This window comes from Halostagnicola alkaliphila (assembly GCF_055379965.1).
Genome location: NZ_AP043826.1, coordinates 2,346,016 through 2,399,638 on the forward strand (window position 1 = coordinate 2,346,016; position 53,623 = coordinate 2,399,638).

59 protein-coding genes and 1 pseudogene (2 of these 60 running past the window's edge) are annotated in these 53,623 nt (G+C 60.6%); 24 read left to right on the forward strand and 36 right to left on the reverse strand.

Features of this window, described 5'->3' with window-relative positions; all coding sequences use genetic code 11:
- Window positions 1–324, forward strand: the 3' portion of a protein-coding gene (locus tag ACZ5C7_RS16970) for a hypothetical protein (RefSeq protein ID WP_464377458.1). The gene continues 165 nt to the left of window position 1, outside the view; 324 of the gene's 489 nt are visible here — the last part of the coding sequence; its start codon lies beyond the left edge, outside the window; it ends in the stop codon at window positions 322–324.
- On the opposite strand, the gene ACZ5C7_RS16975 is transcribed toward ACZ5C7_RS16970, so the two are convergent.
- On the reverse strand, window positions 316–915 hold the full coding sequence (locus tag ACZ5C7_RS16975; protein WP_464377459.1) for a DUF7344 domain-containing protein: 600 nt from the start codon (window positions 913–915) through the stop codon (window positions 316–318). The two genes, ACZ5C7_RS16970 and ACZ5C7_RS16975, sit on opposite strands and share 9 nt — an antisense overlap.
- Window positions 916–1,529: 614 nt before the next feature.
- Window positions 1,530–2,189 (reverse strand): helix-turn-helix domain-containing protein, encoded by a 660-nt coding sequence (locus ACZ5C7_RS16980; protein WP_464377460.1) that lies wholly within the window; start codon window positions 2,187–2,189, stop codon window positions 1,530–1,532.
- A gap of 279 nt (window positions 2,190–2,468) precedes the next feature.
- Here ACZ5C7_RS16980 and ACZ5C7_RS16985 point away from each other — a divergent pair, with 279 nt between their 5' ends.
- The 3 genes from ACZ5C7_RS16985 to mce all read left to right on the forward strand — a co-directional run bounded on the left by ACZ5C7_RS16985 (window position 2,469) and on the right by mce (window position 4,327).
- Entirely contained in the window at window positions 2,469–2,891 is a 423-nt protein-coding gene (locus ACZ5C7_RS16985) for a universal stress protein (RefSeq protein ID WP_464377461.1), read from the forward strand.
- 253 nt (window positions 2,892–3,144) lie between these two features.
- Window positions 3,145–3,702 (forward strand): plastocyanin/azurin family copper-binding protein, encoded by a 558-nt coding sequence (locus ACZ5C7_RS16990; RefSeq protein ID WP_464377462.1) that lies wholly within the window; start codon window positions 3,145–3,147, stop codon window positions 3,700–3,702.
- 241 nt (window positions 3,703–3,943) lie between these two features.
- On the forward strand, window positions 3,944–4,327 hold the full coding sequence (gene mce / locus ACZ5C7_RS16995) for a methylmalonyl-CoA epimerase (RefSeq protein ID WP_464377463.1): 384 nt from the start codon (window positions 3,944–3,946) through the stop codon (window positions 4,325–4,327).
- Between the two features lie 79 nt (window positions 4,328–4,406).
- On the opposite strand, the gene ACZ5C7_RS17000 is transcribed toward mce, so the two are convergent.
- Window positions 4,407–5,045 (reverse strand): ferredoxin--NADP reductase, encoded by a 639-nt coding sequence (locus ACZ5C7_RS17000; protein ID WP_464377464.1) that lies wholly within the window; start codon window positions 5,043–5,045, stop codon window positions 4,407–4,409.
- A gap of 212 nt (window positions 5,046–5,257) precedes the next feature.
- On the opposite strand from ACZ5C7_RS17000, the gene ACZ5C7_RS17005 reads away from it, so the two are divergent.
- The gene (locus ACZ5C7_RS17005; RefSeq protein ID WP_464377465.1) at window positions 5,258–7,015 is read left to right on the forward strand and encodes a 2-oxoacid:acceptor oxidoreductase subunit alpha; all 1,758 of its coding nucleotides are present in this window, start codon (window positions 5,258–5,260) and stop codon (window positions 7,013–7,015) included.
- Window positions 7,012–7,875 carry a 2-oxoacid:ferredoxin oxidoreductase subunit beta gene (locus ACZ5C7_RS17010; RefSeq protein ID WP_464377466.1) on the forward strand — a complete coding sequence of 288 codons (864 nt, stop codon included), beginning with the start codon at window positions 7,012–7,014 and terminating at the stop codon, window positions 7,873–7,875. Before ACZ5C7_RS17005 ends, ACZ5C7_RS17010 begins: the two co-directional genes overlap by 4 nt.
- A 193-nt stretch (window positions 7,876–8,068) precedes the next feature.
- Here the strand turns inward: ACZ5C7_RS17010 and ACZ5C7_RS17015 are convergent, their stop codons facing one another.
- A complete protein-coding gene (locus ACZ5C7_RS17015) occupies window positions 8,069–8,680 on the reverse strand; it encodes a DUF6517 family protein (protein WP_464377467.1) in 612 nt (203 codons plus the stop codon).
- A 197-nt stretch (window positions 8,681–8,877) separates the two neighbouring features.
- Between ACZ5C7_RS17015 and ACZ5C7_RS17020 the strand changes: the two genes are divergently transcribed.
- Window positions 8,878–9,999 (forward strand): pyridoxal phosphate-dependent aminotransferase, encoded by a 1,122-nt coding sequence (locus ACZ5C7_RS17020; RefSeq protein ID WP_464377468.1) that lies wholly within the window; start codon window positions 8,878–8,880, stop codon window positions 9,997–9,999.
- Between the two features lie 99 nt (window positions 10,000–10,098).
- Here the strand turns inward: ACZ5C7_RS17020 and ACZ5C7_RS17025 are convergent, their stop codons facing one another.
- From ACZ5C7_RS17025 to ACZ5C7_RS17035, 3 genes are all read right to left on the reverse strand, one after another.
- On the reverse strand, window positions 10,099–10,542 hold the full coding sequence (locus ACZ5C7_RS17025; protein WP_464377469.1) for an RNA-binding protein: 444 nt from the start codon (window positions 10,540–10,542) through the stop codon (window positions 10,099–10,101).
- A 38-nt stretch (window positions 10,543–10,580) separates the two neighbouring features.
- On the reverse strand, window positions 10,581–10,802 hold the full coding sequence (locus ACZ5C7_RS17030; protein WP_464377470.1) for a DUF1918 domain-containing protein: 222 nt from the start codon (window positions 10,800–10,802) through the stop codon (window positions 10,581–10,583).
- Between the two features lie 86 nt (window positions 10,803–10,888).
- Window positions 10,889–11,572 carry a type 1 glutamine amidotransferase domain-containing protein gene (locus ACZ5C7_RS17035; protein WP_464377471.1) on the reverse strand — a complete coding sequence of 228 codons (684 nt, stop codon included), beginning with the start codon at window positions 11,570–11,572 and terminating at the stop codon, window positions 10,889–10,891.
- A gap of 143 nt (window positions 11,573–11,715) precedes the next feature.
- Here ACZ5C7_RS17035 and ACZ5C7_RS17040 point away from each other — a divergent pair, with 143 nt between their 5' ends.
- Window positions 11,716–12,168, forward strand: coding sequence for an Hsp20/alpha crystallin family protein (locus ACZ5C7_RS17040; RefSeq protein ID WP_464377472.1), 453 nt, complete (start codon window positions 11,716–11,718; stop codon window positions 12,166–12,168).
- Between the two features lie 86 nt (window positions 12,169–12,254).
- Here ACZ5C7_RS17040 and ACZ5C7_RS17045 read toward each other — a convergent pair whose 3' ends face one another.
- Window positions 12,255–13,271 (reverse strand): DHH family phosphoesterase, encoded by a 1,017-nt coding sequence (locus ACZ5C7_RS17045; protein ID WP_464377473.1) that lies wholly within the window; start codon window positions 13,269–13,271, stop codon window positions 12,255–12,257.
- A 271-nt stretch (window positions 13,272–13,542) separates the two neighbouring features.
- Between ACZ5C7_RS17045 and ACZ5C7_RS17050 the strand changes: the two genes are divergently transcribed.
- Together ACZ5C7_RS17050 and ACZ5C7_RS17055 are read left to right on the forward strand one after the other, a co-directional pair.
- Complete coding sequence (locus ACZ5C7_RS17050) at window positions 13,543–14,721, forward strand: thiolase domain-containing protein (RefSeq protein ID WP_464377474.1); 1,179 nt, start codon at window positions 13,543–13,545, stop codon at window positions 14,719–14,721.
- Window positions 14,718–16,142 (forward strand): ACP synthase, encoded by a 1,425-nt coding sequence (locus ACZ5C7_RS17055; protein WP_464377475.1) that lies wholly within the window; start codon window positions 14,718–14,720, stop codon window positions 16,140–16,142. The genes ACZ5C7_RS17050 and ACZ5C7_RS17055 overlap by 4 nt, the downstream gene beginning before the upstream one ends.
- Before the next feature lie 254 nt (window positions 16,143–16,396).
- Here the strand turns inward: ACZ5C7_RS17055 and ACZ5C7_RS17060 are convergent, their stop codons facing one another.
- The 4 genes from ACZ5C7_RS17060 to ACZ5C7_RS17075 form a co-directional block, all read right to left on the reverse strand.
- A complete protein-coding gene (locus ACZ5C7_RS17060) occupies window positions 16,397–17,407 on the reverse strand; it encodes an ornithine cyclodeaminase family protein (RefSeq protein WP_464377476.1) in 1,011 nt (336 codons plus the stop codon).
- A gap of 45 nt (window positions 17,408–17,452) precedes the next feature.
- On the reverse strand, window positions 17,453–17,668 hold the full coding sequence (locus tag ACZ5C7_RS17065) for a DUF8015 family protein (protein WP_464377477.1): 216 nt from the start codon (window positions 17,666–17,668) through the stop codon (window positions 17,453–17,455).
- A 367-nt stretch (window positions 17,669–18,035) separates the two neighbouring features.
- Window positions 18,036–18,455, reverse strand: a complete 420-nt coding sequence (locus ACZ5C7_RS17070) for a DUF3054 domain-containing protein (protein WP_464377478.1) — start codon at window positions 18,453–18,455, stop codon at window positions 18,036–18,038.
- A 359-nt stretch (window positions 18,456–18,814) separates the two neighbouring features.
- A complete protein-coding gene (locus ACZ5C7_RS17075; protein ID WP_464377479.1) occupies window positions 18,815–19,177 on the reverse strand; it encodes a DUF8159 domain-containing protein in 363 nt (120 codons plus the stop codon).
- Window positions 19,178–19,265: 88 nt separating this feature from the next.
- Here ACZ5C7_RS17075 and ACZ5C7_RS17080 point away from each other — a divergent pair, with 88 nt between their 5' ends.
- Window positions 19,266–20,504 (forward strand): HD domain-containing protein, encoded by a 1,239-nt coding sequence (locus ACZ5C7_RS17080; RefSeq protein WP_464377480.1) that lies wholly within the window; start codon window positions 19,266–19,268, stop codon window positions 20,502–20,504.
- Window positions 20,505–20,520: 16 nt separating this feature from the next.
- Here the strand turns inward: ACZ5C7_RS17080 and ACZ5C7_RS17085 are convergent, their stop codons facing one another.
- The gene (locus ACZ5C7_RS17085; protein ID WP_464377481.1) at window positions 20,521–20,997 is read right to left on the reverse strand and encodes a hypothetical protein; all 477 of its coding nucleotides are present in this window, start codon (window positions 20,995–20,997) and stop codon (window positions 20,521–20,523) included.
- A 117-nt stretch (window positions 20,998–21,114) separates the two neighbouring features.
- Here ACZ5C7_RS17085 and ACZ5C7_RS17090 point away from each other — a divergent pair, with 117 nt between their 5' ends.
- Together ACZ5C7_RS17090 and ACZ5C7_RS17095 are read left to right on the forward strand one after the other, a co-directional pair.
- A complete protein-coding gene (locus ACZ5C7_RS17090) occupies window positions 21,115–22,137 on the forward strand; it encodes an amidohydrolase family protein (RefSeq protein ID WP_464377482.1) in 1,023 nt (340 codons plus the stop codon).
- Between the two features lie 68 nt (window positions 22,138–22,205).
- Window positions 22,206–22,862, forward strand: coding sequence for a hypothetical protein (locus tag ACZ5C7_RS17095; protein ID WP_464377483.1), 657 nt, complete (start codon window positions 22,206–22,208; stop codon window positions 22,860–22,862).
- 36 nt (window positions 22,863–22,898) lie between these two features.
- Here ACZ5C7_RS17095 and ACZ5C7_RS17100 read toward each other — a convergent pair whose 3' ends face one another.
- The 3 genes from ACZ5C7_RS17100 to ACZ5C7_RS17110 all read right to left on the reverse strand — a co-directional run bounded on the left by ACZ5C7_RS17100 (window position 22,899) and on the right by ACZ5C7_RS17110 (window position 25,686).
- Entirely contained in the window at window positions 22,899–23,816 is a 918-nt protein-coding gene (locus ACZ5C7_RS17100; protein WP_464377484.1) for a formyltransferase family protein, read from the reverse strand.
- Between the two features lie 205 nt (window positions 23,817–24,021).
- Window positions 24,022–24,801 carry a 4-phosphopantoate--beta-alanine ligase gene (locus tag ACZ5C7_RS17105; RefSeq protein ID WP_464377485.1) on the reverse strand — a complete coding sequence of 260 codons (780 nt, stop codon included), beginning with the start codon at window positions 24,799–24,801 and terminating at the stop codon, window positions 24,022–24,024.
- A gap of 57 nt (window positions 24,802–24,858) precedes the next feature.
- A complete protein-coding gene (locus ACZ5C7_RS17110) occupies window positions 24,859–25,686 on the reverse strand; it encodes a pantoate kinase (protein ID WP_464377486.1) in 828 nt (275 codons plus the stop codon).
- 217 nt (window positions 25,687–25,903) lie between these two features.
- Between ACZ5C7_RS17110 and ACZ5C7_RS17115 the strand changes: the two genes are divergently transcribed.
- From ACZ5C7_RS17115 to ACZ5C7_RS17125, 3 genes are all read left to right on the forward strand, one after another.
- The gene (locus ACZ5C7_RS17115) at window positions 25,904–27,676 is read left to right on the forward strand and encodes a cation:proton antiporter domain-containing protein (RefSeq protein ID WP_464377487.1); all 1,773 of its coding nucleotides are present in this window, start codon (window positions 25,904–25,906) and stop codon (window positions 27,674–27,676) included.
- Window positions 27,669–29,321, forward strand: coding sequence for a cation:proton antiporter domain-containing protein (locus tag ACZ5C7_RS17120; RefSeq protein WP_464377488.1), 1,653 nt, complete (start codon window positions 27,669–27,671; stop codon window positions 29,319–29,321). Before ACZ5C7_RS17115 ends, ACZ5C7_RS17120 begins: the two co-directional genes overlap by 8 nt.
- Before the next feature lie 131 nt (window positions 29,322–29,452).
- Window positions 29,453–30,340 (forward strand): lipase/acyltransferase domain-containing protein, encoded by an 888-nt coding sequence (locus tag ACZ5C7_RS17125; protein ID WP_464377489.1) that lies wholly within the window; start codon window positions 29,453–29,455, stop codon window positions 30,338–30,340.
- A 446-nt stretch (window positions 30,341–30,786) separates the two neighbouring features.
- On the opposite strand, the gene aspS is transcribed toward ACZ5C7_RS17125, so the two are convergent.
- Window positions 30,787–32,091 carry an aspartate--tRNA(Asn) ligase gene (aspS, locus tag ACZ5C7_RS17130; protein WP_464377490.1) on the reverse strand — a complete coding sequence of 435 codons (1,305 nt, stop codon included), beginning with the start codon at window positions 32,089–32,091 and terminating at the stop codon, window positions 30,787–30,789.
- A gap of 120 nt (window positions 32,092–32,211) precedes the next feature.
- Between aspS and ACZ5C7_RS17135 the strand changes: the two genes are divergently transcribed.
- Window positions 32,212–33,033: an SIR2 family NAD-dependent protein deacylase gene (locus ACZ5C7_RS17135; RefSeq protein ID WP_464377491.1), complete on the forward strand. Its 822-nt coding sequence runs from the start codon at window positions 32,212–32,214 to the stop codon at window positions 33,031–33,033.
- 68 nt (window positions 33,034–33,101) lie between these two features.
- Here the strand turns inward: ACZ5C7_RS17135 and ACZ5C7_RS17140 are convergent, their stop codons facing one another.
- From ACZ5C7_RS17140 to ACZ5C7_RS17175, 8 genes are all read right to left on the reverse strand, one after another.
- Window positions 33,102–33,752 carry a helix-turn-helix domain-containing protein gene (locus ACZ5C7_RS17140; protein ID WP_464377492.1) on the reverse strand — a complete coding sequence of 217 codons (651 nt, stop codon included), beginning with the start codon at window positions 33,750–33,752 and terminating at the stop codon, window positions 33,102–33,104.
- Window positions 33,753–33,868: 116 nt separating this feature from the next.
- Complete coding sequence (locus ACZ5C7_RS17145; RefSeq protein WP_464377493.1) at window positions 33,869–34,570, reverse strand: phosphoglycerol geranylgeranyltransferase; 702 nt, start codon at window positions 34,568–34,570, stop codon at window positions 33,869–33,871.
- Window positions 34,571–34,692: 122 nt separating this feature from the next.
- Window positions 34,693–35,013, reverse strand: coding sequence for an AzlD family protein (locus ACZ5C7_RS17150; RefSeq protein ID WP_464377494.1), 321 nt, complete (start codon window positions 35,011–35,013; stop codon window positions 34,693–34,695).
- Window positions 35,003–35,902, reverse strand: coding sequence for an AzlC family ABC transporter permease (locus ACZ5C7_RS17155; RefSeq protein WP_464377495.1), 900 nt, complete (start codon window positions 35,900–35,902; stop codon window positions 35,003–35,005). The genes ACZ5C7_RS17150 and ACZ5C7_RS17155 overlap by 11 nt, the downstream gene beginning before the upstream one ends.
- On the reverse strand, window positions 35,868–36,656 hold the full coding sequence (locus ACZ5C7_RS17160; protein ID WP_464377496.1) for a class I SAM-dependent methyltransferase: 789 nt from the start codon (window positions 36,654–36,656) through the stop codon (window positions 35,868–35,870). The genes ACZ5C7_RS17155 and ACZ5C7_RS17160 overlap by 35 nt, the downstream gene beginning before the upstream one ends.
- A 116-nt stretch (window positions 36,657–36,772) precedes the next feature.
- Window positions 36,773–37,966: a threonine synthase gene (locus tag ACZ5C7_RS17165; protein ID WP_464377497.1), complete on the reverse strand. Its 1,194-nt coding sequence runs from the start codon at window positions 37,964–37,966 to the stop codon at window positions 36,773–36,775.
- Window positions 37,967–38,151: 185 nt separating this feature from the next.
- A complete protein-coding gene (locus ACZ5C7_RS17170) occupies window positions 38,152–38,328 on the reverse strand; it encodes a 50S ribosomal protein L37e (RefSeq protein WP_459889831.1) in 177 nt (58 codons plus the stop codon).
- Complete coding sequence (locus tag ACZ5C7_RS17175) at window positions 38,325–38,552, reverse strand: LSM domain-containing protein (protein ID WP_464377498.1); 228 nt, start codon at window positions 38,550–38,552, stop codon at window positions 38,325–38,327. Before ACZ5C7_RS17175 ends, ACZ5C7_RS17170 begins: the two co-directional genes overlap by 4 nt.
- Window positions 38,553–39,013: 461 nt before the next feature.
- On the opposite strand from ACZ5C7_RS17175, the gene ACZ5C7_RS17180 reads away from it, so the two are divergent.
- From ACZ5C7_RS17180 to ACZ5C7_RS17190, 3 genes are all read left to right on the forward strand, one after another.
- Window positions 39,014–39,319, forward strand: coding sequence for a hypothetical protein (locus tag ACZ5C7_RS17180; RefSeq protein WP_464377499.1), 306 nt, complete (start codon window positions 39,014–39,016; stop codon window positions 39,317–39,319).
- 57 nt (window positions 39,320–39,376) lie between these two features.
- Entirely contained in the window at window positions 39,377–40,333 is a 957-nt protein-coding gene (locus ACZ5C7_RS17185) for a zinc-dependent metalloprotease (RefSeq protein WP_464377500.1), read from the forward strand.
- Between the two features lie 118 nt (window positions 40,334–40,451).
- The gene (locus ACZ5C7_RS17190; RefSeq protein ID WP_464377501.1) at window positions 40,452–40,787 is read left to right on the forward strand and encodes a DUF7344 domain-containing protein; all 336 of its coding nucleotides are present in this window, start codon (window positions 40,452–40,454) and stop codon (window positions 40,785–40,787) included.
- Window positions 40,788–40,850: 63 nt separating this feature from the next.
- Here the strand turns inward: ACZ5C7_RS17190 and ACZ5C7_RS17195 are convergent, their stop codons facing one another.
- The 3 genes from ACZ5C7_RS17195 to ACZ5C7_RS17205 form a co-directional block, all read right to left on the reverse strand.
- Window positions 40,851–41,051 (reverse strand): hypothetical protein, encoded by a 201-nt coding sequence (locus ACZ5C7_RS17195; protein WP_464377502.1) that lies wholly within the window; start codon window positions 41,049–41,051, stop codon window positions 40,851–40,853.
- Window positions 41,048–41,437 carry a nuclear transport factor 2 family protein gene (locus ACZ5C7_RS17200; protein WP_464377503.1) on the reverse strand — a complete coding sequence of 130 codons (390 nt, stop codon included), beginning with the start codon at window positions 41,435–41,437 and terminating at the stop codon, window positions 41,048–41,050. The genes ACZ5C7_RS17195 and ACZ5C7_RS17200 overlap by 4 nt, the downstream gene beginning before the upstream one ends.
- A 120-nt stretch (window positions 41,438–41,557) precedes the next feature.
- Window positions 41,558–42,109, reverse strand: coding sequence for a hypothetical protein (locus tag ACZ5C7_RS17205; RefSeq protein WP_464377504.1), 552 nt, complete (start codon window positions 42,107–42,109; stop codon window positions 41,558–41,560).
- 127 nt (window positions 42,110–42,236) lie between these two features.
- On the opposite strand from ACZ5C7_RS17205, the gene ACZ5C7_RS17210 reads away from it, so the two are divergent.
- Window positions 42,237–42,482 carry a hypothetical protein gene (locus ACZ5C7_RS17210; protein ID WP_464377505.1) on the forward strand — a complete coding sequence of 82 codons (246 nt, stop codon included), beginning with the start codon at window positions 42,237–42,239 and terminating at the stop codon, window positions 42,480–42,482.
- 13 nt (window positions 42,483–42,495) lie between these two features.
- On the opposite strand, the gene ACZ5C7_RS17215 is transcribed toward ACZ5C7_RS17210, so the two are convergent.
- Window positions 42,496–43,065, reverse strand: a complete 570-nt coding sequence (locus tag ACZ5C7_RS17215) for an SPW repeat domain-containing protein (protein WP_464377506.1) — start codon at window positions 43,063–43,065, stop codon at window positions 42,496–42,498.
- A 224-nt stretch (window positions 43,066–43,289) separates the two neighbouring features.
- Window positions 43,290–45,689 (reverse strand): MEDS domain-containing protein, encoded by a 2,400-nt coding sequence (locus ACZ5C7_RS17220; protein WP_464377507.1) that lies wholly within the window; start codon window positions 45,687–45,689, stop codon window positions 43,290–43,292.
- Between the two features lie 320 nt (window positions 45,690–46,009).
- Between ACZ5C7_RS17220 and ACZ5C7_RS17225 the strand changes: the two genes are divergently transcribed.
- Window positions 46,010–46,990, forward strand: coding sequence for a tyrosine--tRNA ligase (locus ACZ5C7_RS17225; RefSeq protein WP_464377508.1), 981 nt, complete (start codon window positions 46,010–46,012; stop codon window positions 46,988–46,990).
- A gap of 251 nt (window positions 46,991–47,241) precedes the next feature.
- Entirely contained in the window at window positions 47,242–47,799 is a 558-nt protein-coding gene (locus tag ACZ5C7_RS17230) for a dihydrofolate reductase family protein (RefSeq protein ID WP_464377509.1), read from the forward strand.
- 91 nt (window positions 47,800–47,890) lie between these two features.
- Here ACZ5C7_RS17230 and ACZ5C7_RS17235 read toward each other — a convergent pair.
- Window positions 47,891–48,115: pseudogene (locus tag ACZ5C7_RS17235) on the reverse strand (IS5/IS1182 family transposase); the annotation flags it as partial.
- Window positions 48,116–48,313: 198 nt separating this feature from the next.
- Between ACZ5C7_RS17235 and ACZ5C7_RS17240 the strand changes: the two are divergent.
- A complete protein-coding gene (locus tag ACZ5C7_RS17240) occupies window positions 48,314–49,486 on the forward strand; it encodes a M24 family metallopeptidase (protein ID WP_464377510.1) in 1,173 nt (390 codons plus the stop codon).
- A 145-nt stretch (window positions 49,487–49,631) separates the two neighbouring features.
- Here the strand turns inward: ACZ5C7_RS17240 and ACZ5C7_RS17245 are convergent, their stop codons facing one another.
- The 5 genes from ACZ5C7_RS17245 to ACZ5C7_RS17265 form a co-directional block, all read right to left on the reverse strand.
- The gene (locus ACZ5C7_RS17245) at window positions 49,632–50,291 is read right to left on the reverse strand and encodes a helix-turn-helix domain-containing protein (protein WP_464377511.1); all 660 of its coding nucleotides are present in this window, start codon (window positions 50,289–50,291) and stop codon (window positions 49,632–49,634) included.
- An 83-nt stretch (window positions 50,292–50,374) separates the two neighbouring features.
- Window positions 50,375–51,457, reverse strand: coding sequence for a glutamate--cysteine ligase (locus ACZ5C7_RS17250; RefSeq protein ID WP_464377512.1), 1,083 nt, complete (start codon window positions 51,455–51,457; stop codon window positions 50,375–50,377).
- Between the two features lie 107 nt (window positions 51,458–51,564).
- Window positions 51,565–52,206: a fibrillarin-like rRNA/tRNA 2'-O-methyltransferase gene (locus ACZ5C7_RS17255; protein WP_464377513.1), complete on the reverse strand. Its 642-nt coding sequence runs from the start codon at window positions 52,204–52,206 to the stop codon at window positions 51,565–51,567.
- Complete coding sequence (locus ACZ5C7_RS17260; RefSeq protein WP_464377514.1) at window positions 52,199–53,125, reverse strand: NOP5/NOP56 family protein; 927 nt, start codon at window positions 53,123–53,125, stop codon at window positions 52,199–52,201. The genes ACZ5C7_RS17255 and ACZ5C7_RS17260 overlap by 8 nt, the downstream gene beginning before the upstream one ends.
- Before the next feature lie 153 nt (window positions 53,126–53,278).
- Window positions 53,279–53,623: the 3' end of a DUF63 family protein gene (locus tag ACZ5C7_RS17265; protein ID WP_464377515.1), read on the reverse strand. It continues 777 nt past the right edge of the window; 345 of the gene's 1,122 nt are visible here — the last part of the coding sequence; its start codon lies off the right edge, out of view; its stop codon occupies window positions 53,279–53,281.

Consider the following 53,623-nt stretch of genomic DNA (forward strand, 5'->3'; position numbering starts at 1 on the left):
GCCAGTTATCCGTGGGCCGTCGTCGAACCGACGGACGCGCAAAACGTGTCGACGCGGATACTCCGGATCGCCGCACTGTCACCGCTAGCGCTGACAGTTCCAGTACTCGTGCTCGCCTCGAGCGGAATCGAACCGGCAGATAATCTACTCGTCGCCGCGTTCACGATCGGTCTTCTCGCGTGTGCACTCCCGAGTCCGCAAGATTTCTCCGTCGCCTTCTATGCCCATCGTCATCGACCTTCCCCCTCAAGCGACTCAATTCGTCACTCCGACTCCGACATCGCCTCAGCGTACTCTGGCCAGAGCGGCCGACGATCACGGTAGGACGAATTCTCGCTCCGATTCGCTCCGGTTCGACCACCAGTGGGCAATCGCGACGAGGCCGATCGTTGTGATCACGAATGGGGTGATCCATTCCGGCGAAGGGAACTCGCCGAGAACCATCGCCCCTCCCGAGAGCGCACCACAGAGAAGAACAACGCCCCCGTAACGTCGAGGCCACGGGTCGTAATCGGGTCGCTGGTATTGGACATCTAGGTACAACTCGAGTTGATCCGCGCGCGAACACCGTTCGACGAGTCCGCGATCCTTGTTGTACTCCACGATTTCGTGTTCGTCGAGTTTTGGGAGATGCGTCTGATACAACGAGATATAGACGCGCTGGCGTTCCGAGGACGTGAGCGACTCGATCGGCGTCTCTTGCTCCCACGCGGCGACCTGTTCCGCGAGGTCGCGTAACTCGATCGGACCGTCCCGTCCCTGCAGATACCGAAGCACGTCACGGCGTCGCTGCGTCTGCAAAAGGTGGAAGATATCGTCCTTCGGCATCACCATGGACCCGTCGTCCGGACTAGCCAGCGAGACCTGCTCGGCCGTCTGATATCGTCGAGATTCGTTTTCACCACCAACACCCATCGCTTTTGGTATATGTATCCACATTACATAAAACCGCGACTTGTCCGTGTTTCGGTCGGAATCGACAGCGAAACGAGAAACTACGTTGTATCTGCTCGTTTCTGAGCGGTGAAACAACCCAGCGGACCCGTATGTTTGGGTCCGACAGGGCTTGACAGTGGGGTCGGCCACACAGCCACGAGTGGCCATAAAAACGCTGATTGAGCATGAGTGATCCACAGGGCACACAGGGGATGTGCCCCTCTCCGCGGCGGGGAACCGCGGTCCACCGGCACTCACAGGGATAGTCGGTTGCCAATACGTTGCATCACGTCGTCGGAGTCACACCGACATCACTACTGTTGTACTGTCCAATATTAAAGCTAACTATGGGGGCAATATGCAATATATAGGCGCATATAGTAGAACAAATGCAGAGCTGAGGGGTAAAAACAAATGTTTGAGCACATATCCCTACCCGGGGAGTGAGAAACTTGGTCGAATCACCAATGGACTTATTTTAGCCCGACGTCGTCTGCCAGCTAATCACACCGTTTCGGGAGGGACAGAAACGGCGACAGTCCGTTGATTGGCAGTACCGCCATCCCTTCAGACAGGATCCCAACTGGTCGGGATCACCGATCCATCCCAACGGGTGCCATTCGATTGGACAATTCGGCACTGACGAGTGCGGAATGGCTCCGTCGTAACCGTTCGGAGAGCGCCTGATGAGAGATATCGAGTTCCGTCGCCAGCTCCTCGAGCGTGACCTTGCGCGGAACGTCGAAGTAGCCGAGTTCGTGCGCCTTCAGAATCGTCTCGTACTGGGTTTCGGTCAACGGCGTCTGGCCGTTTGACGTGTCGTTCATCGCGCTTACGCGCGTAACGGTAACCGCAAATTCATGTTCTTCGAACAGCGAATGACAGTCCGAGACGGCCGTCCGATCGTGAAAGAGTAACTTGACCGACCACGTACCGTCCTTCCCGCTCGCCTCAAGAATGGCACCGTCGTTATCTGAGACGATTTCCTGGAACGTTTTGATTCCCTGATTGAACTCGAGGCGGAGTAACCACTGGCCGTCGCTCGCATCGTCTAACGTCGCGATTACCTCGACCGACGGATCCCGTTCGAGCGCCGATTCGACGCGTTCACGATCCGATCCCGAAACGTACACGAGCGGCGGTCCTTCCCCGATCAATCCGCTTACCTGAAACTCGAATGTCTGGACGCGATCGAACGTTCGAGCGAGTCCGAGGCGTTCCGCCGGGACCTCGAGTTCCACCACTGTGGTCATCATCGAAAGCCACCACAAACACGTATAGACGAGTTGTGTTAGCGGTAGCCTTGCCCGCCACCATTTCTGACAGACAGTCCCGAGACGATGAGGCTCAGTTCGAGTGATCAGTCGTGGTCGACCGGTGAACGGCGAGGGTTTCACTCGAAATGACCGTCGGTTCGTATGGTGAAAGGGCGAGGCCAGAATGGACGTTGCGAGCAACGAGGATTTGAAGACAGGACACAAGCATAGTCAAGCCAGCCGTACTTGATCGGAGCGAACGAATGTTCAGTTGAGATGTACGATACCATTCTGATCCCGACCGATGGAAGCGACGAGTCGAACGCGGCCATCGAGCACGGCGTCGCGCTCGCCGATCGACTCGGTGCGACGGTTCACGGCGTATCGATCGTTCCGGAAGGGCCACACGGAGCGATGAAACGCGACGAGATGCGTGCAGACCCCGAACAAGAGGCACAAGAGGCCATCCAGAACGTCGAAACCACAGCAAAACGCCACGGCGTCGACGTGACGACTAGCGTCCGTGAAGGCGTCCCTCAGGACGCCGTCCTCGAGTTCGCAGACGAAATTGCGGCCGATATGATCGTCATCGGAACCGTCGGACGGACGGGCATCGATCACGTGTTGCTCGGGAGCGTGGCAGAAGAAATCGTCCGCAACGCGACCGTTCCCGTCGTAACGGTTCGACCCGAGGAGTGATCCTCGAGGGGACAACCGTTTCAGGACGATGGGAAGCGTACTTTCGGGAAGAGAGTTACATTCTCTCGAAAGCAGTTGCCGAACAGTAGTGAACGTGTGTTTCCGAGACGTACACGAATCCACGAGTATCAGTGAGTCCGTCCTCTAGAGGGGGAAAGTATCAATGACAGGCGAATGACGGGCGTCTGGTTATCCCACTCGAAGTCCGATACTTGACTTGATGAACTCCGAGGATGCACTATCACGGCGACGAATGATCCAGTATACAGGTGTTGCCGCCGCAACGGCCCTCGTTGCTGGGTGTAACGATGATAACGGGAATGGAAACGGCAACGGAAACGGTAACGATAACGGAAACGGTAATGGAGACGATGTCGCCGAGTGGGAAGACGTCGACGAGATCGAACTTGAGGGAGTCACCTCGGGTTGGGTCGGCGTCTCACCCGATCCGATCGCCGACGAAGAGAACCCGACGTTGGTCCTCTTCGAGGGACAGGAGTACGACATCACGTGGGAGAACGGCGACGGCGACGAACACAACTTCGAGATTCTCGACGACGGCGGTGAGATCGTCGAGGACTACGAAACCGACTTCAACTCGAGCGAAGGGGAGAGCGAGACCCTCGAGGGTGTCGAAGCCAGCGACGAGATGACGAACTACATCTGTGAACCCCACGAAAGCACGATGGACGGGGAGATTCAGATCGAACAGAACGGCAATGGAGGCGGCGAGAACGGCGACGAAGAAAACGGTGACGCTGAGAACGGTAATGGAGACACCGAAAACGGCAACGACGAAAACGACCAGTAGCGTTTTCGGTGTTAGGTGCTACCGTCGATCCGGCAGTTGCTGTCATTATTTTTGAGAACGATTCGATCCATAGATAGCCGTTCGTCTCGGAACTGTCTCCTGTCGACTACGGGTACCTTCTCGAGAAGCGGCCGCGCTCCATTTAACTGCACTCTCGCGTGTACACCACCAGAGCGCATCGGCGACTACACTATCTGTTCCGAACACAAGAGTAAGGCCGCCACAGCGTAATCTCGAGACGATGCGCTTCGATCACGCGGGGATTGCGACCGACGATGCACAGTCGCTTGCCGAACTGTACGCCGACCTCCTCGGCCTCGAGATCGCTCACGAAGAGGAGTTCGACGGGTTGAGAGTCGTCTTCCTCGAATGTGACTCAGGCTACTTCGAACTCCTCGAACCTCTCGAGGAGGGGACGATCGCTCGATACCTCGAGAACCAGGGCTCCGGAATTCATCATCTGGCACTCGAAACCGACGATCTGGAGGGGGCTCTCGACACCGCGCGCGACCACGACGTTACGCTGATCGACGAGGAGCCCAGACCGGGTGCGTGGGGACACTCGGTTGCGTTCCTCCACCCGTCTGATACGGGTGGAATTCTGATCGAACTCGTCGAACACTGATCTCGAGGCACCCTCACGCAAGTAATCGGACCGAATCGAGACTCGTTCGTTCGAGAGCGAATCGGAAGAAAGAGTGCTACTATCCGAAGTTTTCGATCAGCGCGTCGTCAGAATCACCGCCCACTTCGTCGATACGTTCCGCGACGGTCGTCACAAAGTCGCTGAAGCCGAAGACATAGAATCGTCCGTCATCAAGATGATCCGCCACGGCTTCTTCGAGTTCCTCGTTGCTATCAGCGTCGACGATACTGACCGCCGCACCCTCCGCTTCGAGCGCCTCGAGTCGATCTTGGTGGGCCGGCTCGTCGTCTTGATAGATCACGTTCGCGTCCTGATCGTGTTCGCGTGCAAATTCGGCGATGGCAACTGCGGGTCCGACACCGGGACCGCCTGCGACCGCGACGACATCCTCGGCCCCTTCGTAAGTTATAGCGCCCATCGGTCCCTCGACGTGTACCGTTTCTCCGCCCTCGAGGCCTGCAAGCCAGGGTGAGAGGTCGCCGTCGGGATCGATCCCCACCGTGATTTCGAAGGTGTCGGTGACGGTCGCAGACGACAGCGTGTAATGACGCGCCAGTTCCTCCCCCTCCGGTGCGGCCCGAAGGAGAACGAACTGGCCCGGGAGGGCATCGAACGATTCTGGGGTCTCGAGTTCGATCGCTACTGTGCCGTCTCCGACGTCGCGGACCGCTTCGACGCGAACTTCGGTTCCATCCATATTGACGGCTTCGCGAGTCACTCGAAAAGTCGTTCCGTTCTCGGCATCAAAAATCCGTTAACCGCCAAAAAAATTCACTACGATAGTTCACAATACTGGCGGAAAGTGGCCCGTAATCCGGGGATTAGCGGCAACATATCAACGGGTTCTATGGTTAGGCGGTTGGGGTTTCAGAAGGCTTTTCATTTGGTGGGAGCAAGGTGCGACATAACATGGCTGAGGACCTTAATTGGGCAATCGGAGGTGAGGCCGGGGATGGGATCGACTCCACCGGGAAGATCTTCGCTCAGGCGCTCTCCAGGGCTGGACGACACGTGTTTACATCCAAAGACTTCGCGTCTCGGATTCGCGGGGGCTACACAGCCTACAAGATCCGGACATCCGTCGACCAAGTCCAGAGTGTCGTCGACCGGCTCGATATTCTGGTCGCGTTGACCCAGCGGACCATCGACGAAAACCTCGACGAACTCCACGAGGGGAGTGCAGTCATCTACGACGGCGAGCGCTCGTGGGAGGCGGAAATCCCCGAGAATGTTACGGCCGTCGACGTGCCGCTCAAATCAATCGCTGAAGACGCCGGCGGCGCAATCATGCGAAACATCGTCGCGCTCGGTGCCGCGTGTGAAATCACCAACTTCGATGTCGAATACCTCGATGAATCCCTCGAGAAACGCTTCGGCGGCAAGGGATCGAAGATCGTCGAGAACAACAAGAAGGCTGCCCGCCTCGGTCAAGAGTACGTTCAAGAGAATTACGACTTCGAGGACCTCGAGTACGACCTCGAGACGACCGACAATGATTACGTTCTGCTCAACGGCGACGAGGCCATCGGCATGGGCGCACTCGCCGCTGGCTGTCGTTTCTACGCGGGATACCCGATCACGCCCGCGACGAACGTAATGGAGTATCTTACTGGACGAATAGAAGAGTACGGCGGTCACGTCGTCCAAGCCGAAGACGAACTCTCGGCTATTAACATGGCCCTCGGCGGGGCACGAGCTGGCGCGCGGTCGATGACGGCGACGTCCGGGCCAGGTATCGACCTCATGACCGAAACGTTCGGGCTGATCGCGACCAGCGAAACGCCGCTCGTCATCGTCGACGTCATGCGTTCCGGTCCCTCGACGGGGATGCCGACGAAACAGGAGCAAGGCGACCTGAACATGACGCTGTACGGTGGCCACGGAGAGATACCACGGTTCGTCGTCGCACCGACGACGATCGCCGAGTGTTTCTGGAAGACCGTCGAGGCGTTCAACTACGCCGAGCAGTACCAGACGCCGGTCTACGTCGTCTCCGATCTGGCGCTCGCGGTCACCGAGCGGACGTTCCCGCCGGAAGCGTTCGACATGGACGAGGTTGAGATCGACCGAGGGAAACTCGTCGAGCAGGACGAGGTCGACCAGTGGCTCGACGACGAAGGTCGATTCCGCGCACACGCCGTCACCGACGACGGCGTCAGTCCGCGAGCCATTCCGGGAACGATCGACGGTGCGCACATGAGCACCGGCCTCGAGCACGACGAGCTCGGTCGCCGTACCGAAGAGGAGGACGAGCGCGTCGAACAGGTCGACAAGCGAAACCGAAAGGTCGAGACGGCCAAAGAACAGGAGGAGTGGAACTACCGAGAGTTCGGCGATTCCGATTCGGATAATCTGGTCATCTCCTGGGGCTCGAACGAAGGTGCCCTCGTCGAAGCCCTCGAGTATCTCAAGGAGGATGGAATCGATGTTCGCGTCATCTCGGTTCCGTACATCTTCCCGCGACCGGATCTGACCGAAGAGGTCGAAGCCGCCGACGAAGCGATCGTCGTCGAGTGTAACGCGACGGGACAGTTCGCCGACGTACTCGAGCACGACACGCTTACCCGCCTCAAGCGGATAAACAAGTACACGGGCGTGCGCTTCAAGGCGGACGAACTCGCAACAGAGATCACTGACAAACTCACTGAGGAGGTTCCAGCACAATGAGCTCCGACGTACGATTCACTGACTTCAAATCCGACAAGCAGCCGACGTGGTGTCCCGGATGCGGTGACTTCGGGACGATGAACGGCATGATGAAAGCGCTGGCCAACACCGGCAACGATCCCGACAACACGTTCGTCGTGGCAGGGATCGGCTGTTCGGGCAAGATCGGGACCTACATGCACAGCTACGCGCTGCATGGAGTCCACGGTCGCGCGCTCCCGGTCGGAGCCGGCGTCAAGATGGCCCGGCCCGACATCGAAGTGATGGTCGCCGGCGGCGACGGTGACGGCTACTCGATCGGTGCCGGTCACTTCGTCCACGCCGTTCGCCGAAACGTCGACATGACCTACGTGGTCATGGACAACCGGATCTACGGCCTGACGAAGGGGCAGGCGTCCCCGACCTCGCGGTCGGACTTCGAAACGTCGACGACCCCCGAAGGGCCACAGCAACCGCCGGTCAACCCGCTCGCCCTCGCACTCGCCTCGGGCGCGACGTTCATCGCCCAATCGTTCAGTTCGGACGCGTTGCGCCACGCCGAGATCATCGAAAAGGCGATCGAACACGACGGCTTCGGCTTCGTGAACGTCTTCAGCCCGTGTGTCACCTTCAACGACGTCGACACCTACGATTACTTCCGCGACACGCTCGTCGACCTCAAGGAAGAAGGCCACGACCCGACGGATTACGAAGACGCCAAGGAAGTCATCACCGACGGCGAAAAGGAGTATCAAGGCGTGATGTACCAAAACGAGAACGCACTGCCGTATCACGAACAACACGGCGTCACCGAGGACATGTCACAGATTCCGGACGGAGCACCCGAAGACGCCATGGATCTCGTTCGCGAGTTCTACTAAGCGACGAACTCGCCGCACAACGTTTCGAGTTATCTCTCCTCTTCATTTCGTTTTGCGTAGCGAATCTGACCGTGCGGCCAACCGCACGGATGATGGTCGGTAGTTTCGATTATCGAGAGGAGTTCGGCGTTACCGGTGGACGGACAAAGTTCGGTGTCGGCGATGAACCGAGCGGCGGAAAAGCGTCGCTTCGCTAAACCGGGTGTTCGACCGACTCGAGCAACGACTCGACGTCGTCGCCTTCGTCCTGGAACATCTCGGGATAGGTCCCGACGAGGACGATGTAGTCGTCTTCGTGCGAGAACGACGACACCACGAGGTCGATATCGATCTCTTCGCCCTGATATTCGGTCTGGCCTCGAAGGAGGTCGACATCACGGCTTTCGTCGAGGATCGAGACCGAGAACGTGTCTTCGTGCTCGATATCGTTGATATCCGCCTGATCGCTTTCCATCTCATCCATGAATTCGTCGAGCAACTCCTCGCTGTCCATGTCGTCGATCGGGTTAAACGACCGGCCAGCGACGCTTATATCGGGCGTCGAAACGGCGACAAACGCCGTCGCATCTTCCGATTGGCCCCGAATGTCGACTTCTTTCGAGTAACTCGAGATCCACAGCGAGGCCTGAATCTCTCGTTCGACGCCGACATCGACGGTTTCCTCGAGGCTCTCCTCTTCGATTTCGAGTTCGTCGAACCCGGTTTCCTCGAGTGTTTCATCCGACGGTGCGACGCGTTCGGCGTTGAACTCGAGCGGTCCTTCGCCCCGGACAAAGTCCAAACAGCCCGCCGATAATACGACCACACCTGTCACTCCGGTTGCAAGAAAGGCCCTACGTGAGGAAGTCATTGTACCGTATATTCGGCAGGAACGCCATATTCGTTACGGCTTCTTCATTCGTGTAGACAATATTATGTTGACACGAGAACTGAGTACCAACTCGGCAGATGCTCGAGGAAAACACAGCAAGGATTATCGGGGTTGACCCCTCCCTTTGAGACATGACGGAGTTCTCAAATCGGGTCGAGCAAGTGTCGATCAGCGGTATTCGCGAAGTGTTCGAAGCGGCGGGCGACGACGCGATCAACCTGGGCATCGGGCAACCGGATTTCCCGACGCCCGAGCACGCTCGAGCGGGCGCGATCGAGGCAATCGAAGCGAAGAAAACCGACGCCTACACCTCAAACAAGGGGACCCGAGAGCTCCGCGATGCGATCTCGGCAACGTACGACCGCGAGTACGACATCGCGGTCGATCCGGCGGATATCATCGCGACCTCCGGCGGAAGCGAGGCCCTACATCTCGTTCTCGAGGCCCACGTCGATCCTGGCCAGGAGGTCATCTTCCCGGACCCCGGATTCGTCTCCTACGACGCGCTGACCCAGATTGCCGGCGGGACGTCGAAGCCGGTCCCGCTCCGCGAGGATCTCACGCTCGACCCGGCGACTGTCGAGGAGGCTATCACCGACGACACCGCCGTCTTCGTGGTCAACAGTCCCGCGAACCCGACTGGTGCAGTCCAAAGCGAGGAAGACATGCGCGAGTTCGCCCGTATCGCCGACGAACACGACGTGCTCTGTCTCTCCGACGAGGTGTACGAACGCATCATCTTCGAGGGCGAGCACTATTCGCCCCTCGAGTTCGCCCAGACGGACAACGTCGTCGTCGTCAGCGCGTGTTCGAAGACCTACTCGATGACGGGCTGGCGACTCGGCTGGGTCGTCGGATCCAACCGCAGAATCGAGCGAATGCTTCGAGTCCACCAGTACGGCCAGGCCTGTGCGAGCGCACCAGCCCAGTACGCCGCCGAAGCTGCTCTGAGAGGGCCACAGGATCCCGTCGAGGAGATGGTCGAGGCCTTCGAACGTCGACGGGATGTCGTCCTCGACGGGCTCAAGGACGCGGGACTCGAGGTTCCGAAACCGTCGGGTGCGTTCTACGTCATGCCGAAGGTCCCCGAGGGCTGGTGTGAGGAAGTCCTCGACCGCGACGTGATCGTCGTCCCCGGCGACGCCTTCGGTGCAAACGGCGACGGCTACGCGCGGCTCTCATACGCGACTGGCATGGAGGAACTGAAAGAAGCGCTCGAGATTATCGACGCGGCGACTCGAGCGGTTCAGTAACTCTCCATCCTAGTATAGAACCGGTGCTACCTGTAAAATTCCAGGAGAGTTATTAGCAATCAACACGCCATACAAGCTACTCGAGCAAGATAGCCGGACTCAGTTGACGTCCTCGTCCTCGAGTCGCTCGAGGACTTCCTGTGCGTTTTCGACGGCGGCCTCCTTTTTTGCGGGATAGGCTTCGACTTTCGCACGGAACGTGATTCCGTCACCGAGGCGACTCTCCTCGTTGAACGCGGCCTGTTTGTCGAGCGTGAGGTAGAGTTCGGTGTTCTCGGTGACCCGCTGGTCGAGTTCGGCGATCAGTCCGTCGAAATCCTCGAGATCGGTGAGTCTCGAGAGGACGTGACGAACGTCGTCGGCGTTCTCGGCGCGAGCCGAGAGGACGAGGATGCGATCGCCGTAGTGGCCTTCGCTCTCGACGCGCTCGAGTTCGAGCTCTTCGGGGAGGAACGTCCGCAACGCCTCCTCGACGCGTTTTTCGTCTTCGGTGGCGTAACAGAACGTTCGCAGATCGACGTAGTGAAGCGGGATTTTTGGCATCAGTCCAGTAGAGAACGGGTGTCGTCGTTGTGATTCGGCTACTCGTCGTCCGCGTCGGCGTCGTCGTCCGTTTCGGCGTCCTCGGGAGCGGCCTCGAGGGCGTCTTCGGGAACGCCCGATTCCTGGCCGTCCTCGAAGCTGATCGTGTAGGTAACGTCGCCGAACATGGATTCCATCGTCTGGGTGATCGTGCCGACTTCGCCGTCGAATTCGCTGTGTTTGTCGTGTAGCACGACGTGTTCGTCTTCCTCAAAGCTCATGTGTCGACCTTCCCCGCCATCGCGTAAAAAGGGACTGATTCGATTCGGTTAGCTGACGTGGGGTTACGAACTTTCAGCGTCGTCGGTTAGGCGTCGATCCCCAGCTCTTCGACCAGCGTCTCCCCCGCTGCAGTCGAAGATTCGGGCCCTCGGCCGGTTATCAGGTCGCCGTCGACGGTGACGCTCGCGTCGGCCTCGAGTTCGGCGTCCCAGTTGCCCCCAGCGGCGATCACTTCGTCTTCGACCCAGTAGGGCAGTTTTCGACCGTCGGCCATTAGATCCTCGTCGTCGACGATTCCCTCCTCCCACTCGTTCGGGAAGCCGGTCACGTCGCGATCGTGAACGATAAATGCCCCGTGGCTGTCTCGAGTGAACGCCAGAATCGCGACGGCGTGACAGACGACGAGCGCCTTTCCGTCACCTTCGATCGTTTCTCGAAGGAGATCCCGGGCGTGTTTGTCCTGGTTGATGTCCCACTCAGTACCGTGGCCCCCGGGGAAGACGACGGCGTCGTACTCGCCGGCTCGGGCCTTCGCGAGCGGGATGGGGTCGTTCAGTCGTTCGTCGTTCTCGTGGACCTCCATCACGTGCTCAGCAGTTTTCTCGCCGACCTGTTCGGGATCCGCCGACCGCTCGTCGATCTGTGGTGGGCCTCCCGTTGGCGTCGCGACCGTGATGTCAACCCCGGCCTCGGAAAGGGTCTCGAGTGGCTCGACGCATTCTTCTCCCCAGTAACCTTCTTCGCTGACGACAAACAGTGCTCGAGTCATATATCTGGGAACGGGTGCCAGCACATTAACCGCCGTCCAACCCCTCGGTTCTGCCGCAATCGCTCTTTTCAACCTATTCCGATAGCGGACGGTCACGAATGCCGAGAGTGGTCTTTTTCGCCGTCGGCGTCGTAGACGGGGGTATGTCAGATCGATCGAACCCGCTCGAACAACTGCTCGAGCGATTGAACCGCCAGTTACAGTCGGCGAGACGCTCCAGCGACCGCGCGAGCGAGATGCACCCGGAACGGTTCGGGATGAGCGTCGGATCACCGGAGACTGGGATCGATATGACCGATACCGGCGACGAGTTCGTAGTCGTCGTCGACGTTCCCGGATTCGAGCAGGACGATATCGAAGTCCGGTTGACAAAGCGCAAGTTGTCGATCGACGGCGAGCGCGAACACGAACTCGATGACTCGGAGGAGACCTACCTTCGACGCGAGCGCCAAACTCGATCGTTTAGTCGACAGCTCACCCTCCCGGATCCCGTCGATGCCGAGAACGTCGACGCCCAGCTCAACAACGGCATCCTGACGATCCGACTGCCGAAACTCGAGCCGGACGAAACGGCTCACTCGATCGACATCGAGTGAACGTTCAGAAGTTGGAGTACCAGCCTCTTTGCGTCGCGTAACCGCTCGGAAGCAGAACGATTCCTCGAGTCGGAAAGGGGATGTGATTAAGGGGCAGGTTCCTTACTCCCGTTGAGATTGAGTGAATCGAAAAAGCGCTTCTCGAGGCGGGTGCTGGCGAACTCGAGCAATTTGTCTTCGTCTCCCGCGACATCGGCGAAGAGACCGAGATCGATCCGACCGCCGGCCATGTCGTGGTGACCGCCGACCCTGCCGAATTCTCCGAACGCATTCGTTAACGTTTCACCGGCCTGTATGCGCGGGTCGATGGATCTCGCACTCATCCGGATCGCGTTGTTAACGATCCCGTAGACCAACACCGTGTCGACGCCCTCGAGGTTGAGCAGATAGTCGGCCGCCTGCGGGAGGGCGTCGGTTTCTGCGGTCCGTCCGACGCTTGCAGCCAGTGACGATCCTCGCCGCGTCCGGGTCGAAATCGCGTGACCGATAGCGTCTATCGTCGCCGGAGAAAAGGCGCTTCCGTACAGTTGCTCGAGCATCTCGAGGTCGGCTTTCGGATAGACGGCCAGCGCCGCTTCGTACTCTCGTTGGGTCGGATCGCGGACGAAGTCGAGGCGTTCTCGATGCAGTGCGAACAACAGCGCAGAGGCCAGTCGAGTTGCGATCGACATCTCGAGGTCGAACAGGTACTCGACGAAGATAGTCGCAGTCGCACCGTAGCTCGTTCGAATATCCACGAACGTCGCGTCTACGTCGCCGTCCGGATGATGATCGACGACGATGTCCGGTTCGGTTGTCTCCGGGAGCTGCGTGTTCCCACCCGGTTTCGAGTGGTCGACGAAGGCCAGACACTCGTCCTCGGCCACTAATTTTTCTCGCAGCGGTTCGATCCCGATGTTCAGCATGTTTACGAACGCCCGGTTTTGCTGATGAGAAATCTCACCGCCGTAGACGATATCGATATCGGCGATTTCCTGTTCCTCTGCGATCCGTTTGAGTGCGAGGGCGCTCGCGAGACAGTCCGGATCCGGGTTATCGTGACAGACGATGGTGAGCGAATCCATCTCCTCGAGAGTTTCTCTCAGCTCCTCCGCTCGAGACATATCTAATCCTACGGACACGAGGGGCTTGTAAGTCCTGTCGGGAGGGAACGCGTATTCTGGAGAAACGTCTGATTGACAGCGTGAAGAAGTTGGTATGATAGTCCTGACCTGGGTATCCAAAGCGTATCGTTCCAGTACGAAAACACGAAAATAATATTACACTCCTGCCTTAGAATTGGGATGATTCACTCGAAGGACCGGTTTAGTGTGTCCCAACAATCGTTCTACTGAAGTATATAATTATTTTACGTCGGGTCCCCCAGCCACTCCTATGCCAGATGCGTACCTCGTCGGAGCCGGACAGTCGGCGTACGGGTCCTTTCCCGAAGAGAGTTACAGGTCACTGTTCCGAACGGCGTTCGAATCGGCGATCGAGAGCGTTCCGAACGGCCTCGAGAAATCAGCCATCGATGAGGCGTTCGTCGGGACGCTGGGCGTCGGTGGCCGCCAACTTGGCCTCTCGGGGCCCGCCGTGACCGAACACGTCGGGCTCGAGGGGATCCCCTGTACGCGCGTCGAAAACGCCTGCGCCGCGAGCGGGTTTTCCGTTCGCAGTGCCGTCCAAGCCGTCAAATCTGGGATGGCGGACGTTGTCCTGGCGAGCGGCTTCGAGGTGATGTCCGACATGAGTTCCGACGCGACGAAGTACTGGCTCGGCGTCTCCGGCGAAACCGAGTGGGAACGTCTCTCGGGAACGACCTTTTCCGGCGTCTACGCACAGATGGCCAGCGTTCACATGGAGCGATACGGAACAACACGTGAACAGCTCTCTCGAGTTGCCGTCAAAAATCACGCGAACGGGGCCAAGAACCCCCACGCCCAACTCGGGTTCGAGTGTTCGCTCGAGGAAGCAATGCAAGCCCCGGTCGTCGCCGATCCGTTGAACCTCTATCACTGCTGTCCGACCTCCGACGGAGCGGCCTGCGCGTTGATCGTCGGCGAAGACGTCGTATCCGAGTACGCCGACGAGCCGATTCGAGTGGCCGGCGTCGGAGCGGGAAGCGATTCGGTCGGGCTCTTCGAGCGCGAGGAGTACACGCGCGTCCCCGCGAGCGAGCGAGCGGGCGACGCCGCCTACGAAATGGCCGCCGTCGGTCCCGACGACCTCGACTTCGCGGAGGTTCACGATTGTTTCGCGATCGCCGAACTGCTCGCGTACGAGGATCTCGGATTCTGCGAACGCGGCGAGGCCGGTTCACTCGTCGAATCCGGGGCGACCGAACTCGGCGGTGAGCTTCCCGTAAACACCTCCGGTGGGCTCAAATCCAAAGGCCACCCCATCGGTGCGACCGGTGCCGGGCAGGTCGTCGAAGCGTTCAAACAACTGACCGGAAACGCCGGCGAACGACAGGTAGAGGACGCGACGCGCGGGCTCACCCACAACGTGGGCGGGAGCGGCGGCGCGGCGGTCGTCCACGTCTTCGAAACGGAATCGGAGGTGAAAGCATGAGCGCCATTTCCGCGGTCGGTACCTACACCCCGCGCTTTCGAATCACCGCCGAGGAGTTCGCCGACGCATGGGGCCAGTTTCAGGCCTCCGGCGTGAACCAAAAGGCGGTCCCTGCCGCCGACGAGGACGCCCTGACGATGGCCTACGAAGCGGCAACGAGGGCGCTCGAGGTCGGCGATATCGAACCCAATTCGATCGACTGGCTTGGCTTCGGGACCTCTCGACCGCCGCTCGCTGAGGAGGACCTGACCGCCCGCCTCGGCGCGATGATCGCGCTCGAGGGAGAAACGACGAGACACGTCTTTACCGGAAGTACGCGGGCGGGTACCCGCGCGCTGTGGGCAGCCATGGACGCGCTTCAAAACGACGCCGAAACCGCGCTGATCGTCGCTGCCGACGCACCCCGCGGCGAACCGGACGACGCTATCGACCACGCCGCCGGCGCCGGCGCTGCGGCGTTCGTCATAGAGCGCGACGGTCCCGCACAAATCGTCGATCGAGGCGAGTACGCTCACCCCTATCCCGGGACCCGATTTCGGGAGTCCGGCGGAGAGACGACCGACGGACTCGGCGTAACGCAGTACGACCGACGCGCATTTACTGAGACGATCGCAGGCGCAGTCGACGGACTCTCCGAAGAGCCCTCGCCGTCGGCCGCGGCGATTCAGGCTCCCGACGGGAACCTTCCCTATCGCGTCGAGATTGGAGACGGAGTCGGGGCGGACGAAATACGGGCCGCCGCGACGGTTCACGACCTCGGCGATCTCGGGGCGGCGAGCGTTCCGATTTCGGTCGCCAAGGCTCTCGAGAACGGGCACGAAGCGGTTCTCGGCGTTTCCCACGGGAGCGGTGCAGGGGCCGACGCCTTCGTGATCGAGAACTCGAGCGACGTTCCGACGAAACTCGATCTCGAAGGAGGAACGACGCTTTCCTACGCGGCGTCTCTCCGCCAGCGCGGTGTCGTCACCTCGGGCCCGCCCTCCGGTGGCGGTGCCTACGTCAGCGTTCCCTCCTGGCAGCGGTCGATCCCCCAGCGATATCGTCGCGAAGCTGGCCGGTGTCCGGAGTGTGGCTCGCTCGAGTTCCCGCCCGACGGTGCCTGTCGATCCTGTTCGTTCCTCGGAGAGTACGAGCCGGTACAACTCTCTCGAGAGGGAGTTCTCGAGGCTGTGACGACGATCTCCCAGGGCGGAGCACCGCCCGAGTTCGCCGAACAGCAGGCTCAGTCGGGCGATTACGCCGCCGCAATCGTCGCACTCGAGCACGGCGACCAAACGGCGAGCATGCCTGCCATGGGAACCGATGCCGATCCATCTGCGTTCGAGGTCGGAGACCGGGTCGAGACGACGATTCGGCGAATCTACACGCAGGAGGGTGTGACTCGATACGGGTTCAAAGTCCGGCCGCTCGAGTCCGAGTAGCCTGTCGTCGCTGCCGAGTGATGATTGGCGCTTCCGAGTAGGCCATTTCCGCTTCCGGGTGGGTTATTTCGCTGGATGTACTCGTCCCGACCCGGCGAGAAGGTAGTGGGACCGAGCCGGAGTACTCCTTGCGGGGTGGATACCGGTCGGCTGCGTCAACGCGTCGGTTCGACTGCCACCGCCGCTGTCACCAACGGGGCACCCAACGCGAGGCCGTTTCGGCCTTTTTTGAGCCCTCCACAAGACAGCTGCAGTTACTGTGAGTCCAATCGACCCGTTAGTGCCTCGCTTGCGGGGGAAAACGAAATTTCCGTCCCGACGTCGTTCTCGAGCGCTCGTTCGTACAGTAAGGACGCCGCGGCGACCGTTTCGATCCCCGTTCCGCCGCTGTCGAAAATCGTTATCTCGTCGTCGGCCGTTCGTCCGGGTTCGGTGCCAGCAACGACGTCACCGAGCTCAGCGTGAACGTGGTCTTCCGAAACGCGTTCCGCCTCGAGCGCGGCGATGAACGAGCCCGCATCCTGAGTCACTCGCTCGCGGAGGTCGGGAACGTAGGTCCCGCGTTCGATAGTCGTTGCGTCCAGTTCCCGTTTGTTCGGATCATATTGGCCCATCGCGGTCACGTGCGTCCCGGGATCGAGGCGCTCACCGTCGAACACCGGATCGGTCGCCGTCGTCGCCGTGATCACGACGTCCGCACCGACAACGGCGTCCTCGCTCGAGGAGACGGCTGCAACCGACCCTTCGAGGATTTCGTCGAACTCCTCGGCGAACGACTCTCGGTTTTCCGGAGTCGGCGAGTAGACGCGAACCTCGGAGAACTCGCGGACGGTCGCCGTGGCGTGGAGCTGACCGCGTGCCTGCGGGCCAGTTCCGATGACTGCGAGCGTTTCGGTGTCTTTCCGAGCGAGGTGATCGACGGCAACGGCCCCTGTGGCACCGGTTTTGAACGGGTTCATACTCGCTCCGTCGAGCACTGCGAGCGGTTCGCCCGATTCGGCGTCGAACAGCGGCGTTACGAACCACGCGTCTCCGGCACCGAACCCCGCACTGTACATGTACCCGCCCATCGCTCCCGTTTCGGGCAGCAGTGCGGCATACTCGGTGAACATGCCGTCGGGATCGGTTCGAAAGTACGCCGACCGGGGATCGGCGGACGCGCCGTTCCCGACCTGACGGTACCCCTCTCTGACAGCTTCGACGTAGGCTGTCGGCGTTGCGAGTCCGGAGACATCGTCGCTCGAGAGAAACAGCGTATCGGTCATACGTGACCCATAGCGAGCAGGAGAGAAAAAGCCAGGGAGTTGCGTTCAGTCGGCGTTGATCGGCGGCTGCGTCGTTCCGGTTTCATCGGCGGAGTCGATCGGGGCGTTAACGAACATCGCGTGACCGATAAGCGCCATCGCGACGAGTGAACCGATCGGTATCGCTGCGGTCGTAGAGATGCCAACGACGGTGAGCGCTGCGGTAATACCGAGCAGTGCGACTGGGATCAGACCGAGAACAATGTCGTAGTATCCAGTCATAATGTATTCTAACGTATGTGGAATAGTAATATAAGTGTTTCCCATAATCGCCTGATACTGGACTCGTTCTAAATAAGGATCTGTGGCAGCACCATTCCATAACTTATGAGAATATCATACGCCAGCGTAAGATAGTGTGTTTTAGACATTATTGTGTTACTTGGTGACTATACACGTGTCTGTTAGTGTAGTATCCTCCTTCTAATCACGGTATAGGAGTGATTTCGAGCAGAGCACTGGGAAATCTTTCGGAGATCGTTACGTCAATCACTCTGGTCATCACGCGACACTCGACTGTATCTGTTATCCGATATGTCTGTTTTAAAATGTATGGAGCAGTTCGTAATCCGCCCTTTGGTCGTGACCCTCACTTGATCACGGCGGCGAACACGGTCCGCCAGAGCACGAAGATCACGAGCCCCGTGGCGGTGATCACCAAATTGAACGGGTACGCACCACCGCCATCGAACAAGGGCGAAGAGCGGATGATCAACCCGAGGTTTGCCCCAGCAATCCAACAGAGGGTGGTGTACCGAGCGACTCGAGCCGGCTCGGCGTACACGTCTTTCACGTACAGCCCCGCCAACACTGAGACGAACACCCAGCCGATCAGAAACGGAACGATCGCCTCGAGCGCTCCGAGTGGGTCCGCCAACGGATCGCCACCGTGGTGGAGGTGCCCGTACGTTACGAGTCCAGCCAGGATTCCGACATCGATCACGGCGAGACCGACTCGTTCGCGCGTGAGAACGCCGGAAGCGTCTCCGAATACAGTTCTCGTGCTCATGGCTACACCACAGTTCCCGGACCTATTGGGTTCCCCGATTCGGACGGCTACTCAGCCACCGCTATCCTCGATGGCTTCGATATGTTGTCCCTCGAGTACACCCCAGGCAAAGAGAGGAGGAAGAACGCGGCGGAGGGGTGGCCGAGTTCCTCCCGGTGGAGAAGCGGTACCGTGCGAGGATCGTCCTCGCACGAGCAATCTGGTGGCCGACACACTTCGTTACTGGTTGCTTTTGATACCAACTCCCCGTCCCGAAGTTCATCGCGCACTCCGTATGGAGGACCTCCCGTTCTCCCGACCGCAGTTAGCGAAACGGCGAACGTCTCCGGGGGATCCAACCCCCGCTCGAGGCGACGAGACTACTCCTGGGACGGCTTCCGTACCGTTCCGAGGACGCGTTCGGAGAATTCGGCTCCAGATAACCCCTCTGAGAGCCCCCGAAACCACGACTCCTCGACGTGCCAGCGGCCGCGGACGGCTCCGTCGGTCGTCGTCGAGGTCACCTCGAGCCGTCCCGGCTCCCAGTCGTCGCGCTCGTCTTTGATCGCGAGCAGCGTCCGAACGACCGCGCCGACTTCGTCGGTGGTCACCGTCTCCGATTCGCTTACCGCCTCGTAGGTCAGCGCGATCCGATCCGCAGTTTCCTCATACTCCGTGACGTAGTAGCCGTTGCTCATCAATCGGTTCTCGAGACTCACGGAAACGGGGCGGTCCTCGCTCATTACCGGGCGTTTGCGAGCGAGCACGAAAAGGGTAGGGACGGTCGCGTGCGTACAACAGTTTTTGTAGCATCCAGCCGAAACGTCGGTAATGAAAGTTGTCAAGGACAGCGTGCACGACCACATCCAGATCGACGGGGTCGCACGCGACCTGATCGATACGCCGCCGCTCCAGCGTCTCAGACGGATCAAACAGCTCGGGACCGTCTCGCTGGTTTATCCCTCGGCGAACCACACTCGCTTCGAGCACAGTCTTGGCGTCTACCACCTCGCGTGTAACGCCCTCGAGCAACTCGGCGTCGAAGGACGGGAAGCAAAACGCGTCGAGGCGGCCGCGATGGTACACGACATCGGGCACGGGCCGTTCAGTCACAACCTCGAATCGCTGACCTACCGTCGAACGGGCCGATATCACGACGACGTTCACGGTTTACTCGCCGACGGCGCGGTCGGGGACGTGCTTCGGGATCACGGTCTCGAACCCGATACCGTCGCAGATCTCGTCGCCGGCGACGGGCGGTTCGGACAACTCGTCTCGGGCGAACTCGATGTCGACCGGATGGACTACCTCGTGCGAGACGCCCACCACACCGGCGTCCCATACGGAACGATCGACCACGGACGCCTCGTGCGCGAACTCTCCTTCGTCGACGGGGAACTCGTTCTCAAAGCGGGGAACGTTCAGACCGCAGAGAGCCTGCTGGTCGCGCGTGCGTTGATGAATCCAACGGTGTACAGCCACAGCGTCGCCAGGATCAGTAAAGCGATGCTCAGACGCGCGGGCGAACAGTTGCTCGAGAACACCGACACTGACGCGGCCACCCTCCAGCGAATGGACGATTACGACCTGATCGTCGCCCTGCGATCGACCCCCGAAACGAGTGAGTTCTCTCGTCGACTCGACCACCGCGACCTCTACAAGCGCGCCGTCTGGGCCGAGATCGACGACGTTCCCGGCGGGATCATCGAAGCGGACCACGACGCGATACGGGAGTTCGAACGCGAGATCGCAGACACGGCGGGAGTCGACACGGACGCGGTAATCCTGGACGTTCCGAGCCGCCCCGCCATGACCGAGTCGACGTCTCGAGTGATGGTCAACGGCGACGTGCGGCCGCTCGGTCAGCAGTCCCCGCTCGTGGACGCACTGCGCTCGGCCCAGTACTCCCAGTGGAGACTCGGCGTCTACTCCCCAGCGGACTCGAGCGAACAGGTCGGCCGCGCGGCCCTCGACGTGCTCGGGCTCGACATCGACGGGCCGCTGGTCAGCGATGTCCGGGACGGCATCTACACGACGCTGGATCAATTCGTCGGCGACTCGAGCGAGTGACCAACTCAACCGGCAGTCACTCGGTGGTAATTTCGATACGGATCTCGTCTCCGTCCTCGAGTTCGTACTTGGTCGGATCGACCGCCCCGTCGTCCACAAAAAACGCGATGTCGGTGTCGGGCTCTCGATCGTCGTACTCCGTTTCGTCGATGACGAGACGCCGATTTTCGTCTTCCTGCGTGTATTCGACGTACGGAAGGAGATCGATCCCTTCGGCGACCGTCACCCGTTCGATCCCTTCCATGTACCAGTAGTCGTCGAACTCGTGGAGGTGAAACTCCATCGAGTGATTCGCCGAGTGTTCCGCTTGGAGCCGGTCCTGCGAGAGGTCGAATTCGGAGCCGTCGATGACGAGTTCGATTTCGCCGCGCTCGTCGAGCAAATCGGGTTGTCCGCTGCTCGGCAGTCCGGAACCGCCGTCCCCGCCGGTATCAAGACAGCCGGCGATCGGGACTGTCGCCGCCGCTCCGATGAGGAGCGCCCGTCGGTTCATGTCGTTTTCTAGCGGCCCTGAAAGCCAAAAGACATCGGTTCCGAGCCGGACGAGTGACTCCCTCCTCGAGAGCATCGGCAGCGAACGGTTCAAGAGGGAGTCACCGAAAGGGGACGTATGGAACGCACGGGCACGATCCTCCGGGGAAGGGAGTTCGAACCCGTCGAGGGACGGATCGTCGTCGACAGCGACGGCCGAATCGATCAGATCGAACAGGAACGCGTCGAGAGCGACGATATTATCGTTCCGGCATTCGTCAACGCCCACACTCACATCGGCGACTCGATCGCCAAGGAAGCAGGCGGGGGCCTCACGCTCGAGGAGCTCGTCGCGCCCCCGGACGGGCTGAAACACCAACTGCTCCGCGAGGCGTCTCGGAACGAACTCGTCTCGGCGATGAGCCAGTCGGTGCAGTACATGGAGCGAGCGGGAACCGCCGCGTTTCTCGACTTTCGCGAAGGTGGGGTCGAAGGCGTGGAGATGTTCCGCGAGGCGACGGCGGGGATAGATATCGACGCCTTCGCGTTCGCTCGCGGCTCGGTCGAGGCGATGGAAGCCGGCGACGGCTTTGGGGCCAGCGGCGCGAACGACGACGTCTTCGATCGCGAACGAACCGCGACGCGAAACGCAGACAAACCGTTCGGGATCCACGCGGGCGAGGTCGACGAGAGCGACATCAATCCGGCACTCGATCTCGATCCGGACTTTCTCGTCCACGTCGTCCACCCGCGCCCGCTCCACTTAGAGCGAATCGAAGACAGCGAGGTTCCGATCGTCGTCTGCCCGCGCTCGAACCTGGTGACGGGTGTCGGACTCCCGCCAGTGTCGGACCTCGTCGAACGAACGACGGTGGCACTCGGCACCGACAACGTGATGCTCAACTCGCCGTCGATGTTCCGCGAGATGGCGTTTCTCTCGAAACTCACCGACGTGCCAGCAGCGGAGATTCTCCGCATGGCGACGGTCAACGGGGCCGAGATCGCCGACCTCGAGTACGGCGTTCTCGAGCCCGGGAAGAAGGGGAAGTTTCTCGTTCTCGACGGCGACTCGAAAAACCTCGACGGCGTACAGGATGTCGTCCGCGCCGTGGTTCGTCGCGCGGGCGTCGACGATATCCGCGAAGTCGTCTTTTCGAACTGATCGGTCCGCGAGTTCGAATATGCCGGCCCAACGCTCATCCCCCGCAGCGTCGTAGCGTACCCGAAGAAATGGGATTCAGAGAGGACGCCGTTAACGCGTTTCGCAGAAGTTTTCTTCCGCAAATTCACTACCTCCTGCAGGGGACTTTCGGGGGCTACGCCGTCAGTCACACGTCCGCCGAGGAGTACGTCCTCACGACGGATTGTTCGGAGGCCGACCTCGAGAAGATCCTGGCCGAACTCGGGTTTTCGCGCAATCCGATTGCCGCCTTGAAAGTCCGCACGGACGGCAACACGGCCGAGGGATCGTGGGTGTGGCGGTCGTCGCCGGGAGCCTCGTATCAGCTTCACGTCGTCCTCCACGACCTCGAGAACGAGACCGGCGTCGACGTCTACGCCCACTGGGAGTGTTCCTGGATCCGCCATCCCTACAACCACTACGTCGCCCGCGGCTACGACGCCGAAAAGGGCGTCGAACTGACCCGCCGATGGTTCGAGCAGTACGACGGGGACGTCGTCGGGAACGGACCGGGCCTCGAGTATGAGGTCGACACCTCGCTCGAGCGCCGCCTCAGCGAGTCCCTCTCGCTTTCGTACTACCAACTCGAGGAACTGAGCGCAGGAATTCGAGATCGCATTTCCTTCGCCGATGGAGATCCGTCGAAAGTCGACGACCGCGACGGCCAACGAGATGACGTTTCACCACGAATCACGGACGACGTTTAGGTGACGGTGTGACGAACCCCGAAACGGTACCCCGTCTCACTCAGAAGACCTGCTGGGCTGTTCGATCGTGGCTTCTGACGCAGTTTTCGTTCCGAATCGTCGCCTGATCCGTCCGATAATGTTTTTCGATAGCACTCGGCCGGAGAACCCCACTCCGTGGCGCTGTTTGCGATAGTAAAGCTCGCCCAGTTCGTCGTCTTCGAGCCGCGTCGGTTCGAAGTCAGGATCGCGTACGTTGGCGATTCCCTCGGAGAGCAGTGTGCGTTGCCGGTTGAGAACCCGATCGAACACGTCCCACAGTGTGTCGCAATCAGCGATATCGATATCGTCGTACGCGACGATTTCCCCGCCGTCGATCGACTTGTCCAGCCGTTGTAGCGTCGAACCGGTCGCGCTTCGTCCGTCGTGAAAGACTGCTGGCGGCCCCATCCCTCGAAACCGTCTGATGTCTGCAGGATGAAAGCTCAGGACGCCGTACTGCGGTGCCGTCAGAATATCCCCGCGAACGAGCCCGAACCCGAACCGAACGACCACGTCACAGCACTTTCGAATCCGGGCCACGACGGCATCGGAAAACTCGGTCCACCCCTCGGTGGTTTTCGGCGTGTAGTCGACGAACTCGGCGTCAGCGAAGCACTCGAGACCCTCGACCGTATGCCGTCGGAAGGTTGCTTTCTCGCTGCCGACTCGCTTCGCGATATTCCGTTCAGCGAGCACCACTGACCACGCTTTTTCCACCCTGAGCACGTCGAGAAACTGTTTTAGATCTGCTACGCGGAGTCGCTTTTTTTCGTTCCAAGACTCAGCGTCGTCGTCCGCTGTGCTCGAATCCTGTACGACCAACGAGAGCGCCACCCCCTTTTCAGTTCGAAGTCTCTCGAGGGCGTCGACCTGCCACTCGTAGAGATACGGACCAACCAGCACCCCAACTGATAGATGGTCATCGACCGACATGTCCTCGGTTCTTGGCTCCCCACGCTTAGTTACCGCGTGCTTTTGCTCGAATACGCGGTGAAAAAACGATAGTAACCGGGCGTAACCGAGCGGAACTGCGAGGGAGTCTACTGTAAGACTCGCCTGTTCACGGACACCTATGCGTAATTTGATGTCCTGGGCGGCCGATTGGAGCTCGCTCCGGTCAGTATTTGCTCCCTTCCACTCAAAGCGTCCCGGATCGAATCCGCTCTTCTGCGGCCTCGAGTGCCGCCTCGCGATCGAATTTCTCGAGTATCGATCGAAGTTCGGACTCCGCTACGCCGTCGAGTTCTCGAGCGTGTTCGGTCATATTCGGGACGGCTCGAATGATGTTGTCGACGATGGGAATCTCGGCGACCTGCGGGGATCGGGAGAGCGGATTGAGATCGATCACGATTTCGGTTTTTCCCATCGACTCGAGCGCTTCGGCTCGGTCGCCGTCCTCCAACGGAACGACGACGACGTCGGCTTCGAAGATTCCCTCCGAATCGACTTTCGCGCGTTTGTGGTCCAGATTCGGGATCCGAGCGTCGGCGTCGATCCCTTTGACCTGTTCGGCACCGTGTTCGAAGAGGTGGTCGGCGATGGCGTCGATCCGCTCGGGCGTTCGGTTGAACAGGTTGACCTCGAGGTCGGCGTCGACGGCCGCCGCGAGGTCGACCATTTCGCCGGGAACGAGCGCGGCGACGTTTCCGTTGATCGAAAGCACCGGACGGTCCGCAAGTAGTAGCCGTGCGGCCGCGGCTCGCTCTGCAGCGTCCGCACTCGGAATCGTCTCCTCGCCGAGGAGGTAATCGAAGGCACTGCCGCGTCCTTCCGCGTGCATTCCCTGAAGGTGGGTGATTCCCTTCTCGACGCCCGTCTCGATTCGGTGGCGGGTGAGCAGGTCCTGATATCTCGGGTGGTCTTTGGGAATCTCCTCCTCGTCCTCGACCTCGGCGGGGACGGTCTCGTGATCGGTCACGAATATTCGCTGGCGACCGGCGATAAAAAACCGACCGATTCCCTCGAATGGGCCGTCTTATTTGAGCGTCGCTCCCGCCGGGTGCGTGTGGCAGGTGTCTGGATCGTACCCCGCAGCCGAAAGGCCGGTACCGAGTGCGAACACCGTCTCACCGAGCATCGCCATCGACGCCTGCCCACCCAGTTCGTTGACAGCGTCGAGTGCTTCGATCACCCGCGGCGTGAGCAACTCAGCTTCGCGGGCGAATTCGCTCGAGGCGTCCACGAACGTCTCGAGTGTGGGTTCTTCGACGACTCTGGTAAGCGCCTGCTCGCCTGCGGCCGACAACGTTTCTGTCTCTCCCGAAAGCACTTGCTCGGTCGACAACTTGCCGAACGACACGTATTCGATGCGTGCTCGAGCCGGAACTCCGTCGAGTTCGTTCGACCCTGGAGCCCCGGGCTCGAGGCGGATCGGAACGCCGCCGCGGGCCTGCGCGACGACGTCTCCCAGCCCGGTTCCGGCTTGTACCTCTGCGCTGTGGGCAATCGTCACCAGTTCGTTTCGCGAGCGCGTGCGCTCGAAGACACGGTTGGCCGCCAGTGCGGTTCCGAGCGCCATTGCACCAGAAACGCCGAATCCCGATCCGAGCGGAATATCGGCTCGCGCTTCGACGCGAGCCGACACGTCGAGCGCCTCGAGGACGGTTCCCACGGGATCGACATCGATCCCTTCGCCGTCGAGGACGATCATCGTCTCCGAAGCCGGGGTAACCGTCACCTCGACGCCATCCGTCAGCGTGAGCCCTGCCCCTCGAGAGCCAGCCTTCGTCGGGTCGTCGTTCGGGTGTGCGCTAAAAAATCCCGTCACGTGGCCCGGAACGAACGCCGTCGCTTCCTCGCGCATGTGCCCGTGGTTTCGTCCCGGCGGATATAACGTTGAAGATTTTCTCCCCCTCGAGCGAGAGGGTATTTGCATTTTCAGGCTCTCGGCTTTTCCATCAGCTACCCGAACGATCGGTACATTGAATTTTGGAAGCGAACGCCGCGCTATTGGAACCCTCTTTTCGAGACCAGACGCGACGCCGGGCCGCGAACCGAAGATCGAGTAAGCTTTGCAGAATATGTCGGCAGAATCTATCGCACTCGCGACCGATTTCGCGATACTGTTGCTCGCAGCCGCGGTTTTGAGTGCCGTCGCACGATTGGCAAAACAGCCGACGATCGTCGCGTACATTCTGACCGGGCTCCTCGCCGGTCCGGTCGTCTTCGGCGTCGTCACCGAAGATGCGTTGATAGAGGTTATTGCCGAACTCGGTCTCGGATTGCTACTGTTTTTGCTCGGCATCGAGATGTCGTTCGAGAACGTCAAAGACATCCTCAAACCCGTCGGTGCGATCGCGGTGGGACAGGCGATCCTGCAGGCGTGTCTCTCGACGGCGGTTGCACTCGGGCTCGGCTTTACGCTATTCGAGTCGCTCGTCATCGCGCTGGCGACCACCTTCGGCGCGACGCCGATCATCGTCAAGGTCCTCTCGAGCAAAAACGAACTCAAATCGCTCTACGGTCGCGTCGACGTCGGCGTGCTCATCTTTCAGGACATCTACCTCGTCGTCGCACTCGCGATCCTCAGCGTCGAGGCTGCGGGTGATCCGCAGGCGATCGCGCTGAACGTCGGCCGCGTCTCCGGCCTCATGATCCTCGTTGGCGTCGTCACGTACCTTTCGTACAAGTACGTGCTTCCCGCGATTCTCAGAGCCAGCGCCGACGACGATCGGACGCTCTTTACCGTCGCGATCGGCTGGGCGTTTCTGTTCATCTACGTCGCCGAAGTTGGCGGACTCACCGTCGAAGTCGGCGGCTTCTTCGCGGGTCTTGCGCTCGCACAACTGCCCTATAGCCTCGAGATTAAAGAACGAATGCGGCCGGTTACTGACTTTTTCATCGTTATCTTCTTCGCCAGCATCGGGCTCCAGATGGAGACCGCCCAACTGCTCGCCTATTGGCAGGAGGCGCTGATCGCCTGCGCCGTCTTGCTGGCCGGCAACTTCGTCATCGTCTACGGACTCTTCGCGAGCCAGGGGTTCGACAGCGAAACCTCGTTTCTCGGGACCATTTCCATGTTACAGGTCAGCGAGTTCTCGTTGGTCCTCGGTGCGCTGGCCGTCGATCAGGGGTTTATTGAGGCCGACATTCTCGGATTCTTCAGTCTGATGGCGCTAGTAACCATGACCCTCTCGACCTACGTCATCATCTACAACCGGGATATCTACGACCGCGTCAAACCCTTTCTCGAGCGATTCGAACGCGAGGAAACGATCGACTCGAGCGTCGGCGTCCACGAGAACCACGCTGTCGTCGTCGGCGTCGACGCGCTCACTGACCGGTTACTTCCCGCCTTGAGAGACCACTGCGACGAAGTGGTTCTGGTCGATCGCTCCGTCGAGTACGTCGAGGAGTTCGCCGAGACCGGTGGCGGTAATCGGGCTGTAGTCACCGGCGAGGACGATCGCACGACAACGACCGGTGAGGACGATCGACAGGCCGACATCGAGTTCGTCTTCGGTGACGCCCGCCACGCCGACGTGAGACAGGAACTCGACCTCGAGAACGCGGCCGCCCTCGTCTCGGTCGCCGAACGGCCGGCGGTCAATCAACGACTGCTCGAGGAGACGGACGGTGGGACGATCGAGGACCCGCTGACGATCGTTACCGCCAACGACCCGGAAACGGTCGAGAAATTGTACGAGCAAGGCGCAGACTACGTTATCGCGACGCAGAGTCTCGTCTCGGACGCGCTCATTTCGCTGCTTGAGGACTTCTTCGATAACGACGACGCGTTCGCGGATCGCGTCGAGACGCGTGCAGCCTCAATCAGGGGTAAGGACGATGATTGAGCTCATCTCGATACTGACAGTCGTCTTCGTCGTCGCTGCCATCGTTGTGTTGCTCGCGTCCCGACTGCCGGTGTCCGCGATTCCGCTGTACCTGCTTACGGGCGCCCTCGTCGGCGCGTTTATCGACGAATCGCAGATTCTGGAACTGGCCCAGTGGGGAATCGCCTTCCTCGTCTTTCTGTTCGGCGTCCGAATCGATGCCGACACGCTCGAGTCGACAGGGCGAGTGGGGACGCTCGCCGCGATCGCACAGGCGGTTCTCGTCGGCGGAATCGCGTTCCTCCTCGCGAGCGCACTCGATCTCTCGGCGTTGAACGCCGGCTACCTCGCCGTCGCCGCGGCGTTGAGTTCGTCGCTCGTCGGCGTGAGCTATCTCGAGCGCGCCGTCGAGTTTCGGACGACGTCGGACCGGCTCGGAGAGTCGATACACTTCGTCGAAGACGTACTGGGTATCATCGTCCTTCTCGCGCTCGCCGCGTTCGTCTATCTCCCGGAAACGGACGAAGGAGTCGCGATCGGTACGGGAATCGAACCCCTTCTCGTCGGAACGGTCGCACTCTTTGCGACCGCACTCGCAATACGGCGATGGGTATTCTCGCGGTTGATCGCCCAGTTCGAGGGAGATTCCGAGGTGCTCATGCTCGTCGGAATCACCTTGGTCGTTCTCGGTATCGGGGTCGCAGAGGCCCTCGGCGTCTCGGTTGCCGTCGGCGCGTTCGCCGCGGGCCTGGCCGTGGCAGACGAGTACCCCTACTCGCTGGAACTCGTCGATACCGTCGACGATCTCACCGACTTTTTCGTCCCGATCTTTTTCGTGACGGTCGGGGCGCTCGTTTCGCTTCCGGACGCCTCCACGGTCGCATACACGGTTCTCCTGCTCGTCGTCGTCCTGGTCGTCAATCCGTTGCTCACCGCAGGAATCCTTCGCTGGCGCGGATTTTCCGAGCGGACCGCTGTTCTCACCGGACTCCGTCTCGACCAGTTGAGCGAGTTCAGCCTCGTCATCGCGATTCAAGCCGCTATTCTCGGCACGATCGCTCCCTCGGTGTTCGAGGCGATCGTTCTCGCGGCGCTCCTGACGATGCTCGTCTCGTCGTACACGTCCCATCACGACGAAGCGATATACCGGCGACTCGCTGCAGTCGTTCCCGGCCGTCTCTCGATCGGGGATTCCTCCGCCGACGTCTCGGGGTCTTTCGAGGATCACGTCGTTATCATCGGCTTCGAAGCAATCGGTCGAGTGCTGTTCGAGCACTGTCTCGAGCGCGGTCGCGACTGTCTCGTGATCGTCGATAACCCTGTCCACGCCGAGGCCGTCGAGGACGTCGGCGGGAAGTCCCTCGTCGGCGATGTGGTCGATCCGAACACCCGGGAGCAAGCCTCCATCGAATCAGCGGCGTTGATCGTCTCGACGCTTCCACAGCGCGATCTCAACGAATCCGTCGCGACCCTCGACACGGACGCACCGGTTGCAGTCGTCGGCATTCACAGCGAGTACGCCGAGACGTTCTACGACGCCGGCGCGGACTATGTTGCCGTGCCCGACCTCGAAGCCGCGGATCACCTCGAGGGATACGTCGACCGAGTACTCGAGGGTAAGATCGAGAATCTCAGAGATGCAGTCGAAAGCCAACGAATAGAGTAGTGCTCGGCCCGACGAACGATGGTATTCCGCCGGGTCGATTAACACGATCTGTGCCATCACACGCCATATAAACACGTTCAGAATAGAGACAGTAAACCCATCTAATAAACATGAGGAATGATGATTGTCTCATGGTAGACAACGAATCCGGCGGACGAAATCAATCGATCAATGGCTCACAGACGACTCGACGAACGATGCTCAAAGCCGGCGGAACGGCACTCGTCGGGGGTGCAGGGATCGCGGCGGCATCCGGGTCGGCATCCGCAGTCTCGAGTTGGGACATCGAAGTAATAGATGTCGGTGGCGGTATCTGGGGCGGCGGATCGCCCGATCCCCTTCCCGTCGAGGACGAACTGTTCATCTTCGTACACGGCTGGTTCGGGGACTCGACTGTCGCGAGTCAGGCGTCGGATGTCGCAACATCGATGGAAGACGTCGGCTACGAAGCGGACGAATACGTCGCGATCGAGTGGGACGCGACGACGATCAACTTCCCCGCCGCAGAAAGCGAAACCGAGGAGGTCGGCGAAAACCTCGCCGAGATGCTCGAGGACTTCTACGACGACGGGGGCGGCGATGTTCGGCTTATCGGTCACTCGCTGGGCGGCCGCGTCGTCCTCGAGACCGTCAACCACATCGACGACGCGTACTCGGTCGAGACGGTCGCCCCGCTGGGGGCGGCGGCCGACGGTGACATGGTCTGTAACGGTGGCGGCGGCCTGTTCGGCGACAACTGGTACGAGGGGATCGAGAACAACGCGGACGAAGTCCGAAACTACCACTCCGAGGACGACTCGACCGTGGGAAGTGCCTACGGCGGCTTCTTCGGCGCTGCACTGGGCACCGACGGTTCCGGCTGTCCGGACGATGTCGCGGACAACTACACAGATGTCGACGTGACCGATAGCGTTGGCAGTCACCTCGGGTTCCTCGGCGACGAAGCGGTTGGTGCCGATCTGGCCGACGCGGCCGGCGTCGACGTCGACGACGGCGACAACGGCTGGGGCTGGTGGTAATTCGGCGGCTGGTCGAATCAGCACCCGACGCGTCGCCGATCGATAGCAGTATCAGAGTTCGTATCGTCTCATCGTGAACGATTGCTCACTGTCGACGATCTCGAGGCCCCTCGAGGAGCCTCGGGCGTCGACGGGCTCCTGTTCTACTCGTTACAAGATCGCCGGATCGGTGGTGAAAACGTGACCGAACTACTCGGCAGTTACTCGTCGCATGCGTGTCGCTTTGCTAGCGCTCGCGTTTTCGAGGGCGTTCTCCTCGGTCGCGTCCTCGCCTATGGCGACAAACGCTGGCGATCTCGCAAGACACGGCTCGCTACCGCTCGCCGCGCCTTGCTAGCTCTCAACATCTTCGCCTTACGGGCTCAGACGTTGACGATCTCTCGGGAACAGCGAGAGACTCACTGCGTTCGCCTCTCTGGCTCCCGATCGACGAACAGCGACCTCGCCTATGGCGAGAGTCGCTGCCGGTCTCTCGGGAAGAGAACAGCCTCTCGAATGTTGTCCAGTCCGAGAATCGTCATCACGAGTCGCTCGCCGCCGAGGCCGAATCCGGCGTGGGGCGGCATGCCGTACTTGAACATCTTCGTGTAGTACTCGAACTGATCGGGGTCGAGACCCTGCTGTTCGAAGCCTTCAATGAGCTTCTCGTGTCGGTGCTCGCGCTGACCGCCCGAGACGAGTTCCATCCGGGGGTGCATTAGATCGAAGCCGGTCGAGAGCTGCGGGTCGTCGTCGTGGTCCTTGATGTAGAACGGCTTGATCTCGCTGGGCCAGTCGGTGATGAAGTAGTGACCGCCGACATCGTCGCCAAGGGCCTCTTCGGCCGCCGTCGAGAGGTCGTCGCCCCAGACGAGCTGCTCGTCGAGTTCGCCCGTCGCGTTGATCCGTTCGATCGCGTCCTCGTAGCTGAGACGCGGGAACGCGTCGTCAGAGAGACCGAATTCGTCTTCGAGGCCGAGCGCCTCGAGTTCGTCCTGACAGTTTTCGGCAATCGCTTCGTAGGCCGCCTTGACGACGCCTTCGACGACGTCCATCGCGTCGGTGTGGTCGCAGAACGCGCCCTCGAAGTCGATCGAGGTCGCCTCGTTCAGGTGCCGCGGGGTGTTGTGCTCTTCAGCGCGGAAGATCGGGCCAATTTCGAAGACGCGCTCGACGTTCGAGCCCGCGATCAGCTGCTTGAACAGCTGCGGGGACTGGTTCATAAAGGCCTCCTCGCCGAAGTACGTGATCGGGAAGAGTTCGGTGCCGCCCTCCGTTCCCGTCGCGACGATTTTCGGCGTGTTGATCTCCGTGGCGTCGAACTCGCGGAACTGCTCGCGGGTCGCACGGAGGATCTCCGCGCGAATTTCGAAGACCGCCTGCACTTCCTCCTTGCGTAGGTCGAGCGTCCGGTTGTCCAGCCGCGTCGACATCTCGGCGTCGACCTTCCCGGACGGATCGAGCGGTAGCTCCGGATCCGCCGCTGAGATAACGTCGACGGTTTCGGGAGTAACCTCGACGCCCGTCGGCGCGCGCGGCTCCTCTTCGACGGCCCCGGAGACCTCGACGACGCTCTCTCGAGCGACGTCCAGCCCCGTCTCGACGAGTTCGTCGTCCATCTCGTCTTTCTCGAACTTGATCTGGATCTTTCCGGTCGCGTCTCGAAGGATCAAGAAGGCAATTCCGCCGAGATCGCGGATCTCGTGGACCCAGCCGGCGACGGTGACGTCGTCACCTGGCTCGGCGTCGGCAGTGTAAGTTCTGTCCTGCATACCCTCCGATTCTCGGAGCCGAAACTTAAGCGCCATCGTTCGCGCTCGAGGGTGATGCCGATCTGCTCTCTTATTCACCGCAGCCGACCGAATTTTCTTCGTTCGGTGTGAAACCAGGGTATGGACGGCCTCGAGCGACTCGCCGACGAAATCGATCGCGACGCGACGGTCGTCGCCTTGACCGGTGCCGGAATTTCCGCACCTTCGGGCGTCCCGACGTTTCGGGGCGACGACGGTGTCTGGGAGCACTTCGACGAGGGACAGTTTACTTACGGCCGATTTCAGCGGGATCCGGCGGGGTTCTGGGCGGACCGCCTCGAGCTACAGGAAGTGATGTTCGGCGACGGCTACGAGCCGAACGTCGCACACGAGGCGTTGGCAGCGCTCGGTTCGGAGGGATATCTCGACGCGATTCTCACCCAAAATACGGACGGGCTACACGGGCGGGCGCTCTCGTCGACTGAAACGAAGCGAGACGACGGCAGCGACGCCAGCGAATTGGCCACCGAAAGCACCGAATCGACGACGCTTCTCGAGCTTCACGGCAATTCACAGCGCGCCGTCTGTACGATGTGTGGCCGCCGTATCGACGGCGACGACGCCTTCGGCCGGGTCGCCGACGGCGAGCTTCCGCCGACGTGCGACTGTGGCGGGACGTACAAGCCCGACGTCGTCCTCTTCGGCGAGCAGCTTCCCGGCGCGACGATACAACGCGCCCGAACGCTCGCGCGTGACAGCGACGTGTTTCTCGCAATCGGCTCGTCGCTCGTCGTCGAACCCGCCGCATCGCTCCCTCGAACTGCCAGTTCGACCGGGGCAACGCTTGGAATCGTCAACCTCGAGTCGACACCGTCCGACGACGCCGCGACGGTCGTGTGTCGCGAAGACGTCACGACGGCGTTGCCAGCGCTCCGAGAGCGCGTGCTCGAGAGAAAGCAGTAAGTCCCGCAGATGCGTCCCAGTGTGACCGGAAACCGACGGTCAACAGTAACGGATCGAACTGACCGCTTCTAAACGAGATACTCCTCGATCAACCGAGCCTGTCCCCGACGGATTCGTTCGCTGACGGCCTGTTCCGAGATGTCGAGTGCGCCGGCGACATCGCTCAGCGTCGCTTCGCGAGGAACCGCAAAGAACCCGTATTCGTTCGCAAGCGTCAGCGCTTCTCGTTGTGATCGCGTGAGAGTTTTGCCAGATTCGCGTGCGCGCCCCCCGTCGGATATTCGTTGCAAGTCGAACTCGACGCCGTGGGACTCGAGGAACTCGTGATATTCGGTAAACGAATCGCGGTCGGGAAACCGCATCTCGAACTCCCAGTATCCGTTTCCCGTCTGCCCGGCGAGTAACTCCCCGCCGAGTGACACCCATCGTTGGTAGCTTTCGATTACGTTCGTCTGGTCCGTGTGACTGCGTTTGAGTCGGTACAGTACTCTCCCGCCCGTTCGTTCGAGGCGATCGAACGTCGCGATGGTTCGATCCCGTTCGAGCGCGCCGTCGACGTCCGTCTCGCTCGAGGAACGAATCCAACAGAACAGAATCGGTTGCTCCGGTTCGAGCGCGTACTGGCGCTCGAGTTCGATCTCGAGCGCCGGGATCGCCTCGAGCGTCGGCCCCAACGCGAGGTCCGGGGACGCCACTTCGAATTCGGCGAGGAGACTCATACTGCCCATCTCCGGGCGACACGCAAAACGGTTTAGGCCAATAATACTTTTTCCAGTCGATTCGGTGTAAGTACAACACCCCGAACCGAACGGATACCAGCGTTTTCACACTGAAGCTACGCGTCGTTAGCGGCTTCGACGGTTTCGCGGACCGCTTCGACGCTTGCCTCGTGAGCGAGGTTGCCGACCACGACGACGTCGGCGTGCGTCGCCATCCGGTGTGCGGAATCGTAGCTGTCGATTCCGCCGCCGTAGAACAGCGTCGTCTCATCGACCGCCTCAGCCGCCGATTCGACGATTTCTGGGTCGCCGAACGTTCCGGAGTACTCGAGATAGACGATTTCCTGGCCGAACATTCGCTCGGCGACCTGCGCGTAGGAGGCGACGTCTTCCGCCGAGAGATCGCAGTCGGCTTCCGTATAGGTCGCGACGTCCGCCTCAGGGTTCAAGACGATGTAGGCCTCGGTTGCCGTTTTCTCCCAGTCAAGGTCGGTGTCCAATCGAACCCATTCCTTGTGGGCCCCGGTGATCCAGAACGGAGAGCCAGCGTTGAAAACGGTCGGAATGAGATAGCCGTCTAGCGCGTCGTCTTCGACGACGACATCTGGGCTCGAGGGTTCCTGATAGAGCGCGACGTCGTGTTCGGCACAGGCTTCGATAACGGCGCTCATGTTCTCTTCGGTGATTCCCATCGTTCCGCCGACTTCGATGGCGTCGGTCCCAGTCGCACAGAGATCGCCGTAGGTGACACCCTCGGGAAGATCCTTGTCGGGATCGATCTTGAGGATGTGGTTCCAGTCGGTCCAGGGCGCAGTCATACCGCTCCGTTTCCCGACAACGAGCAAAAGCCCTGCGAATCGGCGCTTTCTCGAAGAACGATCGAATCGAGTAGTTTGCGACCGTCGGGCGTCGACACGGACCGGGAGAACGGCGACGAGCGTCACCCGACCGATCTGAACGCGACGACGGCAATCACGCCGGTAACGAGGGCGATCAGAATATTCTCCGTTCGCCACATGACCAGGACGACGACGGCGGCAGCCCCCCACTCTGCGGGACCGCCTTCGGCGAGCTCGGGCCCGAGAAGTGCGATCACGATCGCACCGGGCAACACCGACAACCCCGCCTCGACTCGCTCGCTCACATCGAATCGGCTCAGGAGCCACAACCCGCCGACTTTCGTGATTATCGTGGCGATCGCCATTGCTAGGATGACGGCGACGACGATCGGCTCGAGGGAGAGGAACTCCTCACCCATCATGGCGAATCACCTCGACGAGCGCCGCGGCGAGCCCGCCGATAAGGATGTACCATTGGCCCGGAAAAACGTTCGCGGCGGCGATCGCGGTCCCGAGTGCGACGAGCCACGGGAGCAGCGTCGACGACCCCTCCCAGAGTTCGACGGCGAGGGCGACGAATACTGCGGCGAGTATGAAATCGAAGCCGTATTGCTCGGGTTGTCCGATCGCACCACCCACCGTCGCACCAAGAACTGTCGAAGCGACCCAGAACAGCCACAGAACGATGCCGCTCCCGAGGAGGAATGCGCCGCGGACGCTTCCAGATTTAAACTCGCGCATCGTCAGCGCCCAGTTTTCGTCGACCATGAAAAACAGGCTCCCGTAGGCCTGCTTCGAAGTGAGGTGGCGAAACCACGGTTCGAGAGCAGCACCCATCAACGAATATCGAAGGTTGATCGCGAAGGTGGCGAAGACGACCGTCGCGATCGGGATCGGATCCGCCCAGAGTTCGACCGCGACGATCTGTGACGCACCGGCTAACACGATCGCGCTCATCAACCCGGCTTCGGCGACGCTCAAGCCCGCCTGTCGAGCGAGTACCCCGAACGCGACGCCGTACCCTGCGACGCCGACCGCGACCGGTGCGCACGTCAGAAATCCGGTGCGAATTCCCTCTCGAGAAAACCTCACAGAGTCAGCTTCGGTACCGGATGCTGATCGCTCGCTCTCGGTTTCGGTCGGCTCTGGCGGAGGTGACTCGCCTGTATCCGGATCAGTAGACATCGACTCGACCTCCTCGAGTCGAACACGCTCGGCGAATAAATCGCTCTCGAAATAACGCGCGGTCTGCCGGTTGTACCCGTGGGTATCCGACTCACGGATTCGGAAGAGAGCCGGCCACTGCTTCATCATTGTCCTTCTCCGCGATCCAGACCATCTCCTGGCTCACGTCCTCGAGCGGGTCCCGATCGAATCCGCCGAAGACCTGCCACGAAGAAAACGACGAGAGCCGAAAGAGGAGATCGAACTCTCGCCTCGAAACGAGGTTCAACGGCGTCTCCGTTCGGAAGCGTTCGTCGCCAGATTGGTCGAGAACCACCGTCTGAATACGGGCGAGTTGTTCCACCTCGTCGACTATTTCGGTCTTCGTTCGGTACGTGTATTCCTCTCCCTCGATCTCGAGCGTTCGCTCTTCCCACGCGCCGTACTGTTCGCAGATCACCTCGAAGCTCGGGACGAAGGCGTTGAGAACGAGACGCCCGCCGGGAGCGAGGGCGTCGTGTATTCGTTCGAGCGCCTCGAGTTGGTCGTCGATCTCGATAACGTGCAAGAACGTGCGGAACGGAACGATAACGACCGCGTACTCCCGGTTGGCCTCGAACTCGGTGACGTCGGCTTCCCGGACGGAGGGATCGAGACCGTCTTCGGCCGCCTTCGAACGGAGAACGTCCAGCATGCCGCTCGAGAGATCGATCCCGTCGGCGTCGACGCCGTCCCGGAGCAACTCGAGGTAGATCCTGCCCGTCCCACAGCCGACCTCGAGCACCGGACCGTTTGCCTCCCGTGTGAGGTCGCGGTAGAACTCGAGATCGCCGTCGACGCTCTCGTCGTAGACGGCATCGTAAAACGCGGCTGTCTCGTCGAAGTACTCGTCAACGTCCATGCGAACTGCAACGAATCGAGGCGCAAAAACGGTAGCCGTGGTATGTGACGCGGTACCACTATGGTTTCCTCCAGTCGTTCGCCGGTTCGGGGACCGCTTTGTCCTCCCCGAGACGCTCAGATTCCGTGGCCCATCAGGTGACTGCGCAGCACGTCGGCTTCCTTATTCCCGGTCCCCGTGTTCAGGATGACGATCGTCTCGTCGCCGTCGAACTCGCCGTCTTCGGCGAGGTCCCACGCGCCGCTCGCGGCCGCGGCGCAGGTGGGTGCCATCTCGAGCCCTTCGCCTTTCGCGACCGCGATCGCCGCCTCGAGGATGTCGTCGTCGTCGGTGGCGACCGCGCCGCCGTCGGTCTCCCGGAGCGACTCGAGAATCCACGGGCTCGCGCCGGGGTCGGGGATTTCGATTCCGCCGCAGATCGTGTCGGGATGCTCGACGGGTTCGTGTCCGTCGCGTCCGTTCTCGAACGCCTCGACGATGGGCGCACAGCCCTCGGCTTGGGCGGCGTAGAGTCGCGGCAGTTCGTCGGTTATGCCGAGTCGCTCGAACTCCTGTGCGGCCTTGTACATGCCGACGAGACCGACGCCGCCGCCGGTCGGGTAGACGATCGCGTCGGGAACCTCCCACTCGAGTTGTTCTGCGATCTCGTAGAACATCGTCTTCTTGCCCTCGTGGCGATAGGGCGTCGAGAACGTCTGAAGCGAGTACCAGTCGTCGTTCTCCGCGAGGGCCTCTTTGAAGGCCGCGCCCGCGTCCCCGATTCGACCCCCGACGACGTTCATGTCGCCGCCGTGGACGTTGATCATCGCCTTGTTCGTGAAACTCGACCGAGAGGGGACGAAGACGTGCGAGTCGATATCGGCCCGTCCGGCGTAGGCCGCTCCGGCCTGCCCGGCGTTGCCGGCCGTGGCCAGCGCGACGTCGCTTGCCCCGTGCTGGTTCGCGGCCGTCACGGCGACGGTCTGACCGCGATCCTTGAACGTCCCCGTCGGATTCCGCCCCTCGTCTTTGATCAGGACTCGCCCGACGCCTAACTCCTCGGCCAGCTTTTCGCATTCGACCAGCGGCGTCGTTCCCTCGTCCATCGTGACGGCGGTCTCGCGCGTAAACGGTAACAGCTCCTCGTAGCGCCACAGCGAGTCGAACGGGCGCGAGTCGAGTTGTTCCCGGTCGAGATCGATCGCCTCGTACTCGTAGCTCGGATCGAGAATTCCGCCACACTCCGGACACTCGTGGCTCGCGTCCTCGGCGTCGAACGTCGCCTCGCAGTCGAAACACTCGAGCCCGCGAAAGGCGTCTGTCGTCTCCATACCGTCCGGTTCGTCGCCCAGAACTAAGGACTGTCCATTGGCTCGCTCGGAAGCCGACGCTCAACAAGACGGTCCAGACGTTCAACAGGACAGTTCCAGCCGTTCGAGAAGACTACCCACACTCGAGTCGAAAACCCAGCGGTCGCTCGGTCGCTCGAGAACGGCAGACGCGAATATCTGCAGAATCAGTTGTCGCCGGTTTTTGACTGCCACTCGTAGTCTCGTCGTTTGGCCGATTTACCGAAGCCACACGAGGAGCATTCGCCTTTTTTCACGTGGTACGATTTGTTGCCACAGCGTCGGCACTTAACGTGTGTCGTCTTGTTCTTCTTTCCTTGGCTCGGGGTTCCTGCACCAGTCATGGAGTGATCGAAACGACGTTATCGCCGCGTATAATGGTTGTGTCTTCGCCCGGCGCTTCCTCAGTGAGTTCGTCTTCGACGGGTATCGTTACGTCTTCTAAGACGAGGTTCATGTGCTGGTCGTAGCCCGTCAGATCGCCGACGTATTCGTCGCCGCTCTTCAATCGGACTGTGACCCGTTCGTCGAGTGACGCCTCGAGGACGTCCAGCGGTCGTCCACTCATACGAAAGACCGCAGTTGATGGACACTTAATCGTACCGGTCGTCTCTGGAACGGCGATGATTCAGAAAAACAGTAAATAGAGCGCCTGTGTTGCAGGATATAGTGAATTTTAAACGTCAATGCATCAGTTACTGTTGATAAACCGACCATTGTTCGGGGCCCGAATGGAGCCCAACACGAGATGGCAGTGTCTCATAGGGTCCGTTGTAACGATTTACCAGTGCACCCGTAGACCGATCGTGGTTGCATCGGAAATGACCTCCAATAGTCCCTATCAGTCCGGAGTCGATCTGGGGTGGTCGACAGGCGGTAGCAGACGTAGTCGTGTATCCAAACGAATATTTCACCGATCCACTGCGAGCGATACACCCGCTTTCGTCTGCCTGTTCGCGTCCGTTTTACCGATCGGTTTCCGCTTCGACCAGCACAACGGCTAAGTGCGCTCCCGTGGAGGACTATGGTATGGGCAACAAGAAGTTTACCCTCGTCGAGTTGCATCTGGACGGCGACACCCAACTGGGCCCGAAAACGATCGACGATGCGCTTCCCTTCGGCGAAAAAGTCGAAACGGAAGACCTCGAGCGCGAAGCCGACGAACGCGAGGACGACGCGGCCGCCGAAGACGACTCGAGCGGCAAGGGAGCCATCGGCGTTCTCGTCGGACTTGCCCTCCTCGTCGGCATCGGCGTCGCCCTGAAGAAGTTCCGCGGCGACGACGGCGAAGACGAGTTCGAACAACGCGAAGAACCGGACGTCATCGTCAACTGAGTTCCGCAGACAGCGACCGAGCCGAACGCTTTTGCGTCCGCTCGTCCTAGTTCGGCTATGAATCTTTATCGCAGCGCCCGGGCGGTTGCCGGGGCCTCCGGTGACGATGCAGTCGACTGGCAATCCGCCGCCGACGCCGCCAAGGCTGCAACCGATCCCGGATCGCTGGATCTCGCACCCGGCGAACGCGACGCCTACGCCCAAGATGTCCGCGAGGCCAGAGCGGGTGTTCGCGAGGTTTCGGGAGCTGATTTCGATGTCCCCGAGACCATCGAGATCCAGAACCGCCACCACTGGATCGACGCCAACGTCGCCACCTTCGAGCGGGTGATGGCACCGGTAGAGAACCACACCGAAGTGTTTCCGGGCGTCGCCCGAACGATTAACACGGGGACGATGACGGTGTTGTTGTCTTTTCTCGGACGAAACGTTCTCGGCCAGTACGACCCGTTGTTGCTCGCCGATAGACCCACCGACGATCACGCTCTTTACTTCGTCAGGCCCAACATCCTCAACGCGGCCGAGGTTCTCGACGTCGACGCCGACAGGTTCCGGCGCTGGATCGCGTTCCACGAGGTGACACACGCCGCGGAGTTCGGCGCCGCACCGTGGCTTTCGGACCACCTCGAGAGTCGCATGGAAGACGGGATCGACGCGCTCGCAGAGGGAAGCTTCAACAAGGCCGCGTTTCGGGACTTAGACGCCGCGATGACCGTCGTCGAGGGCTACGCGGAGTTGCTGATGGACCACGCGTTCGACGACGAGTACGAAGACCTGCGCCGAAAGCTCGACGCGCGCAGACAGGGTCGCGGGCCGCTCCAGCAGTTGCTCCGGCGGCTGCTCGGACTCGGACTCAAGCAACGACAGTACGAACGCGGGAAGAACTTCTTCGAACAGGTCGTTCGAATTCGGGACCTCGAGACCGCGAGCCTGGTCTGGGAACGGCCGGAGAACCTCCCGACCCACGACGAACTGGACTCTCCGGGAACCTGGGTCCGGCGAGTCGAGCGCTAATCGCTGTCGAGAGAATCGTGATTTCCACTCGAGGCGCTCTACGGGTGTTGCTCAGAACCGCGCTCGAGGGTTGAGCGCGCCCGAGACAGCTATAGCTATCGGATGCCACTAGACACTAATGGTTTCGCTCGATACGGTCTTCGATCTTCTCAGTGACGAACGCCGACGGTACGCCCTCTATCATTTAAAGGATCAGGGCGGTGAAATATCGGTCGAAGAACTCCTCGAGACGGTCGCATCCTGGGAGACGAACACGCAGCCGTCGGACGTTCCCGACGACTTTCTACGAGAGGTCAAACTCGAGTTACAACACCTGCATCTTCCGAAGGCGAGCAACGTCGAGTTCATCGAGTACGTTCCCGAGGACGGCGTCGTGAGAGTCCGCGGCCAGCCCTCGGAGTTCAAGACGGTCGTGACGATCGCGCGACTCATCGAACAGCCAAGCGAAGAGTGAGGAGGGCCGGAGTCGGTCTACTAGTGCTCCTCTCGAGTCGGCATTCACTCCACTCCTCGCCGACTACCGAAGGATCCATCGAAGATACCAGAGCAGACAGCTCCCGACCAGGAGACCGCCGAGCGTCGCTCCTCCCACGACGAGCGGAGACCCGTCGCCGAAAATCGCCATCAATCCACCGGAAGCCCCGACGAGACAGACGAAACCGACCAGCAGCCGATTGTCGTCCGACAGATCGCTCGCGGCGGTATTCCGTCGTCTCACAGTTGCTGCGGGGCGCTGACGTGCATCGTTCGGAATTTCCAGTCGTCCCGATCGTCATCCGAGTCCTGTCGCTCAAGCGTTCCGCTCCAGCGCGTGTCAAAGCGCCACCGCTCCCCGCTTTGCGTATCGGTCCACGCGAGGGTCACCTCGTCGGCGAAGGTAGCGTACTCGCCCCGGTCGTCGACGACGAGGTGTTGGCTCTCGACGGTCCACTCCGCGGTCGATTCGGTCTGTTCGCGAAGCGCATCGGTGACGTCGTCGTAGCCGAACAGCGCCTCGCTCACCCCGAACTTCGTCGTCGACTCCCCTTCGAGGAAATACGGGTGTAGTTTCCCGCCACGGCGCAACGTCTCGTAGTACTCGCGAATCGTTTCCTCGACGTTCATGTATAGGTGCTCGAGATCAGTACACAAAGCCTCTCCGGCGGCTCGGCACCGCCAATCGAGAGAGTGTGGGCGGGCGCAGTCCAGTGGCCGGAGAGAAAGCGCCCCGGAGTTTCTGTGCGATCACATGAATCCGCGGTCGACCTCGTCGGCCTCGATGAGGTCGTCGAGTTCCTCGTTCAATAGCTTCTCCGCCTCGTCGAACTGGTCTGCGAGCCCGTCGAGTTCGTCCGGTCGATCGTACTGATCGTACGCCATGGGGCCGAAGGCCGGACTCTCGAGGGCGTCCATCATATCGTCGAAGAAATCTTCCGCGGTCGTCGGCGCGTCCGCGTGAGTTTCGACGACCGTCTCGAGTCGTTTCGCGACGGACTCGGCGTGATCCTCGTCCTCGGGTGGAGATTGGACGGCAAACCGGCCGCCGCTTTTTCGTTCGGGGAGGAACGAACCGATTTCGTCGTCGAGGCTTCGAGCAACTCGAGTTCCAACGCCGTGGACCTCGAAGGGATTCTTCGCGTACGTCTTCAGGAAGAACACTCCCGCGTTCGGGTGGGCGAGATACATGTCTTCGCCGACCCCGCCAGCGCGGTCGCCGGCGACAGCGCGCCAGTCTTCCGGATCGGCGCTGTGATCGGTGACGTCCTCGAGTACGTCTTTAAACTCACGGATCCGCATAACCGGAGATTGGGGGGCACAAAGAAAGAACGTATCGGTCCGATCGAAGCCGGTTCGAACTGCTGACGATCGAACCAAAAAGAATACGACAACCCGCCCCTCAACAATCGTAACCCCTGTTTGAATTATGGTCCGGTCTGAAACAATCAGTTATCCCGAACTGTTTCGCGAATCGCCGATCGAATGCTCGCTCATCTCGATCGGTCCGGTTGTCCTCGCTTTCGGCCAACTCGGCAATAGTTACATTAACGGCATTTCTCCGACGCTCGCGATCGCGTTCGCGGTTGCGATGGTCGCCTTCGCAGTCGTCGCAACCGGACACCACGCCGCAGCCTACCGGCTTCGACAACTCGAGTCGTCGAGTTCCCGGTGAGGACGAACACTCCTCACCGCGTCCCGGTATCGGGGTCGGTCGCGACAGTCGTCGCTTCACGAGACTCGTATGCGTTGTATCCGGCCAGTCCCGCGATGAGCAGTCCCGAGACGGCGGTACTCCAGAATATTCCCATCGTCATCTCGAGCAGCGCCGCTGCGACGATCAGCCAGATGCCGAGGAGGGCGACGAGCGTCGCGATACCGGTACTCAGCGGGATATCGTTCGATAACCGGTAGTAGTTGTAGCCCGCGGCGAGGAAAACGACGGCACCGACGGCGACGTTGTTCCACAGCGAGGCCGTCGTGACGTCGTAGACGAGCACGGAAAGCGCAACCCAGGCACCGATCACGGCGACGATACCGCTGACGAACGCCGTGTTTCTCCGGCGCTCTTCGTTCGCGATCTGCGTGGACTCGTTTCGCGGATCTCCACCCGCATCGACCTGCGCGGCGTTCGTCGTTCGTTCGTCGGATTTGATTCGATCGTCCGCGCCGATATCGTCGTCGGTAAACTCGTCTCCGGCCCGGTGATCCGAACTCACGCTCGTCTCGTCGTCGTCGTTGGGACTTGGGTCGCTCATCGGCTTCGCGATTCGAGACGATTCCCAAAAGCGACGACGACCGTTCCAATCGTGTGCGCGTCGTCGTCCGCGGTAATACCGTGTTACCGCTTCGAGAAGTAACTAGCGAACGTTTCAGTCGGTGCTGGTATCTCGAGTCAATTCAGTGGGCGGATCTCCCGCTTTTCGTTCGGATCAAACGCGAGTGCGATGACAGGTAATTCGGCGGGCCGAATCACGTCGCCTCAGGTTGTCAGCGAAAACGAAAACGTCGATCCCTCGCCGGGTTCGGACTCCACCCAGATCTCGCCACCGTGGCGTTCGATGATCCGTTCGCAGATAGCGAGGCCGATACCGGTGCCCGCGTACTCCCCGCGGCTGTGCAGTCGGTCGAACACGTCGAAGATTCGGTCCGTGTGGTCGGAATCGATCCCGATACCATCGTCGTGGACCGAAATAATCGTCTTTCGGCCGTGTTGCTCGGCAGACACGTGTATCCGAGGCGGTCCCTCGCCATTGTACTTGATCGCGTTACTCAGCAGGTTCTGGACGACCTGTTGGAGCTGACTCGAGTCCCCTTTCACACGAGGAAGCGCCTCTGTAGTGATCTCCGCGTTCTGCTCTTTGATTTGGATCTGTAGACTCTCACGAACCGCTTCGAGGACGTCGTCCATCTCGACCGGTTCGAAGGTGTTTCCGTGGGTTTCCACCCGAGAGTAGGTCAGCAACGCATCGATCATTTCTCGCATGCGGTCGGCTCCGTCGACGGCGAACTCGAGGAACTCCTCGCCGGTGTCGTCCAGTTGCTCGCCGTAGCGCCGGTCGATTAACTCGAGGTAACTCGAGACCATCCGGAGCGGCTCCTGTAGATCGTGAGACGCCGCGTAGGCGAACTGTTCGAGTCGTTCGTTCGACTCTTTGAGATCCTCTTCCCGGTGTTTGTGCTCGAGTTCGTATTTGATCCATTGGCCCATCAGGTGGAGGAAGGTTCGTTCGGCGGCGGAGAAATCCCGCGATCGCTCCTCGTCGGAGACGAAAAAGAGGGTCCTGTTCTGACACGCTTCGAGTTCGATTCGCGTTCCGAGATAGGTCTCGATCCCGTATTCGTCGTATGCGGCGGTATCCTCGAACCCGTCGCCTATCGGATCCGTGACGCTGACTGTCTCTCGACCGTCCACTATCGACTGACAGTACGCTTCCGAGAGCGGGACTTCCTCCTCGGGAAGGATCCGTCCCTCGGCTTCGCTCGTCAACTCGATTTCCAGCGTATCGTTCGGTTTGTCGGTCCGAGCGATACAGCCGACATCGAGGTCGAAGCGCTCGCAACCCAGTTCGAAAATCGCGTCTAGTTTCTCCTCGAACGTTCGATCGGTATCCGCAGCGATTTCGTACAGCGTTCGCTGGTGGCGCTCGCGTTTCTCCTGTTCGAGTTCGTATTTAACCCACTGACTCAGCAACCGATGAAACGTCCGTTCGTCGTCGCTGAACGACTCCTCTTTCGAATCTTGAGAAACGAAAAAGAACGTCCGATTTGCCGTCATATCGAACTCCAGGTACGTGCCGAGATACGCTGATAGCCCGCATTCTTGGTAGGCGGTAGTATCGTCGAAATCGGCCAGTGATGGATCGGTTACGGCCGTGACGCCGGATTGGTCGATCACCGCGGGACAGAACGTCTCCGAAAGCGGCATCTCGAGACCGGGCTCGAACTCGTCCCCCGTGGCGTTCGTGTACTCGAGTTCGAACGTATCGGTTTCGGGCTCGACGCGAGCCAAGCCGCCGAAATCGAGATCGAAGCGCTCACAGCCGAGGTCGAACAACGCGTGTAGTTTTTCTTCGAAACTCTGCGTCGAATCCGCCATGATCTCATTTTGCTCGTGGAGAGACTGCTGGCGTTCTTTCAGTTCGTTTTTCGCCGTCGACCGATCGTACAGCGTCTCCATCATCCGGTCAACGGTGTTTTCGGTCGTTTCCGCGCCGAAAAAGTCGGCAGGCGGCGTATAGTAGAAATTCTCACAGATCGTCCGTCGCTGGACGACGTAGGGATGAGTCTTGATGATATCCTGAATCGTCTCGGGGGAAAACTGTTCGCGACTGTACTGGCAGAGTGCGATTGCGTTCGCCTGCGGAAAGAACTGATTGAGTTTCGTTTCGTACTCGATAAGGTCCTCGAGTTCTGTCTGATCACCGAGGACCCACGTCATCTCGCCGGTAATTCGGAAGCCGTTGTACGCATCACTGGCTTCGTCTATCGCCGTTGAGAGAACCGAAAGCATCTCGTCCGGATCGAACGCCCCGTTTTCTAGATATGAGTTTGCAGCGGTATCGATCGTGAGCGCGCCCGACTCTATTGCCGCTTCGGCATCGATTCCTGCAGTTTCCATCGCCGCTTTGATCGCCGCCTTGCTGTTCTCGTCGGTGATGTACAGGCACCGCTCTCCGCGCTCTAGCCCCTGTTGGATGAACGAAATTGCTGTCTGGAGCTGTTCGTCACGGGATTCATAGACGAGGGCGAGATGGTCGTTCGAGTCGTGGTATCTCGAGGATTCGACAGGCCCCCGAAAGTCGGGACTCGCTTGTAGGGCTTCGAGCCCGCTCTGGGCCGTCAGTTCGTCCGTTTTCGTGTGTGGCTGAATTTTGCTCATGGGTGGTGTCGGGCGAGTCCGCCGAAACACAACAGTACTCTGCAACAATATCAGCAGATGCGGCGGGAATTGCTGCTGTAGACACCCTATGAAGACGTGTTCGGTCAGGTTCCGCTATAATCCAGAGGGCGATTACGTACTACGAAGTCAACGGAGGGATACGTAAAAGTCTCGGGGTGGACCGTCCTCTTTGGTTACTAAAATTGGATAGTGAGCTCCCCTACCTGCCAAATAGTCCTTTAAACTTGTCTTTCATCCGGTGTCAGAATAGGTGGCATCGTTCAAGAACGCATAAATCCCTGCCCCGGTTGCGTCCACGTATGGACGCTTACGAGCTGATTATGCGAAACGCCGAGGAGGTCGTCACCGACGAGGAGGTGCGCGAGTTAGCTGCCGATCCGGATGGCAAGCGCGCCTACGTCGGGTACGAACCCTCCGGTGTACTCCACCTCGGGCACTTACTGACCGCGAACAAACTGATCGACTTGCAGGAGGCCGGCCTCGAGGTCGTCGTCTTGCTCGCGGACGTCCACGCCTATCTCAACGGCAAGGGAACGTTCGAGGAGATCCGTGACACGGCCGAACAGATGCGCGCGCAGTTTCTGGCCTACGGTCTCGAGGAAGACCAGACCGAGTTCGTCTACGGCTCGGAGTTCCAGCTCGACGAGGAGTACACGCTGGATTTGCACACCCTAGAGCTCGAGACAACGCTGAATCGCGCCCAGCGCGCGATGGCAGAGATTCAGGGCGGCGAGACGGCGAAGGTGAGCCACGTCGTCTACCCGCTGATGCAGACGCTCGACATCGAGTACCTCGACCTCGACCTCGCTGTGGGGGGAATCGACCAGCGAAAGGTCCACATGCTCGCCCGCGAGGAGTTGCCGGAACTGGGTTACGACGTCCGGCCGTGTCTCCACACCCCGATCGTCGCCGACCTCACCTCGGGCGAAGGCAAGATGTCCTCGAGCGAGGGCGTCACGATTTCGATGGAGGACTCGACGGACGAACTCGAGGACAAGGTCAACTCCGCATTCTGTCCGCCGACGGCCGATCCGGAAGGCGACCTCGAGAACCCGGTCCTCGAACTGTTCGAGTACCACGTCTTCCCCCGCTTCGAGGAAGTCGTCGTCGAACGACCCGACGAGTACGGCGGCGACATCAGCTACGAGAGTTACGAGGCCCTCGAGGCGGACCTCGAGTCCGGTGAACTCCACCCCGCGGACGCGAAGCGGACCCTCGCGAGCTACCTCGACGAACTGATCGCGCCGGGCCGGGAGAAGCTCCGCGAGATCCGGTCCTGAGAAATCGCTCGAGACGTACAAATCACTTTTCAGCGGAACAGGAACGAATAGCACCCGCTCTGAAACGGTCACACTCCGTGCGGCGGCGCACGCTGGATCGGAGTTCGATCGAACCCCGATAAAAACTGTGCGCGGTCTTCGATCACGAAGTGGTCGAACGGCTTGGAAGTCGTACCCATTGACGCGTCCTAGCCCGTTCAAACAATGACGAATTTATGTCGCCGTGGCCCTTCTAAACGGCGGCTACAAAGATGAAGACCCAATATTACACAGCAACGAGCATCGACGGGTATCTCGCCGACGAGGAAAACTCACTCGACTGGCTCTTCCAGTTCGGTGAGATCGAGGAGATTGAGGGGGTACAGGACGACTACCTGCAATTCATCGATCAGGTCGGTGCCCTGACCATGGGATCGACGACCTACGAGTCGATCATTGAGCAAGAAAACCTCTCGGAGAACCCCGAAAAGTGGCCGTACGAGGTTCCGGCGTGGGTGTTTAGCAGTCGAGAATTACCGGCGGTCGAGGGCGCAAACATCCATTTCGTGCAAGGGGACGTTGCGCTCATCCATGCGGAGATGGTGGAGGCCGCAGACGGCAAGAACGTCTGGCTTGTCGGCGGTGGTGACCTCGTCGGACAATTCCTCGATCACGGTCTCCTCGATGAGATTATTCTCACCGTTGCTCCCGTCACGCTCGCTTCGGGTGCGCCACTATTACCGCGCGAAATTATCAACCCGCCCCTGAAATTGGTTGACGTGGACAACTACGGCGATATTTTTGCGGTTCTAACCTATGAGGTGCAATAGCCCAATGAGGGTAATCGATCGAATCCCTCCTACTACGGACAAGTGGAGGGGTATCGAAGGCGCCCTGATAATGGCACTACCTGTAGACTGCTCAGGGTGATCGGTCGATATTGTGAATAAGATAAGCGATGGTGAGTTCACGGAACTGTTTCCACCAGCGTCGTGAGCGAACGAATGCACCGTACTTCCGCTTGAGCGTTGAGTCGACGTCTCTGAGTTGAGTTCGCTGTCCGTAAAGGTCAGCGTCTATGCATGCGTTCCGTGCCTTGTAAAGCGACGTGAATTCACGATGTTTGATCACGGGACGAACCTGTAACTCTCGGAGGATCCCAATAGAGCCGGACATCCCCGTTGCCGGCGATAGCAGGGTATCGGTTGAATCGACACAATATCGAACGAGCAACTACCGACTCCGTATTGTACTCCTGCCCGAATCGGTTTAGCGGAGAAAGATACGAACCGACCAAACGAGTGGCTTCGTCGCATTCAAGACCCATCCACGCCAGCACCCGGCATGGAGAAACTCGAGCGACTCGGCGACTACCTCGAGGCGCGCGACCTCACATCGGTCTGGTTCGCCCGCCCGAATTCGTTCACCTGGCTCACCGGCGGCTCGAACGTGGTCGACCGGGCCGCGGACGCAGGGGTCGCGGCAATCGGTTACGACGGCGACGAACTGACGCTGCTCACCGACAACATCGAAGCCGACCGCATCCTCGAGGAGGAGTGTCCCGACCTCGAAGAACCGCCTGCAGTCGAACGGTTTCCGTGGCACGAAACGTCCCTCGAGGACGCACTCACGGAGTACGCGGGGGAAAACGCCGCGGCGGATATCGACGTCCCGTGGTTCGAACGGGTCGACCCGACGGCGCTTCGCCAGCCGTTGACCGACCAAGACCGCGAGCGATACCGGAACCTCGGGGCCGAAACCGCCGCCGCGGTCGAATCCGTCTGTCACGAACTCCGCAGCGAGGACACCGAACACGAAGTCGCCTCCGCGCTCCGAGTCGCGCTCTCGGCTCGAGAGATCGAGGCGCCCGTCATCCTCGTCGGCGGCTCCGAACGCGCGACGGAATATCGCCACTACACGCCGAAACGCGAGGAGCTGGGCGACTACGCGCTCGTCTCGGTGACCGCCCAGCGAGACGGCTTGCACGCGAGTTGTACCAGAACCGTCGCGTTCGATCCGCCGACGTGGCTCGAGGACCGCCACGCGGCCGCGACTCGAGTCGAGACGACGGCGCTCGCGGCCACGCAAGAACTCGCAACCAAAAATCCGGAGATTACGAACGCAGACCCGGCCGTCACAAACGGCGGCCCGGAAACCGCAACCGAAACACCGGAGCCGACCGCAACGGCGGGCGACGTCTTCGACGTAATCCGGCACGCCTACGACGATGTCGGCTGGGACGGCGAGTGGAAACTCCACCATCAGGGCGGTGCCGCCGGCTTCGCCGGTCGCGAGTGGATCGCCACGCCCGACCACGAGGCGGCCGTGCGAGCGCCGATGGCCTACGCCTGGAACCCGACCGTACAGGGTGCAAAAAGCGAAGGAACAGTCCTCGTTACCGAGGATGAATTCGAACCGCTGACGACTACGGGGCAGTGGCCGACCGTGGCCGCTCGAGCCGTCGACCGCGATCTCGAACTCGAGCGACCGGGAATTCTCGGCATTCACGACGAGTGACTTACAGCGACAAGTGTCAACCGAAGTTCCGGAGATCAATGAGTTGTGAAACGACGGTGTGTCAACCGACAAAACTGAGTCGTTGCAGTCGACGAGACCTGTTCTCGGGACACCAACCCGAACGACGGTACTATCGCCCAGGCAACTATTCTGAACCCGAATCTGACGCGTCATCAGCCGACGAGTCGGTGTCCTTAGAGGTGGAGTCATCCGTCTCGGAATCCGTTTCCGAGGCGTCTTCGGCCGCTGCGCCGTCGCTTTCACCGTTCTCGAACTCTCCTTCGAGCGCGGCCACGTCGTCCTCGTCGACCGTGATCGTGACGGGTTCGGCGTCTTCATCGTCCTCGAGATCCCGCTGGCCATCTCGATCGAGCAGTCTGTCGAGCGTGAAGATGGTGTTTAGTTCCTGTTGGACCTGATCGACGACGCCGCCGACGAGGTCGCTCGGCTGGATCGCCGTGTACTCGTAGGGGTTGTTCCCCGCACCTTCGCTGGCGCGTTTTTCACGGATGACGCGGTCCTCGTCGTGGAGTTCCGCGAGTGCTTCCCGGACGGTACTCGGATAGAGGCCGGTCCCCTTGGCGACTTCTTCGGAGGTACTCCCTGGATTCGCCAGCAGGTAGACGTAGATCTTCGCTCGTGTCTCCGTATCGAGGATCCACGAGAGGAGATCGACGATCCGCTGGTCGACCTCGTCAGCCGCCGTTTCGCGCATTCGTTCGCCAGTCTCGGATGAATCGTTCGGACCGTCCGCTCGGTCGTCCGGACCATCTGGCTGGTGCTCGTCGATCTCGTCTGAAGCCATGTGTCCTCTCGTCGGGGACAAAGTTGTCCGCAATGTTAAAGCTTTGCTGCGGGTGAGCGACTCGTTCGCAAACCGATCTCCGCTCACTCGGCCTCGAGAAGCAGCGACTCACACAGCGCATCTTCCCCTTCGGTCCGGCGCAGTCGACGTTGGGTCTCCGCCCCGCTGGGGGCGTCGTAGACGTCTTTGATGCCGTCGATGCCGAGGCGTTCGCACTCCCGGTCGACGACCTCCCCGAGCCCGACGGTTCCCTCGAGGTCTCGGTCGATAAACGTCGCGTCGTGGCCGTTCCGGATCGCGCGCCACTTGTTCTCGTCTAAGAGTTCGCGTCGGTGACGTTCTCCCGTCGTCCCGTCTTCGTACTCCTCGGCTAGCGCTTCGACCAACGCGTGGCAGTATTCGACAAACGCTAGAACGACGGCGGGATTGGCTTGCCCGTCCGGCGTTCGAATCTCGACCGTTCCGTGCTCTGTGTGCGGTCGGACATCGTACCACAGTTCGCCTCGATCCCGGATCGAGTCGGTCTCGAGCATTCGCCGCTCGAACCTGTCGAAGGCCTCGTAGTCCTCGAAGTGGGTCGGCATACCCGTGTTCGGCAGGGCTTCGAAGATCTTCGCCCGCGCCGACTCGAGACCGGTGTCGAACCCGTTCCAGTACGGCGAGTTCGCCGAGAGCGCGAGCATGATCGGGACGTACCAGCGCAGTTCGTTCGCGATCCAGACCGCCTTGTCGGCGTCGTCGACGCCGACGTGAACGTGAACCCCAGCGGTCGTATTCCGGTGTTGTGGGTACTGAATTCGATCGAGTTGCGACTGGTATCGCGGCTTCTCGGCGTGCTCGAGTTCGCGCCACTTTGCAAGCGGATGCAGTCCCGCGGCGGCGATCTGGTAGCCGTGTGTCTCGGCGTACTCGACGAGTGCTTGTCGAATCTCCAGAAGCGCGTTTCGGGCGTCCTCGGGGCGTTCGATCAGCGGCGTCTGGGTTTCGATGACGAACTTGAACAGTTCGTGATCGAGTCGACCCTCGAGAATTTCGGGCGGGTCGTGCTCGTAGACGAGTTCGTCCGTCCCGCTCGTGGGCCGTCCGTCGCCGTCGACGACGAAACATTCCTCTTCGATGCCCAGTGTGCCCATCCGTGTGAACGATTCTGACGACCCGCGTTCCATCGTCAATGGGTTTCGTCCCCGGTGGTAAATACGGTTTGGACTCGGAAGCGCTCTCGGCGGTCGACACTCGTCACCCTCGAGACGGTGTTTCCTAAAGAAACGCTTCGTTACCGGAGCTGCGCAACGATCGCGAGGTGGTCCGCATGATAGTCGTCCAGTCGTTCGGTTTCGAGAATCTCGTAGCCGTCCGAACCCGCAGTCAGCTCCTCGCGAACGTCCTCGAACACGTCCGCAGGGTCGCGCGTCACGTCCTCGCTCCTAGCCTTGACCGCAAGTAATAGGCGTCCGTCCTCGGCCAGGAACTGCTGGTTCTCGAGTGCCACTCGAGCCTGTCCTCGAGTCGCGACGTCCTGTACGATCACGTCGACATCGGACTCGACGACGTGAGCGTACGTTTCCGGTTTGCGAGCGTCTTTCAACAGCGGGAACAAACGCGGTCGTGATTCGGCGGCCGAAAGGAGGTCTCGAGCGGGCCGCGGGGCGAACTCCACGGCGTAGGTCGGTCCCGAGAAGTCCGCGACGTGGCTCACCGTCGTTCCGCTGGCAGCGCCGAGGTAGAGCACCGTTTCCTCGCCCTCGAGCCCGTGATCCATTCCCAGTTCGAGCATCGCCCCCAATTTCGACCGATGGGGGTCCCACGCGCGCCACTCGTCTTCGGTCGGTTCGCCGTAGACCGGTTCCCCCTGGGTTGCGAGGCGTTCCTCACCGTCGACCTGTCGGCGTTCGACGCCGTCGGGGAGTTCACTCATCCGTTTCCCCTCCGTTTGCATCCTCGCCCCCATCAGTATCGGCGACCGCATCACTGCCCTCGTTCCCGCCGTCGTACTCGTCGCCGGTTCGAGCCCGAATCGTCTCCAGGCGCTCGGTCAGTTCGGCCTCGAGGTCTGGACGATACTCTCCCGAGTAGTGATCGACTCGCGCACCGATGGAAACCTTACCCGCGAGCGCTCGCGCCGCCGAGCCGCGATTCTCCATCGGCGTCTTGCGTACGCCGTCGTGCATGTAGATGATGCCGTGTTTTGGTGACGGAGCGTGCCCGCGGAGGTGGGCAAAGAGCGCGTCTTCGGCACCCAGCACCTGCACGGTTCCGCTCGGTTTCTTCGCCAGGGGCTCGAGCCCGCCAGCCAGCGAGATCAGTCTCGCACCGAGGACCGGCCCGGCGAGCGCGGTCAGATTCGGCGCGACGGTCGGCATCGTTTGTTCGATGTACTCGCCCAATCGTCCGGCCTCCTCCTCGAGTTGGGCGACTTGCTCGGCCAGCGAGACGACCGCCGTTTCTCCCGGCTCCGGCTCCGAATTTGCGAGTTCTCGAGCGTACTCGATTCCCGTTCCGGCGTCGGGATCGAGCGTTCCGCCCCACTCCGCAACCCGTTCTGCCAGCTCGTTTGCGGTTCGTTGACAGTCGTCCATCGCGCGGATCGCGTGGATCAACTGGCTGTCGTCGGCCCGCTCGCGCTCGGTGACAGCCGCTCGAGTCGCGGCCATCGTCGCTCGATGAAGCAGGTCGTAGTACGCGTTCTCGTCCTCGACAACGCCCGCTTCAACCGCCCGTTCGGGCCAGGAATCCGGTTCGCTCGCGTTCCCCTCGCGTATCGTGGCAGCGAGTGCGTCATCGCTCGCGTCGGGATCGGATGCGACGGCCGCGAACCATCCCGCTGTCGTAGTCATACGTGCCCGTTTCCGCCGCGTGCGATTAAAGGCCCCGTTCGGAGCCGTCACAGCTCAGGAGAGAGTCACTCGAACGCGAGCAGATCGAAAAAAGTCCCGTGGCCGCCCGACGTTTGCTCGAGCGAACCGTCCGGAAAACGCCTCGAGATCGAATCAGACCCCGAACGTCGCTCGAAGCATGTCACGGGTCCCGGGCCCGAGTCCGACGGCGACGACGGTGATCATGAGCAAGATGGCGTAGCGCGGGCTATCCTCGAAGACCGTTTCGTCGAAGATCCAGATGACGAAGACGGCGGCGGCCAGTTTGACAAGGAGGAACGGCCAGGCTTCACCGGTCACCGCGACGATATCTGCGGGTAACAGCGCACCCGTCGTGTCGACGATCCAGGCGTTGACGGGGTGTTTGGGAACGAGATTGTTCGCATGCCCGAACGCGGTCGCCCAGTCGAGCCCGATGACGTTTGCGACGCCGTCGACGGCGTGTGCCCAGATGACGAC

Excerpts from the sequence above, each read along its gene's own strand:
- ACZ5C7_RS17200 (WP_464377503.1), bottom strand. The coding sequence starts at position 41,437 with ATGAACGTCGAGGAAACGATTCGCGAGTACTACGAGACGTTGCGCCGT.
- ACZ5C7_RS17060 (WP_464377476.1), bottom strand. The coding sequence starts at position 17,407 with ATGACCGATACGCTGTTTCTCTCGAGCGACGATGTCTCCGGACTCGCA.
- ACZ5C7_RS17145 (WP_464377493.1), bottom strand. The coding sequence starts at position 34,570 with ATGACTGCGCCCTGGACCGACTGGAACCACATCCTCAAGATCGATCCC.
- ACZ5C7_RS17125 (WP_464377489.1), top strand. The coding sequence starts at position 29,453 with ATGGTAGACAACGAATCCGGCGGACGAAATCAATCGATCAATGGCTCA.
- ACZ5C7_RS16990 (WP_464377462.1), top strand. The coding sequence starts at position 3,145 with ATGATCCAGTATACAGGTGTTGCCGCCGCAACGGCCCTCGTTGCTGGG.
- ACZ5C7_RS17115 (WP_464377487.1), top strand. The coding sequence starts at position 25,904 with ATGTCGGCAGAATCTATCGCACTCGCGACCGATTTCGCGATACTGTTG.
- ACZ5C7_RS17220 (WP_464377507.1), bottom strand. The coding sequence starts at position 45,689 with ATGAGCAAAATTCAGCCACACACGAAAACGGACGAACTGACGGCCCAG.
- ACZ5C7_RS17215 (WP_464377506.1), bottom strand. The coding sequence starts at position 43,065 with ATGAGCGACCCAAGTCCCAACGACGACGACGAGACGAGCGTGAGTTCG.
- ACZ5C7_RS17075 (WP_464377479.1), bottom strand. The coding sequence starts at position 19,177 with ATGAGCGAGGACCGCCCCGTTTCCGTGAGTCTCGAGAACCGATTGATG.
- ACZ5C7_RS17245 (WP_464377511.1), bottom strand. The coding sequence starts at position 50,291 with ATGGCTTCAGACGAGATCGACGAGCACCAGCCAGATGGTCCGGACGAC.
- ACZ5C7_RS17140 (WP_464377492.1), bottom strand. The coding sequence starts at position 33,752 with ATGAGTCTCCTCGCCGAATTCGAAGTGGCGTCCCCGGACCTCGCGTTG.
- ACZ5C7_RS17045 (WP_464377473.1), bottom strand. The coding sequence starts at position 13,271 with ATGTCTCGAGCGGAGGAGCTGAGAGAAACTCTCGAGGAGATGGATTCG.
- ACZ5C7_RS17190 (WP_464377501.1), top strand. The coding sequence starts at position 40,452 with ATGGTTTCGCTCGATACGGTCTTCGATCTTCTCAGTGACGAACGCCGA.
- ACZ5C7_RS17065 (WP_464377477.1), bottom strand. The coding sequence starts at position 17,668 with ATGACTGGATACTACGACATTGTTCTCGGTCTGATCCCAGTCGCACTG.
- ACZ5C7_RS16985 (WP_464377461.1), top strand. The coding sequence starts at position 2,469 with ATGTACGATACCATTCTGATCCCGACCGATGGAAGCGACGAGTCGAAC.
- ACZ5C7_RS17040 (WP_464377472.1), top strand. The coding sequence starts at position 11,716 with ATGTCAGATCGATCGAACCCGCTCGAACAACTGCTCGAGCGATTGAAC.
- ACZ5C7_RS17165 (WP_464377497.1), bottom strand. The coding sequence starts at position 37,966 with ATGGAGACGACAGACGCCTTTCGCGGGCTCGAGTGTTTCGACTGCGAG.
- ACZ5C7_RS17250 (WP_464377512.1), bottom strand. The coding sequence starts at position 51,457 with ATGGAACGCGGGTCGTCAGAATCGTTCACACGGATGGGCACACTGGGC.
- ACZ5C7_RS17240 (WP_464377510.1), top strand. The coding sequence starts at position 48,314 with ATGGAGAAACTCGAGCGACTCGGCGACTACCTCGAGGCGCGCGACCTC.
- ACZ5C7_RS17025 (WP_464377469.1), bottom strand. The coding sequence starts at position 10,542 with ATGCCAAAAATCCCGCTTCACTACGTCGATCTGCGAACGTTCTGTTAC.
- ACZ5C7_RS17050 (WP_464377474.1), top strand. The coding sequence starts at position 13,543 with ATGCCAGATGCGTACCTCGTCGGAGCCGGACAGTCGGCGTACGGGTCC.
- ACZ5C7_RS17120 (WP_464377488.1), top strand. The coding sequence starts at position 27,669 with ATGATTGAGCTCATCTCGATACTGACAGTCGTCTTCGTCGTCGCTGCC.
- ACZ5C7_RS17155 (WP_464377495.1), bottom strand. The coding sequence starts at position 35,902 with ATGAAGCAGTGGCCGGCTCTCTTCCGAATCCGTGAGTCGGATACCCAC.
- ACZ5C7_RS17150 (WP_464377494.1), bottom strand. The coding sequence starts at position 35,013 with ATGATGGGTGAGGAGTTCCTCTCCCTCGAGCCGATCGTCGTCGCCGTC.
- ACZ5C7_RS17170 (WP_459889831.1), bottom strand. The coding sequence starts at position 38,328 with ATGACTGGTGCAGGAACCCCGAGCCAAGGAAAGAAGAACAAGACGACA.
- ACZ5C7_RS17180 (WP_464377499.1), top strand. The coding sequence starts at position 39,014 with ATGGGCAACAAGAAGTTTACCCTCGTCGAGTTGCATCTGGACGGCGAC.
- ACZ5C7_RS17210 (WP_464377505.1), top strand. The coding sequence starts at position 42,237 with ATGGTCCGGTCTGAAACAATCAGTTATCCCGAACTGTTTCGCGAATCG.
- ACZ5C7_RS17230 (WP_464377509.1), top strand. The coding sequence starts at position 47,242 with ATGAAGACCCAATATTACACAGCAACGAGCATCGACGGGTATCTCGCC.
- ACZ5C7_RS17135 (WP_464377491.1), top strand. The coding sequence starts at position 32,212 with ATGGACGGCCTCGAGCGACTCGCCGACGAAATCGATCGCGACGCGACG.
- ACZ5C7_RS17185 (WP_464377500.1), top strand. The coding sequence starts at position 39,377 with ATGAATCTTTATCGCAGCGCCCGGGCGGTTGCCGGGGCCTCCGGTGAC.
- ACZ5C7_RS17035 (WP_464377471.1), bottom strand. The coding sequence starts at position 11,572 with ATGACTCGAGCACTGTTTGTCGTCAGCGAAGAAGGTTACTGGGGAGAA.
- ACZ5C7_RS17010 (WP_464377466.1), top strand. The coding sequence starts at position 7,012 with ATGAGCTCCGACGTACGATTCACTGACTTCAAATCCGACAAGCAGCCG.
- ACZ5C7_RS17175 (WP_464377498.1), bottom strand. The coding sequence starts at position 38,552 with ATGAGTGGACGACCGCTGGACGTCCTCGAGGCGTCACTCGACGAACGG.
- ACZ5C7_RS17100 (WP_464377484.1), bottom strand. The coding sequence starts at position 23,816 with ATGTCGGTCGATGACCATCTATCAGTTGGGGTGCTGGTTGGTCCGTAT.
- ACZ5C7_RS17255 (WP_464377513.1), bottom strand. The coding sequence starts at position 52,206 with ATGAGTGAACTCCCCGACGGCGTCGAACGCCGACAGGTCGACGGTGAG.
- mce (WP_464377463.1), top strand. The coding sequence starts at position 3,944 with ATGCGCTTCGATCACGCGGGGATTGCGACCGACGATGCACAGTCGCTT.
- ACZ5C7_RS17030 (WP_464377470.1), bottom strand. The coding sequence starts at position 10,802 with ATGAGCTTTGAGGAAGACGAACACGTCGTGCTACACGACAAACACAGC.
- ACZ5C7_RS17055 (WP_464377475.1), top strand. The coding sequence starts at position 14,718 with ATGAGCGCCATTTCCGCGGTCGGTACCTACACCCCGCGCTTTCGAATC.
- ACZ5C7_RS17110 (WP_464377486.1), bottom strand. The coding sequence starts at position 25,686 with ATGCGCGAGGAAGCGACGGCGTTCGTTCCGGGCCACGTGACGGGATTT.
- ACZ5C7_RS16975 (WP_464377459.1), bottom strand. The coding sequence starts at position 915 with ATGGGTGTTGGTGGTGAAAACGAATCTCGACGATATCAGACGGCCGAG.
- aspS (WP_464377490.1), bottom strand. The coding sequence starts at position 32,091 with ATGCAGGACAGAACTTACACTGCCGACGCCGAGCCAGGTGACGACGTC.
- ACZ5C7_RS17000 (WP_464377464.1), bottom strand. The coding sequence starts at position 5,045 with ATGGATGGAACCGAAGTTCGCGTCGAAGCGGTCCGCGACGTCGGAGAC.
- ACZ5C7_RS17205 (WP_464377504.1), bottom strand. The coding sequence starts at position 42,109 with ATGCGGATCCGTGAGTTTAAAGACGTACTCGAGGACGTCACCGATCAC.
- ACZ5C7_RS17090 (WP_464377482.1), top strand. The coding sequence starts at position 21,115 with ATGGAACGCACGGGCACGATCCTCCGGGGAAGGGAGTTCGAACCCGTC.
- ACZ5C7_RS16980 (WP_464377460.1), bottom strand. The coding sequence starts at position 2,189 with ATGACCACAGTGGTGGAACTCGAGGTCCCGGCGGAACGCCTCGGACTC.
- ACZ5C7_RS17225 (WP_464377508.1), top strand. The coding sequence starts at position 46,010 with ATGGACGCTTACGAGCTGATTATGCGAAACGCCGAGGAGGTCGTCACC.
- ACZ5C7_RS17160 (WP_464377496.1), bottom strand. The coding sequence starts at position 36,656 with ATGGACGTTGACGAGTACTTCGACGAGACAGCCGCGTTTTACGATGCC.
- ACZ5C7_RS17085 (WP_464377481.1), bottom strand. The coding sequence starts at position 20,997 with ATGAACCGACGGGCGCTCCTCATCGGAGCGGCGGCGACAGTCCCGATC.
- ACZ5C7_RS17260 (WP_464377514.1), bottom strand. The coding sequence starts at position 53,125 with ATGACTACGACAGCGGGATGGTTCGCGGCCGTCGCATCCGATCCCGAC.
- ACZ5C7_RS17095 (WP_464377483.1), top strand. The coding sequence starts at position 22,206 with ATGGGATTCAGAGAGGACGCCGTTAACGCGTTTCGCAGAAGTTTTCTT.
- ACZ5C7_RS17080 (WP_464377480.1), top strand. The coding sequence starts at position 19,266 with ATGAAAGTTGTCAAGGACAGCGTGCACGACCACATCCAGATCGACGGG.
- ACZ5C7_RS17070 (WP_464377478.1), bottom strand. The coding sequence starts at position 18,455 with ATGAGCACGAGAACTGTATTCGGAGACGCTTCCGGCGTTCTCACGCGC.
- ACZ5C7_RS17020 (WP_464377468.1), top strand. The coding sequence starts at position 8,878 with ATGACGGAGTTCTCAAATCGGGTCGAGCAAGTGTCGATCAGCGGTATT.
- ACZ5C7_RS17005 (WP_464377465.1), top strand. The coding sequence starts at position 5,258 with ATGGCTGAGGACCTTAATTGGGCAATCGGAGGTGAGGCCGGGGATGGG.